At 63.8% G+C, this 56138-nt stretch carries 57 protein-coding genes (2 of these 57 running past the window's edge); 39 read left to right on the top strand and 18 right to left on the bottom strand.

The features are described 5' to 3' along the window. From EUU22_RS04870 to EUU22_RS04835, 8 genes are all read left to right on the top strand, one after another. Window positions 1-348, top strand: the 3' portion of a protein-coding gene (locus tag EUU22_RS04870; RefSeq protein WP_129330938.1) for a hypothetical protein. The gene continues 102 nt to the left of window position 1, outside the view; the window shows 348 of its 450 coding nt (coding positions 103-450); the start codon falls outside the window, past its left edge; the stop codon is at window positions 346-348. Continuing rightward, window positions 345-983 (top strand): SGNH/GDSL hydrolase family protein, encoded by a 639-nt coding sequence (locus EUU22_RS04865; protein WP_129330937.1) that lies wholly within the window; start codon window positions 345-347, stop codon window positions 981-983. The genes EUU22_RS04870 and EUU22_RS04865 overlap by 4 nt, the downstream gene beginning before the upstream one ends. Window positions 984-1075: 92 nt before the next feature. Further along, the gene (locus tag EUU22_RS04860) at window positions 1076-1315 is read left to right on the top strand and encodes an HP1242/YdcH family protein (protein WP_112689705.1); all 240 of its coding nucleotides are present in this window, start codon (window positions 1076-1078) and stop codon (window positions 1313-1315) included. Between the two features lie 77 nt (window positions 1316-1392). Further along, a complete protein-coding gene (gene lpdA / locus EUU22_RS04855) occupies window positions 1393-2838 on the top strand; it encodes a dihydrolipoyl dehydrogenase (protein ID WP_129330936.1) in 1446 nt (481 codons plus the stop codon). A 66-nt stretch (window positions 2839-2904) separates the two neighbouring features. Further along, window positions 2905-3153 carry a GlsB/YeaQ/YmgE family stress response membrane protein gene (locus tag EUU22_RS04850; protein ID WP_129330935.1) on the top strand — a complete coding sequence of 83 codons (249 nt, stop codon included), beginning with the start codon at window positions 2905-2907 and terminating at the stop codon, window positions 3151-3153. 91 nt (window positions 3154-3244) lie between these two features. Continuing rightward, window positions 3245-4213: a lipoyl synthase gene (gene lipA, locus EUU22_RS04845; protein ID WP_129330934.1), complete on the top strand. Its 969-nt coding sequence runs from the start codon at window positions 3245-3247 to the stop codon at window positions 4211-4213. Between the two features lie 167 nt (window positions 4214-4380). Beyond that, window positions 4381-5106 (top strand): hypothetical protein, encoded by a 726-nt coding sequence (locus EUU22_RS04840; RefSeq protein WP_129330933.1) that lies wholly within the window; start codon window positions 4381-4383, stop codon window positions 5104-5106. A gap of 76 nt (window positions 5107-5182) precedes the next feature. Further along, window positions 5183-5632 carry a type II toxin-antitoxin system RatA family toxin gene (locus EUU22_RS04835; RefSeq protein ID WP_129330932.1) on the top strand — a complete coding sequence of 150 codons (450 nt, stop codon included), beginning with the start codon at window positions 5183-5185 and terminating at the stop codon, window positions 5630-5632. A 17-nt stretch (window positions 5633-5649) separates the two neighbouring features. Here the strand turns inward: EUU22_RS04835 and EUU22_RS04830 are convergent, their stop codons facing one another. Beyond that, complete coding sequence (locus EUU22_RS04830) at window positions 5650-6153, bottom strand: CinA family protein (RefSeq protein ID WP_129330931.1); 504 nt, start codon at window positions 6151-6153, stop codon at window positions 5650-5652. Beyond that, a complete protein-coding gene (locus EUU22_RS04825) occupies window positions 6150-7361 on the bottom strand; it encodes a bifunctional 2-C-methyl-D-erythritol 4-phosphate cytidylyltransferase/2-C-methyl-D-erythritol 2,4-cyclodiphosphate synthase (protein WP_129330930.1) in 1212 nt (403 codons plus the stop codon). The genes EUU22_RS04830 and EUU22_RS04825 overlap by 4 nt, the downstream gene beginning before the upstream one ends. A gap of 192 nt (window positions 7362-7553) precedes the next feature. On the opposite strand from EUU22_RS04825, the gene dusB reads away from it, so the two are divergent. From dusB to EUU22_RS04770, 11 genes are all read left to right on the top strand, one after another. Beyond that, a complete protein-coding gene (dusB, locus tag EUU22_RS04820) occupies window positions 7554-8537 on the top strand; it encodes a tRNA dihydrouridine synthase DusB (RefSeq protein ID WP_165351093.1) in 984 nt (327 codons plus the stop codon). Continuing rightward, window positions 8537-9676, top strand: coding sequence for a two-component system sensor histidine kinase NtrB (locus EUU22_RS04815; protein WP_129330928.1), 1140 nt, complete (start codon window positions 8537-8539; stop codon window positions 9674-9676). Before dusB ends, EUU22_RS04815 begins: the two co-directional genes overlap by 1 nt. Further along, a complete protein-coding gene (gene ntrC, locus EUU22_RS04810; RefSeq protein ID WP_129330927.1) occupies window positions 9676-11127 on the top strand; it encodes a nitrogen regulation protein NR(I) in 1452 nt (483 codons plus the stop codon). Before EUU22_RS04815 ends, ntrC begins: the two co-directional genes overlap by 1 nt. A 164-nt stretch (window positions 11128-11291) precedes the next feature. After that, window positions 11292-13559 (top strand): sensor histidine kinase NtrY-like, encoded by a 2268-nt coding sequence (locus tag EUU22_RS04805; protein ID WP_129330926.1) that lies wholly within the window; start codon window positions 11292-11294, stop codon window positions 13557-13559. Continuing rightward, on the top strand, window positions 13549-14913 hold the full coding sequence (gene ntrX, locus EUU22_RS04800; protein WP_129330925.1) for a nitrogen assimilation response regulator NtrX: 1365 nt from the start codon (window positions 13549-13551) through the stop codon (window positions 14911-14913). Before EUU22_RS04805 ends, ntrX begins: the two co-directional genes overlap by 11 nt. A gap of 51 nt (window positions 14914-14964) precedes the next feature. Next, entirely contained in the window at window positions 14965-16341 is a 1377-nt protein-coding gene (gene trkA / locus EUU22_RS04795; RefSeq protein WP_129330924.1) for a Trk system potassium transporter TrkA, read from the top strand. Window positions 16342-16362: 21 nt separating this feature from the next. After that, window positions 16363-17226 carry a D-amino-acid transaminase gene (locus EUU22_RS04790; RefSeq protein WP_129330923.1) on the top strand — a complete coding sequence of 288 codons (864 nt, stop codon included), beginning with the start codon at window positions 16363-16365 and terminating at the stop codon, window positions 17224-17226. 107 nt (window positions 17227-17333) lie between these two features. After that, window positions 17334-17579, top strand: a complete 246-nt coding sequence (hfq, locus tag EUU22_RS04785; protein ID WP_112689690.1) for an RNA chaperone Hfq — start codon at window positions 17334-17336, stop codon at window positions 17577-17579. Window positions 17580-17653: 74 nt separating this feature from the next. Continuing rightward, complete coding sequence (hflX, locus tag EUU22_RS04780; RefSeq protein ID WP_129330922.1) at window positions 17654-19003, top strand: GTPase HflX; 1350 nt, start codon at window positions 17654-17656, stop codon at window positions 19001-19003. A gap of 121 nt (window positions 19004-19124) precedes the next feature. Next, window positions 19125-19760, top strand: coding sequence for a hypothetical protein (locus EUU22_RS04775; protein ID WP_129330921.1), 636 nt, complete (start codon window positions 19125-19127; stop codon window positions 19758-19760). A 39-nt stretch (window positions 19761-19799) separates the two neighbouring features. Further along, complete coding sequence (locus EUU22_RS04770) at window positions 19800-20387, top strand: YdeI/OmpD-associated family protein (protein ID WP_129330920.1); 588 nt, start codon at window positions 19800-19802, stop codon at window positions 20385-20387. Between the two features lie 115 nt (window positions 20388-20502). Here EUU22_RS04770 and EUU22_RS04765 read toward each other — a convergent pair whose 3' ends face one another. After that, window positions 20503-22290: a methyl-accepting chemotaxis protein gene (locus EUU22_RS04765; RefSeq protein WP_129330919.1), complete on the bottom strand. Its 1788-nt coding sequence runs from the start codon at window positions 22288-22290 to the stop codon at window positions 20503-20505. 384 nt (window positions 22291-22674) lie between these two features. Beyond that, window positions 22675-23313, bottom strand: a complete 639-nt coding sequence (locus tag EUU22_RS04760) for a TetR/AcrR family transcriptional regulator (protein WP_245484911.1) — start codon at window positions 23311-23313, stop codon at window positions 22675-22677. 93 nt (window positions 23314-23406) lie between these two features. On the opposite strand from EUU22_RS04760, the gene EUU22_RS04755 reads away from it, so the two are divergent. Continuing rightward, entirely contained in the window at window positions 23407-24045 is a 639-nt protein-coding gene (locus EUU22_RS04755) for a glutathione S-transferase N-terminal domain-containing protein (protein WP_129330918.1), read from the top strand. Between the two features lie 24 nt (window positions 24046-24069). Further along, window positions 24070-24453, top strand: a complete 384-nt coding sequence (locus EUU22_RS04750; protein ID WP_129330917.1) for a nuclear transport factor 2 family protein — start codon at window positions 24070-24072, stop codon at window positions 24451-24453. A gap of 180 nt (window positions 24454-24633) precedes the next feature. Here the strand turns inward: EUU22_RS04750 and mazG are convergent, their stop codons facing one another. From mazG to EUU22_RS04735, 3 genes are read right to left on the bottom strand one after another with little or no spacing between them, the layout of a single operon-like run. Next, on the bottom strand, window positions 24634-25458 hold the full coding sequence (mazG, locus tag EUU22_RS04745) for a nucleoside triphosphate pyrophosphohydrolase (RefSeq protein WP_129330916.1): 825 nt from the start codon (window positions 25456-25458) through the stop codon (window positions 24634-24636). Window positions 25459-25472: 14 nt separating this feature from the next. Next, entirely contained in the window at window positions 25473-25853 is a 381-nt protein-coding gene (locus tag EUU22_RS04740; RefSeq protein ID WP_129331473.1) for a VOC family protein, read from the bottom strand. 36 nt (window positions 25854-25889) lie between these two features. Further along, window positions 25890-26471 carry a deaminase gene (locus EUU22_RS04735; protein ID WP_129331472.1) on the bottom strand — a complete coding sequence of 194 codons (582 nt, stop codon included), beginning with the start codon at window positions 26469-26471 and terminating at the stop codon, window positions 25890-25892. Between the two features lie 234 nt (window positions 26472-26705). On the opposite strand from EUU22_RS04735, the gene cysG reads away from it, so the two are divergent. The 5 genes from cysG to EUU22_RS04710 all read left to right on the top strand — a co-directional run bounded on the left by cysG (window position 26706) and on the right by EUU22_RS04710 (window position 31663). Continuing rightward, window positions 26706-28145 carry a siroheme synthase CysG gene (gene cysG / locus EUU22_RS04730; protein ID WP_129330915.1) on the top strand — a complete coding sequence of 480 codons (1440 nt, stop codon included), beginning with the start codon at window positions 26706-26708 and terminating at the stop codon, window positions 28143-28145. 1 nt (window position 28146) lies between these two features. Next, window positions 28147-28461 (top strand): DUF2849 domain-containing protein, encoded by a 315-nt coding sequence (locus EUU22_RS04725; protein ID WP_129330914.1) that lies wholly within the window; start codon window positions 28147-28149, stop codon window positions 28459-28461. A gap of 8 nt (window positions 28462-28469) precedes the next feature. Continuing rightward, window positions 28470-30140, top strand: a complete 1671-nt coding sequence (locus EUU22_RS04720) for a nitrite/sulfite reductase (RefSeq protein WP_129330913.1) — start codon at window positions 28470-28472, stop codon at window positions 30138-30140. 10 nt (window positions 30141-30150) lie between these two features. Then, on the top strand, window positions 30151-30663 hold the full coding sequence (locus EUU22_RS04715; protein WP_129330912.1) for a DUF934 domain-containing protein: 513 nt from the start codon (window positions 30151-30153) through the stop codon (window positions 30661-30663). A 187-nt stretch (window positions 30664-30850) separates the two neighbouring features. Further along, complete coding sequence (locus EUU22_RS04710; RefSeq protein WP_129330911.1) at window positions 30851-31663, top strand: ferredoxin--NADP reductase; 813 nt, start codon at window positions 30851-30853, stop codon at window positions 31661-31663. An 82-nt stretch (window positions 31664-31745) separates the two neighbouring features. Here the strand turns inward: EUU22_RS04710 and EUU22_RS04705 are convergent, their stop codons facing one another. Further along, window positions 31746-32369 carry a GntR family transcriptional regulator gene (locus EUU22_RS04705; protein ID WP_129330910.1) on the bottom strand — a complete coding sequence of 208 codons (624 nt, stop codon included), beginning with the start codon at window positions 32367-32369 and terminating at the stop codon, window positions 31746-31748. A gap of 85 nt (window positions 32370-32454) precedes the next feature. On the opposite strand from EUU22_RS04705, the gene EUU22_RS04700 reads away from it, so the two are divergent. Next, entirely contained in the window at window positions 32455-33348 is an 894-nt protein-coding gene (locus tag EUU22_RS04700; protein ID WP_129330909.1) for a dihydrodipicolinate synthase family protein, read from the top strand. 181 nt (window positions 33349-33529) lie between these two features. Then, the gene (locus EUU22_RS04695) at window positions 33530-34669 is read left to right on the top strand and encodes a polysaccharide pyruvyl transferase family protein (protein ID WP_245484910.1); all 1140 of its coding nucleotides are present in this window, start codon (window positions 33530-33532) and stop codon (window positions 34667-34669) included. A 21-nt stretch (window positions 34670-34690) separates the two neighbouring features. Here the strand turns inward: EUU22_RS04695 and EUU22_RS04690 are convergent, their stop codons facing one another. The 7 genes from EUU22_RS04690 to EUU22_RS04660 form a co-directional block, all read right to left on the bottom strand. After that, window positions 34691-35896: an ABC transporter permease gene (locus tag EUU22_RS04690; protein WP_129330908.1), complete on the bottom strand. Its 1206-nt coding sequence runs from the start codon at window positions 35894-35896 to the stop codon at window positions 34691-34693. Then, window positions 35886-36602 carry an ABC transporter ATP-binding protein gene (locus EUU22_RS04685; protein ID WP_129330907.1) on the bottom strand — a complete coding sequence of 239 codons (717 nt, stop codon included), beginning with the start codon at window positions 36600-36602 and terminating at the stop codon, window positions 35886-35888. The genes EUU22_RS04690 and EUU22_RS04685 overlap by 11 nt, the downstream gene beginning before the upstream one ends. A gap of 12 nt (window positions 36603-36614) precedes the next feature. Continuing rightward, window positions 36615-37898 carry an efflux RND transporter periplasmic adaptor subunit gene (locus tag EUU22_RS04680; protein ID WP_129330906.1) on the bottom strand — a complete coding sequence of 428 codons (1284 nt, stop codon included), beginning with the start codon at window positions 37896-37898 and terminating at the stop codon, window positions 36615-36617. A 196-nt stretch (window positions 37899-38094) separates the two neighbouring features. Beyond that, entirely contained in the window at window positions 38095-39012 is a 918-nt protein-coding gene (locus EUU22_RS04675) for an ROK family protein (RefSeq protein WP_129330905.1), read from the bottom strand. Beyond that, complete coding sequence (gene nagA / locus EUU22_RS04670) at window positions 39009-40190, bottom strand: N-acetylglucosamine-6-phosphate deacetylase (RefSeq protein WP_129330904.1); 1182 nt, start codon at window positions 40188-40190, stop codon at window positions 39009-39011. Before nagA ends, EUU22_RS04675 begins: the two co-directional genes overlap by 4 nt. After that, the gene (locus EUU22_RS04665) at window positions 40187-41209 is read right to left on the bottom strand and encodes an SIS domain-containing protein (RefSeq protein WP_129330903.1); all 1023 of its coding nucleotides are present in this window, start codon (window positions 41207-41209) and stop codon (window positions 40187-40189) included. The genes nagA and EUU22_RS04665 overlap by 4 nt, the downstream gene beginning before the upstream one ends. A gap of 22 nt (window positions 41210-41231) precedes the next feature. Continuing rightward, complete coding sequence (locus tag EUU22_RS04660; protein WP_129330902.1) at window positions 41232-41984, bottom strand: GntR family transcriptional regulator; 753 nt, start codon at window positions 41982-41984, stop codon at window positions 41232-41234. Between the two features lie 443 nt (window positions 41985-42427). Between EUU22_RS04660 and EUU22_RS04655 the strand changes: the two genes are divergently transcribed. The 5 genes from EUU22_RS04655 (at window position 42428) to EUU22_RS04635 (ending at window position 47866) form a co-directional block, all read left to right on the top strand. After that, window positions 42428-43609, top strand: coding sequence for a Gfo/Idh/MocA family protein (locus EUU22_RS04655; RefSeq protein WP_129330901.1), 1182 nt, complete (start codon window positions 42428-42430; stop codon window positions 43607-43609). Window positions 43610-43617: 8 nt separating this feature from the next. Further along, on the top strand, window positions 43618-44502 hold the full coding sequence (locus tag EUU22_RS04650) for a carbohydrate ABC transporter permease (RefSeq protein ID WP_129330900.1): 885 nt from the start codon (window positions 43618-43620) through the stop codon (window positions 44500-44502). After that, window positions 44499-45356, top strand: a complete 858-nt coding sequence (locus EUU22_RS04645; protein WP_129330899.1) for a carbohydrate ABC transporter permease — start codon at window positions 44499-44501, stop codon at window positions 45354-45356. The genes EUU22_RS04650 and EUU22_RS04645 overlap by 4 nt, the downstream gene beginning before the upstream one ends. Before the next feature lie 61 nt (window positions 45357-45417). Then, the gene (locus EUU22_RS04640) at window positions 45418-46638 is read left to right on the top strand and encodes an ABC transporter substrate-binding protein (RefSeq protein ID WP_129330898.1); all 1221 of its coding nucleotides are present in this window, start codon (window positions 45418-45420) and stop codon (window positions 46636-46638) included. A 97-nt stretch (window positions 46639-46735) separates the two neighbouring features. After that, window positions 46736-47866: an ABC transporter ATP-binding protein gene (locus tag EUU22_RS04635; protein WP_129330897.1), complete on the top strand. Its 1131-nt coding sequence runs from the start codon at window positions 46736-46738 to the stop codon at window positions 47864-47866. A 16-nt stretch (window positions 47867-47882) separates the two neighbouring features. Here the strand turns inward: EUU22_RS04635 and EUU22_RS04630 are convergent, their stop codons facing one another. From EUU22_RS04630 to EUU22_RS04620, 3 genes are all read right to left on the bottom strand, one after another. Next, a complete protein-coding gene (locus EUU22_RS04630; protein ID WP_129330896.1) occupies window positions 47883-48317 on the bottom strand; it encodes a GFA family protein in 435 nt (144 codons plus the stop codon). A 104-nt stretch (window positions 48318-48421) separates the two neighbouring features. Next, complete coding sequence (locus EUU22_RS04625; RefSeq protein WP_129330895.1) at window positions 48422-49891, bottom strand: M81 family metallopeptidase; 1470 nt, start codon at window positions 49889-49891, stop codon at window positions 48422-48424. A 33-nt stretch (window positions 49892-49924) separates the two neighbouring features. Next, window positions 49925-50419 (bottom strand): hypothetical protein, encoded by a 495-nt coding sequence (locus EUU22_RS04620; RefSeq protein WP_129330894.1) that lies wholly within the window; start codon window positions 50417-50419, stop codon window positions 49925-49927. A gap of 100 nt (window positions 50420-50519) precedes the next feature. On the opposite strand from EUU22_RS04620, the gene EUU22_RS04615 reads away from it, so the two are divergent. From EUU22_RS04615 to EUU22_RS04590, 6 genes are all read left to right on the top strand, one after another. Next, on the top strand, window positions 50520-50906 hold the full coding sequence (locus tag EUU22_RS04615) for a RidA family protein (protein WP_129330893.1): 387 nt from the start codon (window positions 50520-50522) through the stop codon (window positions 50904-50906). A gap of 24 nt (window positions 50907-50930) precedes the next feature. Then, window positions 50931-51794 (top strand): MurR/RpiR family transcriptional regulator, encoded by an 864-nt coding sequence (locus EUU22_RS04610; RefSeq protein WP_129330892.1) that lies wholly within the window; start codon window positions 50931-50933, stop codon window positions 51792-51794. Window positions 51795-51840: 46 nt separating this feature from the next. Then, window positions 51841-52617, top strand: coding sequence for an SDR family oxidoreductase (locus EUU22_RS04605; RefSeq protein ID WP_205687864.1), 777 nt, complete (start codon window positions 51841-51843; stop codon window positions 52615-52617). Window positions 52618-52641: 24 nt separating this feature from the next. Then, a complete protein-coding gene (locus EUU22_RS04600; RefSeq protein WP_129330890.1) occupies window positions 52642-54564 on the top strand; it encodes a beta-N-acetylhexosaminidase in 1923 nt (640 codons plus the stop codon). Window positions 54565-54582: 18 nt separating this feature from the next. Continuing rightward, complete coding sequence (locus EUU22_RS04595) at window positions 54583-56019, top strand: M81 family metallopeptidase (protein WP_129331470.1); 1437 nt, start codon at window positions 54583-54585, stop codon at window positions 56017-56019. Between the two features lie 68 nt (window positions 56020-56087). After that, window positions 56088-56138, top strand: the start of a protein-coding gene (locus tag EUU22_RS04590; protein WP_129330889.1) for an MFS transporter. Its footprint extends 1179 nt past the window's final position; 51 of the gene's 1230 nt are visible here — the first part of the coding sequence; its start codon is at window positions 56088-56090; its stop codon lies off the right edge, out of view.

The following is a 56138-nucleotide window of genomic DNA, read 5'->3' as shown; positions in this document are numbered from 1 at the left end:
GCCTTCGCCGTGGTTCTGGAATTGCTGGCCCCGGACGGCGGAAATGAGGCAGTGCCACGGGATCTCTTCCTTGTCGGCGCGAACCTTATCCCGCTTGCCGCCGTTGCATTTGTGGCGTCGTCGGCCGGACTTTTCTTTGGTTTACGTATTCTGCACTGGGCCATGGGTGGTTTGACGGCTTGCTTTGTTGCAGGAGTCGCAGTGCTCTGGTTCTGGCTCGCTGATCAACAGTCTTATGTCGATCAGGCCTTTCTCATGGCGCTTCTGGTTCCGGGCTTGGCATTGCTCGCGGGACATTGGTCGTACTTCCTGCTGAGGTCTCGTTTGTCGATGGGAGAGTGTTCTTGAAATCCGTTCTCGCCTACGGTGACAGTCTGACCTGGGGCTACGATCCCGTGGCCCTCGGTCGTCATGCCCATGAGGACCGCTGGACGAGCGTCTTGCAGAAGGCGCTCGGTCACGGGGTCCGGGTCGTTGCCGAAGGCCTGAACGGGCGCACCACCGCTTACGACGACCATCTGGCGGATGCCGAGCGCAACGGCGTGAAGCTCTTGCCGAGCGTGCTCGAAAGCCACAAGCCGCTCGATCTCGTGATCCTCATGCTCGGCACCAACGACATGAAGCGGGGCGTGGCCGGTACGGCGATCGCGGCGGTCAAGGGCATGGAGCGGCTGGTGAAGCTCATCCGTCTCCACGACTGGGGCTTCGATTTCGAGGCGCCGGAAATCCTCGTCGTTTCGCCGCCGCCGATCTGCGAGACGGCGAATGCGCCGTTCGCGGCGATGTTCAAGGGTGCGATCGAGGAGTCGGCGATGCTCGCGAGCCTCTATCGTGACATGGCGGACGACCTCGGCTGCGGCTTTTTCGACGCCGGCTCGGCCGCGAAGACGACACCGCTCGACGGTATCCATCTCGACGCGGAGAACAGCCGCTCGGTCGGACGCGCGATCGAACCGGTCGTGCGGATGATGCTCGGACTGTGAACGGCTTTCGGAGAAATTTGACCAAGATCAAGGAGAGCGGCTGACGAGCGTATATGGCTCACTTCATAGGCCACCCACGAGGAGAAGAAGTGATGTCGAATACGCCGCACGAAATCCAGGACGAGTTTCCGGAACTTGCCGGCAAGATGCACGAGCTCAAGGCGAGCGACGAGCATTTCGCCCAACTGCTCGAGGACTATCGCGACGTCAATCGCGCCATCCACCGGGCGGAGACGGAAGTGGAACCTGTTGGCGATGCGCAGATGGAAACGATGCGCAAACAGCGGATGGTTCTGAAGGACGAGATTTACGGGATGCTGACGAAGGCGTGATCGCCGGAGACTTCGTCCCTTGGAAGGGCTTCCCGCGACAGGGGAGCCCGTTCCCGACAAAGAGGAGATGAAGGCCCGTGTCCAACGCTTATGACGTCATCATTATCGGTTCCGGCCCCGGCGGCTATATTGCGGCGATCCGCGCGGCTCAGCTCGGGCTGAAGACGGCCGTTGTCGAACGCGAGCACCTCGCCGGCATCTGCTCCAACTGGGGCTGCATCCCGACCAAGGCGCTGCTGCGCTCTGCCGAAATCTTCCACTATGCCAAGCATCCCGGCGACTACGGCGTGAAGATCGAAGGCACGGTTACGCCCGACCTGAAGGCGATCGTCGCCCGCTCGCGTGGCATTGCCGCCCGCATGAACGGCGGCGTCGGCTTCCTGATGAAGAAGAACAAGGTGGACGTGATCTGGGGCGAGGCGAAGCTTTCCAAACCCGGCGAGATCGTCGTCTCCAAGACGACAAAGGCGATCCAGCAGCCGCAGGCGCCGCTGCCGAAGAACACGCTCGGCGAGGGCACCTATACGGCGAAGCACATCATCGTTGCGACCGGTGCCCGCCCGCGCGCGCTGCCCGGCATCGAGCCGGATGGCAAGCTGATCTGGACCTATTTCGAGGCGATGAAGCCGGAAGAAATGCCGAAGTCGCTGCTCGTCATGGGCTCCGGCGCGATCGGCATCGAATTCGCCTCCTTCTACCGCACGCTTGGCGTGGACGTCACCGTCGTCGAGGTGATGAGCCAGGTCATGCCGGTCGAGGACGCGGAAATTTCCGCGCTCGCCAAGAAGCAGTTCGAAAAGCAGGGCATGAAGATCCTGCTCGAAGCCAAGGTCGCCAAGGTCGAGAAGGGTGCAAACTCCATCACCGCCCATGTCGAGAAGAAGGACGGCTCGATCGAGAAGATCACCGCCGACCGGATGATCTCGGCCGTTGGCGTGCAGGCCAATGTCGAGAACATCGGCCTCGAGGCGCTCGGCGTGAAGACCGACCGCGGATTCATTCAGATCGATGGCTACGGCCGTACCAACGTTCCCGGAATCTACGCGATCGGCGACGTCGCCGGCCCGCCGATGCTCGCCCACAAGGCCGAGCACGAGGCCGTGATCTGCGTCGAGAAGATCGCCGGACTGCCGAACGTCCATCCGATGGACAAGTCCAAGATCCCCGGCTGCACCTATTGCCATCCGCAGGTCGCCTCCGTCGGCCTGACGGAAGCCAAGGCCAAGGAGCAGGGCCGCGACATCCGCGTCGGCCGTTTCCCCTTCGTCGCCAACGGCAAGGCGATCGCGCTCGGTGAGGATCAGGGCCTCGTCAAGACCATCTTCGACAAGAAGACCGGCGAGCTCCTGGGCGCCCATTTGGTCGGTGCCGAAGTGACCGAACTGATCCAGGGTTTCGTCGTCGCGATGAACCTCGAAACGACCGAGGAAGAACTGATGCACACGATCTTCCCGCATCCGACCATTTCCGAAACGCTGAAGGAGAGCGTTCTCGATGCTTATGGCCGGGCGCTGAACGCCTGAGTGTTGTGATGCCGGGAACGGCATCGTATATGAAAGTCGGTATTGACCGAGGAAGGGATTGGGGCAATGCAGGGTTTGGGTTGGATTTTGACGATTGTGATCGGCGGCCTCGCGGGCTGGCTTGCGGGCAAGCTGATGGATGTGCGCTTCGGCATCCTGATGAACATCGTGCTCGGCATCGTCGGCTCGGTGGTCGCCAATGCGGTGCTCGCGCAGTTCCACATCTCGATAGCGGGCGGTGCGCTCGGCTATCTGATCACCGGCTTCCTCGGCGCAAGTCTTCTCTTGTTCGTCGTCAAGCTCGTCAGGCGCTGACGCGGTGGCGCCGGCACTGTCGCCGTCATCGTGACGTGCCGGGTTGCAGTAAGGTTTCGGAGCCGCCCGGAGCGGCAAAAGGCAGGTAGACATGGTTACGATCCTCGACCGGATGACTCCTGAGGAAAAGCGCGTCCGGCATCCGGAGAAGGCCCACAGGCCGGACACGGAAGTGCTGCGCAAACCCGAATGGATCCGTGTCAGGGCGCCGACCTCCAAGGGCTATGCCGAAACCCGCTCGATCGTGAAGGACAACAAGCTCGTCACCGTGTGCGAGGAGGCCGGCTGCCCGAACATCGGCGAGTGCTGGGACAAGAAACACGCCACCTTCATGATCATGGGCGAGATCTGCACCCGCGCCTGCGCCTTTTGCAACGTCGCGACCGGCAAGCCGAATGCGCTCGATCCGGACGAGCCCGAAAACGTCGCCAAGGCGGTGAAGCAGATGGGGCTCACCCATGTCGTCATCACCTCCGTCGACCGCGACGATCTGGAGGACGGTGGCGCCGAGCATTTCGAGAAGGTGATCTGGGCGATCCGTGCCGCTTCCCCGGAAACGACGATCGAAATCCTCACACCGGACTTCCTGAAGAAGCCGGGCGCGCTGGAGCGCGTCGTCGCCGCCAAGCCCGACGTATTCAATCACAATCTCGAGACCGTGCCGGGTAACTACCTGACGGTCCGTCCCGGTGCGCGCTATTTCCACTCGATCCGGCTGTTGCAGCGGGTCAAGGAACTCGACCCGACCATGTTCACCAAGTCCGGCATCATGGTCGGCCTCGGTGAGGAGCGCAACGAAGTGCTCCAGCTCATGGACGATCTCAGGACCGCCGACGTCGACTTCCTGACGATCGGCCAGTACCTGCAGCCGACCCGCAAGCATCACAAGGTCGAGCGCTTCGTCACCCCCGACGAATTCAAGTCCTACGAGACGGTCGCCTATTCCAAGGGCTTCCTGATGGTGTCGGCAAGCCCGCTCACGCGCTCATCCCATCACGCCGGCGACGATTTCGCACGGCTTCGGGCGGCGCGGGAGCGGAAGCTGCAAGTGACGGAATAGTCTGTCGTAAGTCTTTATATACAACCAGAGGATATTCTTTCCTTGGCTTGCGAGTCGAGGTGTGCTCGGATGGCATGAATGAGCGCTAAACGCGCGCGTTTTTCGAGGTTGAGGCGCGGGACTGGCTCATGTAGTGGAGCGCTCGCGACAAAGTGGTTGGATCCGGAATGTTTTCGAAGAGTATCGCATTATTTCGCGCTAATGTGGGTGTCTTCGCTGTTTTAATATCAATATATGGAATAGGGAAATTTTGCACAGAGATCTTTGTCATTAAAAATTCATATGCATCAACATTATTTTATATTTACATTGGCCATAATATACAGGTTGCAATTCTAAAAGATGAAAGCCTTGTAAGGCTATTCGGGTATGTCCCGTCTTTTCCAGGATTGCTGTATATCTTAAAGTGTGCCTTCATCTTTCTTTTCGGATTGCTGTTGGCGGCGCTGGCGACTTACACCGTTGCGAATCTCATGCCTCCGCTTGTTTCGCATAAGGGCTCCATCACCGGCCTTTTGGTTGTGATCTTTGTGGTAACGATGCCACTTTCTCTCGCCTTGTTCGGCACATGGTTGCCCGCCGATATCATGAAGCGTGAGAAATCCGTCGGAGAAGCTCTTGAGCGGGGGCGTAAAAAACTGATCAAGACATATGCTCGATATTTTGTGGCTAACACGCTTTCATTGGCGTTGCCGATTCTTGTCAGTCTTCTCCTCGGGAGAATAGGCAATGTCGTACCCACATCGTCGCCTGCGGCGACTCTATTCGAATTGGCCTCAGCTATCTGTGTCTCGGCGACGGAGGTCTTGAGTGCCACGCCACTCTTTGTGCTACCGGCGATGCTCTATCGCGACGCCGTTTTTCAACCGACTCCGGCACAGAAAGCCGGATAGCAGGTCGTCGGATCGTCGTTGTCGCGCTGCCTCAGACTCCTTGATCTCGCTTGGGCGAGCGGCTAATTGAGCGATTATGCCCCAGTTCGAAACCCGCCGTATCGTCAAGCACTCGCCCGGCCAGATGTATGCGCTCGTCGCCGATGTCGAGCGCTATCCGGAGTTCCTGCCGCTGTGCGAGGCGCTCGCGATCCGCTCGCGGCGGGAGCGGGACGACAAGACGCTGCTCGTCGCCGACATGACGGTGGGCTACAAGGCGATCCGCGAGACATTTACGACGCAGGTGCTTCTCGTGCCGGCCGAACGCGTGATCGACGTGAAATATATCGAGGGTCCATTCAGGTATCTCGACAACCGCTGGCGTTTCGAGCCGGCGGGCGAGGGTGGCTGCTCGGTGCATTTCTTCATCGACTACGAGTTCAAGAGTCGGCTCCTCGGCGCGGTGATGGGCTCGATGTTCGACCGCGCTTTCCGGATGTTTTCCGAAGCCTTCGAAAAGCGTGCGGACGAGATCTACACGGCCTGAACGCAGCAATCGCACACTCAGTCTTTTGCAGCCAGCTCCAGGAGCATTTCGAGCGCCGTCGTCACCGTCGCGAGACGGATGCCGCTCCGGCCGAGGTCGCCGTAGCGCATTTCACGGTGGATGAGGCGACTGTCGCGGCGGCGTGCCGCGATGTGCACGAGACCGACGGGCTTTTCGGCACTGCCGCCGGTCGGGCCGGCAACGCCGGTTACCGCGATCGCGATATCCGTCCGCGAGCGGCGAAGAGCGCCGGCCGCCATCTGCAACGCCGTCTCGCGGGAGACGGCGCCGCAGGTGTCGAGCACCTTCTCGTCCACGCCGAGCATCTCCACCTTCGCCTGGTTCGAATAGGTGACGAAGCCGCGGTCGACGACGGCGGACGAGCCGGAAATCTCGGTAAGTGCGCCGGCGATCAGTCCGCCGGTGCAGGATTCGGCGGTGGCGACCTTCAAATTGCGTTGCGTAAATTCACTTACGATACGTGAGGCAAGTGCTTCGATCTCCGGTGGAAACACCGTCATGCCTTGGCACCTCCATAGACGACGGTCGCAGTGGCGATCGCGGCAATCCCTTCGCGCCGGCCGACGAAGCCGATCTTCTCGTTGGTGGTCGCCTTGACGGAGCAGCGGTCGAGCGAGATGCCGAGAATCTCCGAGAGCTTCTCCCGCATCGCTTGGCGGTGCGGCCCGACCTTGGGGGCCTCGGCGATCAGCGAGATGTCGGCGTTCATGATCGTGCCGCCGTTGTCGCGGACGATCTTCGCCGCGTGCTCGAGGAAGATGCGCGAGGGCGCGCCCTTCCATTGCGGATCGGTGGGCGGGAAATGGTCGCCGATGTCGCCGGCGCCGCAGGTGGCGAGCAGCGCGTCGGTCAGGGCGTGCAGGGCGACGTCGGCGTCGGAATGTCCCTTGAGCCTCTGGTCGTGCGGAATGAAGACGCCGCAGAGCGTGACGCCGTCGCCGGCCTCCAGCTGGTGCACGTCATAGCCGTTGCCGGTGCGCACGTCCGGAAGGGCGGAGGAGGAGAGTCTGGCGTCAGCCATGGCGATATCCCGCTGGACGGTGAGTTTGACGTTGTCCGGCGACCCCTCGACCAGACGGACGGGGATGCCGGCCCATTCCGCGATGGCGGCATCGTCGGTGAAATCGTCCCGTCCCTCCGCGGCGGCGCGCGCATGCGCGGCCATGATCGCCGGAAAGCTGAAGCTCTGGGGCGTTTGGGCCGCATAGAGCTCGGTGCGGGGCACGGTCTCGATCACGAGCCCTTCGGCCGAGCCGCGCTTCAGCGTGTCGGTGACCGGAATGGCCGGCAATACGGCTTCGGCACCGTCCTCGAAGGCGGCGCGAACCCGCTCCAGCATCGCCGTATCGACGAACGGCCTGACGGCGTCCTGGATCATCACGTGGGTCACGTCGCGGCCGGCAAGCGCCTTCAGACCGGCTTCGACCGACTGCTGGCGCGTGCGCCCGCCGAAGGCGACGATGATGTCCTGTTCGCCTTTCAGATACCGGCAAGCATCCTCGAACAGCGCCTCGTCATCGGGATGGATGACTGCGACGATCGGACCCGTTGCCGGCCAGTCGACAAAGCGCTGAAGTGTCTGGGAGATCACCGGCTTTCCGCCGATGCGGCGATACTGCTTCGGCCCTTCCGCGGAAGCGCCGGCCCGTTCGCCGCGCCCGGCGGCGACCACGATGACAGCGATTGAAAAGGCCCCGAGATTTGCCATTCGCGGAGATTGTTCCTGACACAAATAACACGTAAGGGAGCAGTAGAGCGTCGGCGCCAAGATTTCCAGAGCGCGCCGAATTTTTGTTCCGTCCGGCGGTTTTCGCTTGGCAAGCCGTTCAAGGCTGGCTAAAAATAGTGCAAATCCGATCCGTGCCTGAAAGATAATCATTTGCAATCCAGAGCGCTTCACATGCCGTTTCAGATCGGGCCGGTGACCGTCCGCAATCGCGTTGCGCTGGCACCGATGTCCGGGGTGAGCGACCTGCCGTTCCGTCAGCTCGCGTGGCGCTTCGGGGCGGGGCTCGTCGTCACCGAGATGGTGGCGAGCCGGGAACTGGTGCTGAATGCGGCCGAATCCTGGATGCGGCTGCGCGACGGCGAGGCGCGCCCGCATGTCGTCCAGCTTGCCGGCCGCGAGGCGCATTGGATGGCCGAAGCGGCGCGGATCGCCGAGGCCAACGGCGCCGACGTGATCGACATCAACATGGGTTGCCCGGCCAAGAAGGTGATCGGCGGCTATTCCGGTTCGGCGCTGATGCGCGACCCCGACCATGCGCTCTCGCTGATCGAGGCGACGGTCAAGGCGGTGAGCGTTCCCGTGACGCTGAAGATGCGGCTCGGCTGGGACGAGAATTCGATCAACGCGCCGGAGATCGCCGCGCGCGCCGAACGAGCCGGCATCCAGCTCGTCACCATCCACGGCCGCACCCGCATGCAGTTCTACGAGGGCCGCGCAGACTGGGATGCGATCGCCGCAGTGCGCGAAGCGGTAAGGATCCCGCTGATCGCCAACGGCGACGTTTCGAGCAGCGAGGACGCCGAGGAAATCCTGAGGCGTTCCGGCGCCGATGCGGTCATGGTCGGGCGTGCCTGTCAGGGGCGGCCTTGGCTCGCCGGCGTAGTTGCCGGCGCCCCTGCACCCGAGCGGACGGAGATCGCCGCGATCGCCGTCGAACACTACGAGATGATGCTGGCGCATTACGGGACCGATGTCGGCTTGCGCCACGCCCGCAAGCATCTGGGCTGGTATCTCGAACGCTTCGCGGCGGGCCTTGCGCCGGCCCGCAAGGCCGAGATCATGACCGCCCGCGATCCCCGTTTCGTCGTCGCGGCCCTGTCTCGCGCGCTCGAAGCGGCGGCGAGCGAGAGAAACGACCGGCAGGAGGCCGCCTGATGTCGCAACCGCAGGAAACCCGGGACAACGGTCTGGCCCTGACCGTCCTCAACGCCATCCAGAACCCGGTGATCCTCGTCGATGCCGAAGGCTTCGTCACCTTCGCCAACTGGGAGGCGGAGTCCTTCTTCGGCGCGAGCGCCAGCCATCTCGCCCGCCATCAGGTGGCGAGCCTGATCCCGTTCGGCAGCCCGCTGCTCGCCCTGATCGACCAGGTGCGGGAGCGGCGGGCACCCGTCAACGAATACCGTGTCGACCTCAGTTCGCCGCGGCTCGGCGAGGACAAGCTGGTCGACCTCTACGTCGCCCCGGTGGTGAGCGATCCGGGCTCCGTGGTCGTGGTGTTCCAGGAGCGTTCGATGGCCGACAAGATCGATCGTCAGCTGACCCACCGCGCCGCCGCCCGTTCGGTGACGGGGCTCGCCTCGATGCTGGCGCACGAGATCAAGAACCCGCTTTCCGGCATTCGCGGCGCGGCACAGCTTCTGGAAAGCTCGGTGACCGACGAGGACCGGGCGCTGACACGCCTCATTTGCGACGAGACCGACCGCATCGTCTCGTTGGTCGACCGCATGGAGGTCTTCTCCGACGAGCGGCCGGTGGACCGGCAGCCGATCAACATCCATTCGGTGCTCGACCACGTAAAGGCGATCGCCAAGGCGGGCTTTGCCCGCGACATCAAGATCACCGAGAGCTACGATCCGTCGCTGCCGCCCGTCTACGCCAATCGCGATCAACTGGTGCAGGTGTTCCTCAACCTCGTCAAGAACGCGGCCGAGGCGATCGGCGACCGTGCCGACGGAGAAATCCAGCTGACGACCGCCTACCGCCCCGGCATCCGCCTCTCGGTCGCCGGCTCGCGCGAGAAAATTTCGCTGCCGCTCGAATTCTGCGTGCATGACAATGGTCCGGGTGTTCCCGCCGACCTGCTGCCGCATCTCTTCGATCCCTTCATCACCACGAAGACGAACGGATCGGGGCTCGGTCTCGCGCTTGTCGCGAAGATCATCGGCGGTCACGGTGGCATCGTCGAATGCGACAGCCAGTCGAACCGCACGACTTTCCGCGTGCTGATGCCCGTCTCCCGGGGTGTCGCACTCGAAGACGCAACTCCGGCGAACTCCACAGGAAGCCTCTGATGACTGCCACCATCCTTGTTGCTGACGATGATGCCGCCATCCGCACGGTGCTCAATCAGGCACTGACGCGGGCGGGATACGACGTCCGGATTACCTCCAATGCGGCGACGCTCTGGCGTTGGGTTTCGGCCGGCGAGGGCGATCTCGTCGTCACCGACGTGGTCATGCCGGACGAGAACGCCTTCGACCTCTTGCCGCGCATCAAGAAGGCAAGGCCCGATCTGCCGGTTCTGGTGATGAGTGCGCAGAACACCTTCATGACGGCGATCAAGGCATCCGAGCGCGGCGCCTATGACTACCTGCCGAAACCGTTCGATCTGACCGAACTGATCGCCATCATTGGCCGCGCGCTTGCGGAGCCGAAGAAAAAGCCGGCCCGTGTCGACGATGACGTGCAGGACGGCATGCCGCTGGTCGGGCGTTCGGCCGCCATGCAGGAGATCTACCGCGTTCTCGCGCGGCTCATGCAGACCGACCTCACGCTGATGATTACCGGCGAGTCCGGTACCGGCAAGGAGCTCGTGGCGCGCGCGCTGCACGACTACGGCAAGCGCCGCAACGGTCCCTTCGTCGCGATCAACATGGCGGCGATCCCGCGCGACCTCATCGAGTCGGAGCTCTTCGGTCACGAGAAGGGCGCCTTCACCGGCGCGCAGACGCGCTCGACGGGCCGCTTCGAGCAGGCCGAGGGCGGTACGCTCTTCCTCGACGAGATCGGCGACATGCCGATGGATGCGCAGACGCGCCTCCTGCGCGTTCTCCAGCAGGGCGAATACACGACCGTCGGCGGTCGCACGCCGATCCGCACCGACGTCCGGATCGTGGCGGCGACGAACAAGGACCTGAAGCAGTCGATCAACCAGGGCCTCTTCCGCGAGGACCTCTACTACCGCCTCAACGTCGTGCCGCTGCGTCTGCCGCCGCTGAGGGACCGTGCCGAAGACATCCCGGACCTCGTCCGCCACTTCATCCAGGAGGGCGAGCGACAGGGTCTTGATTCGAAGCGCTTTGACCAGGAAGCGCTCGAAGTCATGAAATCCTACGCGTGGCCCGGCAACGTCCGCGAGCTGGAGAACCTCGTCCGCCGCCTGATGGCGCTTTATCCACAGGATGTCATCACCCGGGAAATCATCGAATCCGAACTGCGCTCCGACATTGCCGACAGCCCGATCACCAAGGCGAGCGTCGCATCAGGACCGATGACCATCGCACAGGCGGTCGAAGAGAACATGCGCAGCTATTTCGCCAGCTTTGGCGATGGTTTGCCGCCGGCCGGCCTCTATGATCGCGTGCTGACGGAGATGGAGTATCCGCTCATCCTGGCGGCGCTGACGGCGACCCGCGGCAACCAGATCAAGGCTGCGGACCTGCTCGGCCTCAATCGCAATACGCTCAGAAAGAAGATTCGCGAGCTCGGCGTATCGGTCTACAGGAGCTCCCGGTCGGCTTGACACCCGCCGACTGCCGTTGCAATTTCGCCACAATACGTTGCTCAAAAGTCACGACACGGCGCGAGTCCGCTCAGGCCGTTTCGTTCGTCCGTTCGGACGAAACTGTTTCCTCTGTGGTGCGCACAGCGCTGATATTGGCCCCGGCGGGCGGGAAGTGATTTGAGATGGACAGCCGAAGGATCGATCCCGTGGCGGAGAGTGACGCCGCACTGGCGAACGACCGCCGCGCGTCCTTTGCTTTGCCCGGTCTCGTCCTCGCCGGTGGCGCGCTCGCTTGCGCCGTCTTCACGCTGCCGGTCCTGCTCGGGCTGACGCCGATTGAGCCGACCTCCAATGTCCTCATCGCGTCGGCCGTTCTGAACTCGCTGTTCGTCGTCGGCCTGATGTTCCTCATCGGACGCGAGGTCAGTCGCCTTGTGAGGGCGCGAACGCGCGGCCGCGCGGCGGCCCGGCTGCATGTCCGCATCGTGGCGCTCTTTTCCGTGGTCGCGATCACGCCCGCCATCCTCGTCGCCATCTTCGCCAGCATCACGTTGAACGTCGGCCTCGATCGCTGGTTTTCGATCCGGACGCAATCGATCGTCAGTTCGTCGATGGACGTCGCGCAGGCCTACATGCTCGAGAATGCGAGCTACCTGCAGGGCCAGACCATTTCGATGGCGAACGACCTCGACCGCAACCGCGCGCTCTTCTTCCTCGACCGCACCGGTTTTGTGCAGTTGATGACCCGCCAGGCGAAGGGGCGCGGCATGCTGGGCGCTTTCCTCGTGCGTCAGGACGGTTCGGCGATCACCCAGGCGGAGATCAAGACCGACAAGCCCCTGCCGGCAATCCCGAAGGACGCGCTCGAAAGCGCGGCTGCCGGCCAGCCGACACTGATCCCCCCGGGCGTGACCAATCTCGTCGGCGCGATCATCAAGCTCGATTCCATCTCCGGCACCTTCCTCTACACGATCCGCGCCGTCGACCCGAAGGTGATGGCGGCGATGCGGCTGATGGAGGACAACACCGCCGAATACAAGGCGATGGAGGCCGGCCGCACTTCGCTGCAGATCGCGTTCGCCGTCCTCTATCTCGGTTTCGCGCTCATCGTCCTGCTCGCCGCGATCTGGACGGCGATCGCGATCGCCGACCGCATCGTCCGGCCGATTCGTCTGCTGATCAGTGCTGCCGACAACGTCGCCTCCGGCAATTTCAACGTCGTCGTTCCCGTCCGCTCCGCCGATGGCGACGTCGGCAGCCTGTCGCTCACCTTCAACAAGATGATCTCGCAGATCCGCACCCAGCGCGACGAAATCCTGGAAGCCAAGGACGAAGTCGATGATCGTCGCCGCTTCATCGAGGCGGTGCTGTCGGGCGTCACGGCGGCCGTGATCGGTGTCGAGGACGACGGCGTCATCACCATTGTCAATCCGTCGGCGGAGTATTTCCTCGCCCAGTCGTCCGAAGAGATCGTCGGCAAGAAGCTCTCGGTGATCGCCCCCGAGATCGATCGGGTGATGGCGGAGGCGGCGGTGCGCCACCGCGGCGAATACCGTCAGCAGATCAACCTGATCCGCGGCGGCAAGGAGCGGACGCTGAGCGTGCAGGTGACCCGCGAGGAGACCCGCGGCGCCGCCGACGCCTACGTCATCACGCTCGACGACATCACCGATCTCGTCATCGCGCAGCGTTCGACCGCCTGGGCCGACGTGGCGCGCCGCATCGCTCACGAGATCAAGAACCCGCTGACGCCGATCCAGCTTTCGGCGGAGCGGATCAAGCGCCGCTACGGTCGGCAGATCGACGAGAACGACCGCGCCGTCTTCGACCAGTGCACGGATACGATCGTCCGGCAGGTCGAGGATATCGGCCGCATGGTGGACGAGTTTTCCGCCTTCGCCCGCATGCCAAAGCCGGCGAAGCAGCGGTCCGATCTCAGGCACATTCTGCGCGATGCCGTCTTCTTGCGCGAGATGGGTAACAATGACGTAACCTTTTTGCGCGAGTTCGGTGACAAGCCGCTCGAAGGCAGCTTCGATGCCCGCATGCTCGGGCAGGCGGTCGGCAATCTCATCAAGAACGCGGTGGAGGCCATCGAGGCCGTGCCGGCCGAAGAGCGGCGGGGCGGCAAGGTGCTGGTGCGCTCGGCCTATGACGAGGGCCAGGACAGTTTCGTCGTCGACGTCATCGACAACGGGCGCGGTCTGCCGGTCGAGAACCGCCACCGCATCCTGGAGCCATACATGACGATGCGCGAGAAGGGCACGGGGCTCGGGCTCGCCATCGTGAAGAAGATTATCGAAGAACACGGCGGTCAGCTCGAATTGCATGACGCGCCGGCGGAGTTCGACCACGGGCGAGGGGCCATGATCAGGATCGTCCTGCCGCGCCTCGATGCAGTCGTTCCCGCCGCAGGTGAAGGTGACAAGGAAAAGGTCCATGGCCTCTGACATTCTTGTAGTCGACGACGAAGAAGACATCCGCGAAATCGTCTCGGGCATCCTGAGCGACGAGGGCCACGAGACCCGCACGGCCCATGACGCGGACAGTGCGTTGGCGGCGATTTCCGATCGCGTGCCGCGGCTGGTCTTCCTCGATATCTGGATGCAGGGCAGCCGGCTCGACGGACTGTCACTGCTCGACGAGATCAGGACCCGTCATCCCGAGCTTCCGGTCGTGATGATTTCCGGCCACGGTAACATCGAGACGGCGGTCTCGGCGATCAAGCGCGGCGCCTTCGATTTCATCGAGAAGCCGTTCAAGGCCGACCGGCTGATCCTGATCGCTGAGCGGGCACTCGAAAACTCGAAGCTGAAGCGCGAGGTCTCCGAGCTGAAGAAGCGCGCCGGCGACACCGCCGAGCTGATCGGCACCTCGGTCGCCGTCTCGCAGCTGCGCCAGACGATCGACAAGGTCGCCCCGACGAATAGCCGCATCATGATCTTCGGCCCCTCCGGTTCCGGCAAGGAACTGGTGGCGCGGATGATCCACAAGCGTTCGACCCGCGTCGGTGGTCCCTTCGTCACGCTGAACGCCGCCGCGATCACGCCGGACCGGATGGAAATCGCCCTTTTCGGCACCGAGGGGTCGCCCGGCCAGCCGCGCCGCATCGGCGCGCTGGAGGAAGCCCATGGCGGCATTCTTTATCTCGACGAGATCGGCGAGATGCCGCGCGAGACGCAGAACAAGATCCTGCGCGTGCTGGTCGAACAGCAGTTCGAGCGCGTCGGCGGCTCGAAGCGCGTGAAGGTGGACGTCCGCATCATCTCGTCGACGGCCTATAACCTCGAAAACCAGATTGCCGAGGGACGCTTCCGCGAGGATCTCTTCCACAGGCTGGCTGTGGTGCCGATCAAGGTGCCGGCGCTTGCCGAACGGCGAGAGGACATTCCCTTCCTGGTCGACATGTACATGCGCCAGATCTGCGAGCAGGCCGGCGTGCGTCCGCGCAGGATCGGCGAGGATGCGATGGCGGTGCTGCAGGCGAACGACTGGCCGGGCAACATCCGTCAGCTCCGCAACAATATCGAGCGGCTGATGATTCTTGCCCACGGCGACGGTCCCGATTCGCCGATCACCGCCGAGATGCTGCCGCAGGACCTCTCCGACATGCTGCCGAAGGTCTCGGCGCGCAACGACACCCACATCATGACGTTGCCGCTGCGTGAAGCACGCGAGATGTTCGAGCGTGACTACCTGATCGCCCAGATCAACCGCTTCGGCGGCAACATATCGCGCACCGCGGAATTCGTCGGCATGGAGCGTTCCGCGCTCCATCGAAAGCTGAAGTCTCTTGGCGTATAAGCGAGTCCAGCGGCTCGTGCCGCCGGCATCACATCCGTCGAAAGAGGCATCATGAAAGTCATCATTTGCGGCGCGGGGCAGGTGGGCTACGGGATCGCGGAACGTCTGTCCCAGGAAGACAATGATGTCTCCGTGATCGATACCTCGGCGTCGCTGATCAGTCACATCACCGAGGCGCTCGACGTGCGCGGCTATGTGGGCCACGGCGCCCACCCGGACGTGCTCGCCAAGGCCGGTGCCGACCAGGCCGACATGATCATTGCCGTGACCCTCTACGACGAGATCAACATGGTCGCCTGCCAGGTGGCCCATTCCCTCTTCAACGTGCCGACGAAGATCGCCCGCATCCGCTCGCAGAGCTATCTTCGCCCCGAGTATTCAGACCTCTTCAGCCGCGACAACATGCCGATCGACGTCACGATCTCCCCCGAGATCGAGGTGGGCAAGATGGTGCTGCGGCGCATCTCGTTCCCCGGCGCGAACGATGTCGCGCGTTTTGCCGACGACCACATCGCGATGGTGGCGATCGAGTGCATGGAAGACTGCCCGGTCGTCAACACGCCGCTGCACCAGCTGAGCCAGCTCTTCCCCGACCTGATGGCGACCGTCACTGCGATCTATCGCAACGGCAGGCTCCACGTCGTCCGTTCGACCGACCAGCTCCTGGTCGGCGACCTCGCCTACGTCATCTGCCAGCGGGATCACATCCGCCGCACCCTCGGCCTCTTCGGACACGAGGAGCAGGAGGCCGGCCGCATCGTCATCGCCGGCGGCGGCAACATCGGCTATTACGTTGCGCGGACCATCGACGAGATGCAGCCGAAGATAAAAGTAAAGATCATCGAAGGCGACCGCGAGCGAGCTGTATCGGTGTCCGACCAGCTGCGGCACGCGATCGTGCTGCACGGTTCGGCGCTCGACCAGAATATCCTCATGCAGGCGAACATCCAGGATGCCGACCTCATGGTGGCGCTGACTAACAGCGACCAGACCAACGTGCTGAGCGCCGCGATGGCAAAGCGTCTCGGCTGCAAGTCGGGGATGATCCTGATCAACGATCCGTCCTATCAGGACCTGACGACCTCGATCGGCATCGACGCCTATATCAATCCGCGCGCCGTCACCATTTCGCGCGTGCTCCAGCACGTCCGCAAGGGTCGTATCCGCTCGGTCTACGCCGTGCAGAAGGGCGCGGCGGAGGTGATCGAGGCGGAGGCGCTCGAGACCTCGCCGCTCGTCGGACGGCCGTTCCGCGATCTCGACCTGCCGGAAGGCATGCGCATCGGCGCGATCTATCGCGACGGCGCGGTCCTGCGGCCGGACGGCAACACGAGGATCAAGACCAAGGACCGCGTGGTGCTCTTCGTCACGGCTGCCGCGATCCGCGACGTCGAGCAGATGTTCCGCGTTTCCATCCAGTATTTCTGATCGCCCGGAGTTCCACCGATCATGCCGAGAATTGCCTATGTCAATGGCCGCTACGTCAACCACGGCGAGGCGGGCGTCCATATCGAGGACCGCGGCTACCAGTTCGCCGACGGTGTCTACGAGGTCTGCGAAGTGCGTCACGGCGTGATCGTGGATCTCACCCGCCATCTCGACCGTCTCGACCGCTCGCTGTCGGAGATCCGGATCAAGCCGCCGATGGCGCGGGCGGCGCTGGTCCAGGTCATCCGCGAAGTGCTGCGGCGCAACCGCGTGCGCAACGGCCTCTTCTATCTGCAGGTCACCCGCGGTGCCGCGCGGCGCGACCACGTCTTTCCCGCTGCGGATACGCCCGCGACCCTGGTGGCGACGGCCAAGAGTACCAATCCGGAGATCATCGCCGCGAAGAACGCCAACGGCATCAAGGCGATCACGCTTCCCGACAACCGCTGGGAGCGCGTCGACGTCAAGACGGTCGGGCTTCTGCCGAATGTCCTCGCCCGCCAGCAGGCGAAGGAGGCAGGTGCACAGGAGGCGATCTACATCGACCGCGACGGCATGGTGACCGAAGGGGCGGCGACCAATGTGTGGATCGTCGACAAGGAGGGCCTGCTCGTCACCCGTCCGGCAGACCCCGGAATCCTGCGGGGCATTACCCGCACGACGCTGATGGACGTCGCCGACAAGCTCGGGGTGCGGATCGTCGAACGCAGGTTCTCCCGTGAGGAGATGCTGGAGGCGCGTGAAGTCTTCGTGACGGCAGCGACCAGCATCTGCTTTCCTGTGGTCGAGATCGACGGACACACCGTCGCCAACGGCCATCCCGGCGAAGTATCGCGAAGCATTCGTCAGGCCTTTTTCGACATTGCGGAAAAGACTGCGATTTGATACCAACTTCACCGCGAAGGGGTCGTAAGGGCGCTTCCTGGTCGGCTGATACGCACAAACAATAATTCACCGGTCAAAGCACCGGCAAAAAAGAAAGAAGCGGCGCCATGGCGGAACGTTCTCAGAATTTGCAGGATCTCTTCCTCAACACTGTTCGCAAACAGAAGATTTCGTTGACGATTTTCCTGATCAATGGCGTCAAGCTGACCGGCGTCGTCACGTCCTTCGACAATTTCTGCGTCCTTCTGCGCCGTGACGGGCATTCGCAGCTCGTTTACAAGCACGCGATTTCGACCATCATGCCGGGACAGCCGATGCAGATGTTCGAAAGCGAAGAGAACGCCGCTTCATAGGATCAAAAGCAATCAACACGCGCGATACCAAGAGCGATTCCATAGTCCCGGAGGATGAAAAACACCGGGACGACATGTGCGCTGTCGTCGTCGTGCCGCTGGTCAAACCCTCGCGCGCTGCCGCGACGGGGCAGGCCGACGGTGCGGGCGCGCAGCCGCCCGCTCCGGCCCGTTCCAACGAAGCCCGCCTCGAAGAGGCGATCGGTCTTGCCCGCGCCATCGACCTGACGATCGCGGAGGGCCTGCTCGTTCCGGTGAACCAGCCGCGTCCGGCGACGCTGCTCGGCACTGGCAAGATCGCCGAAATCGGAGCGCTGCTCGACGAGCACAATGCCGGGCTCGTCATCGTCGACCATCCGCTGACCCCGGTGCAGCAGCGCAATCTCGAAAAGGAATGGAACGCCAAGGTCATCGACCGGACGGGCCTCATCCTGGAAATCTTCGGCCGGCGCGCCTCCACCAAGGAAGGCTCGCTGCAGGTCGAGCTTGCCCATCTCAACTACCAGAAGGGCCGATTGGTTCGCAGCTGGACCCACCTCGAACGCCAGCGCGGTGGTGCGGGCTTCATGGGCGGTCCCGGTGAAACCCAGATCGAGGCCGACCGCCGCCTCTTGCAGGAGCGGATCGTCAGGCTCGAACGGGAGCTGGAGCAGGTTGTCCGTACCCGCCAACTCCACCGCGCCAAGCGTCGCAAGGTGCCGCATCCGATCGTCGCCCTCGTCGGCTACACCAATGCCGGCAAGTCGACGCTGTTCAACCGCATCACCGGCGCCGGCGTGCTTGCCGAGGACATGCTGTTTGCGACGCTCGACCCTACGCTCCGGCGCATGAAGCTGCCGCATGGCCGCACGGTCATCCTTTCCGACACGGTGGGCTTCATCTCGAACCTGCCGACCCACCTCGTCGCCGCCTTCCGTGCGACCCTCGAAGAGGTGCTGGAAGCCGACCTCATTCTCCATGTCCGCGACATGTCCGACCCGGACAACGGAGCGCAGGCATCGGACGTGCTGCGCATCCTTTCCGATCTCGGCATCGGCGAGAAGGAAGGGGCCGAGCGCATCATCGAGGTCTGGAACAAGATCGACCGGCTGGAGCCGGAAAGCCACGACGCGATCCTGCAGAAGGCTGCCTCGCGCGCCAACGTCATTCCCGTGTCAGCGATCAGCGGTGAGGGTGTCGACCGGTTGATGGCGGTGATTTCCGAGCGGCTCTCGGGCGTGCTCACGGAGACGACGGTGATCATCCCGTCCGACAAACAGGCACTGATCTCCTGGGCCTACGAGAACGCGGTGGTCGACGGTCGCGAGGACCGCGAGGACGGCTCCGTCAGCCTCGACCTGCGGCTGACCGAGCGCCAGGCGATCGAGCTCGAACGCAAGCTCGGCAATGACCGCAAGCGTGACAAGGAAGACTGGGAACGGTAAAGCCGCTGGGTGGTGGATGCCCGACATGGCGGCTTCTTTGTCCGCGACTCGCGACGCAAGGGCTGCGAGCAGTCATGGTCGATCTGATGCACGTATAGGTGACGGGTTTTCGAGGACGATCGTGACAAATGGAATTCCAAACCCGCAAGTGTGCGATACAGATCCCGCAGGCAATACATGCGAGGTTGTGGAGGTGCGGCGTGAGGACCGTCCCTACCTGTCGCTTTCGTTGTTTTTTGCGTTCGTGGGATTGGCATGCAGTCAGTGGGTGTCGTCCGTTCTTGGTCTTGCGCCAGCAATCGAGTTCCTGCTGACGACAGCGGCTATTGTGAGCGGCATTGTTCTTGCGCTCCGCGTCGTCAATCAGTTGCCGATCTACCGACCCGAAAACTCTCTGCTTATCTCGGTATCCGCCGAAGGGCTGGTTCTCGGGACGCCGGTCAATCTGAGGTTCAACTGGCGCGAGCTGCAATCCGTTCGCCTCAGCAAAACCGGGAGCTATGGAAAGCTGCCGACCTATAGTTTGGTTGCCGACCGGCTGGCGCCGGCTGCCTCGGCAGTTCCTCTGGCGCATCAAGCAGAAGAACGTCTTGCGTCGCCAACACCGATCGTGCTCAGGCTCGGATTTCTCAACGACCGGAAAGCCCTCGCTCTGCGTGATAGTCTCCGATGTCACTTTCATACGTTCGGGAATCCTGTACCCACCGAGCCAGCGGATTATGATTCGACGTTGTGGACCGGTGACACTAGTTGGTAGAGCCGTCTGATGGATCGGAGTTGTCTCCAGGAGGATGTGATGAGCGACGAATTGCGGAAGCTGAACGCCTTCTTCTCCGAAGCCAAGGTGTGGCCGGAGGAACTGCGGGCGCTGAGGGCAATCCTGCTCGATTGCGGGCTCACGGAAGAGTTCAAGTGGCGCGGGCCCTGTTACACCTTTGACGGCAGCAACGTCGCCGTCATCTGGGGCTTCAAGGAGAATGCCGCACTCGGCTTCTTCAAGGGCGTGCTGCTCAGGGACCCGGAAGGTCTGCTCGTCGCACCCGGCGACAATTCCCGCGCCGTGCGCATGTTCAGGTTCACCGGCCTCGACCAGATCGAGGCGATTGAGACCACCATCCGGGACTATGTCCGCGAGGCGATCGAACTCGAAAAGGCGGGCGCGAAGGTCGACCCGCCGAAGGACGACATCGTCTACCCGGAGGAGCTTCTCGCCGCGCTGGAGGACGACCCGGAGCTGCAGGAGGCCTTCGAGGCGCTGACACCCGGCCGCAGGCGCGGCTATGCGCTGCATTTCGCCCAGCCGAAGCAATCCGCTACCCGCCGATCACGGATCGAAAGAAGCCGCGACAGAATACTGGCCGGCAAGGGGCTGCAGGAAAGGTGATCGACATAAGGCCTGCGGGTCTCGTGTCGAACGAGTGAAAAGACCACCCGCGGCAGGCGGGTGGTCTTGTATGTCAAGCCTTGCAGGCCGACGTGTCACGCAGCAGGCGCGCCGCTCAGAATTCCTCCCAGCTGTCGTCCTTTAGGGCTGCGTTGCCGTTGAAGGCACCGGCGACCTTCGCCGCCATCTGGCGTGCCGGCGAGGGGACAGGCTTCGACGTGGTAGCGGCAGAGACCGGCGCGGCGCGGCGAACACCAGCCGAGCCGCCGATGTTGAACTGTGAAAGCATCTGGAAGAGCTGCTCCGCCTCGCGGGCGAGGCTGTGGGCGGCAGCCGTCGTCTCTTCCACCATCGCGGCGTTCTGCTGTGTGCCCTGGTCCATTGTGTTGACGGCGGTGTTGATCTCCTTGAGGCCGGTCGCCTGCTCCTTGGATGCCTCGACGATCGCGCCGACATTGTCGTCCACCCTGAGAACCTGCCCGACGATCTCCTGCAGCGCGCGGCCGGTGTCGCCGACGAGCGTGACACCGCTCTTCACGTGCTCGTTGGAAGCGCTGATCAGGTCCTTGATCTCCTTTGCCGCCTTGGCCGAGCGCTGGGCGAGTTCGCGGACCTCCTGGGCGACGACGGCAAAGCCCTTGCCCGCATCACCGGCGCGCGCCGCCTCGACACCGGCGTTCAGCGCAAGGAGGTTGGTCTGGAAGGCGATCTCGTCGATCACGCCGATGATGCTCGCAATCTCGCCGGCGGACTGCTCGATCTTGCCCATGGCCGCGACGGCCTGGCTGACGACGCCGCCCGAGCGTTCGGCATTGTCCTTGGTCCGGCGGACGAGATCACCGGCCTCCTGGGCCCTGTGGCTCGAGTCGGCGACGGTCGTGGTGATCTGCTCCAGCGCGGCGGCGGTCTCTTCGACCGATGCTGCCTGCTGCTCGGTCCTCTTGGAAAGGTCGTTTGAGGCCGACTGGATCTGCTGGGAAGCAGCGGCGATCGCCCCTGCATTCTCGGAGATCGTGTGCATGCTGCTGCGCAGCTTCGTCGAGGCGCCGTTGAAGTCGACGCGCAACTTTTCGAGCGTCGGAAGGAAAGGCTCGGTGATCGACTGGGTGAGGTCGCCTTCGGCAAGCGCGTTCAGGGCGCGTGCGAGCTGGTCGACGTTTTCCACCCGCCGGGTGACGTCGGTCGCGAACTTGACGACCTTGAAGACCTTGCCGTTCATGTCGAAGATCGGATTGTAGGAGGCCTGGATGTAGACTTTCCGGCCGCCCTTTCCGACGCGAAGGAATTCGTCGGCGACGAACTCGCCGGAGGCGAGCCTGCTCCAGAAGGTCCTGTAGGCCTCGCTGGCGGTATAGGCGCCATCGCAGAACATCGCGTGATGCTTGCCGCGGATTTCGTCCATCGTATAGCCGAGCGTCCGCAGGAAGTTTTCATTTGCGGACAGGATTTCACCCCTCGGCGTGAATTCGATGACCGCCTGGGCCCGCGAGATCGCGTCGAGCTTGCCGGCATCCTCGGCTGCCTTCAGCTTCTGCTCGGTGATGTCGGTCGCAAACTTCACGACCTTGTAGGGCTTGCCGTTGCGGAATACCGGATTGTAGGACGCCTCGATCCAGATCTCGCGGCCGCCCTTGCCGATGCGCTTGTACTGACGCCGGTCGAACTCGCCGGCTGCGAGCTTCGCCCAGAATTCACGGTAGCTGGGGCTGTTGACCTCGGCCGGATCGACGAACATCCGGTGGTGCTGACCGACGATCTCGGAAAGCGCATAGCCGAGCGCCTTACAGAAATTCTCGTTGGCCGTGATGATGGTCCCATCCAGCTTGAACTCGATGATCGCCTGGGAGCGGCTCATCGCCTCCAGAACGGCCTTTGCTTCCGATCCACTACCAAAACCCAGCATATGCATCTCCGATGAGGCGCCCCAATGGTTGACTTGGAAAGTGGGTGCGCCGGTGCCCCTCTGATTTCTATGGGGCTAATTTTCACAGGATGCAGTTTACGAACTGTGAAGATATGTGCGTTGCGAAGAACAAATCTGAACATTTTTCGGTATTTCTCGGCGTTCCCGCGATCTGCTGTGCCATAACGGGTAGCGGTCGAAGTCCCCGGTGGTCGTCAATCCAAGCCGCCCGGGTCGGCGCCGACCGACTGGTCGAGGCAGTTACCGAACGTCCTCGCCGGCTCAGCCATCGGAGCCGAATGCCTTCGTAGCTATATCGGCAATTGGTATCGGTGAGCGTGTCCGGCAACGATGACCATGGGTCCATCGCTTTCAAGACCGCAGTCATTCGCCCGGATCGATGGGCCCACAGAGAAGTTCGACCGCTGTCTTGCTCAACTGATCGAGCTCGTGGCGCGTCGCGCCGGCCCTTGCGCGGACGGCAAGCGAGTGCAGGACGGCCGAGGCCACCGAAGCAAGAGCACCTGCGTCGGTTCTGCTGCTGATCTCGCCATCGTTGATGGCCTTCTGCATCCGCGCTTCGATCACGGCATTGAACGCACCGAGGCTTTCAGCGAGTACGCGCTGAACCGCAGGTCGGTGGGGCGCTTCCACACTGGCGGTACCGATCAGGAGACAGCCGCGTGCGGCTTCGTTGGAAGCAAGGTAGAAGTCGGTCGACTTCTCATAAACTTCCGCAAGCTCCACCCGCAGGCTTTGCGCGCCGCTGAGCATATCGCGGAGCGCGTCAACGCTTTCGTCCCGATATCGCTCGAGCGTGGCGATGTAGAGCTCTTCCTTGTTGCCAAATGCGCCGAACAGGCTCGGCCGGTTCATGCCGGTCGCCGCACTGAGGGCGTCGAGGGAACTCGCGGCGAAACCCGTCAGCCAGAACACATCTCGGGCCCGCTGCAGAGCCACCTCCGGGTCGTACTGGATAGGGCGCCCGCGCCTTGCTTCTGACATTAATTTACCGATCCGCATAAAAATGTTGACTTGATTTTATATATATGCGAACCGATACAAATATCAAGAAAGCAAGCGACCCCATCGTGAAAATCCGAAAGGAGCGGAACCATGAAACTCTACATTCATCCTGCGGCTTGCTCGCTGTCCCCGCATATCGTCAGCCGCGAGCTCGGCCTTGACCTCGAAATCCTGCATGTCGACCGCGGTACGCATCGCACAAGTGACGGGCTGGATTTCCTTTCGATCAACCCGAACGGCTATGTGCCGGTCCTGGTGCTCGATGACGGAGAAATTCTCATGGAGGGCCCGGCGATCGTTCAGTATCTCGCAGACTTGAGACCGGAAGCCGGGTTGGCGCCGCAGGACGGCAAAAGTCGCCGTCGCCTCCAGTCATTGCTGAATTTCATCTCGACCGAGATTCACAAGCCGATGGCGAATATGTTCTACCCGCCTTATTCGCCGGTGAAGGACGTGCTGCACAAGCATGTCGCCGCACGGTTCGACTGGATCACCACGCAGTTCGCTGGTGACTATCTCACCGGGGATGGGTTCAGCATTGCTGATGCCTACCTCTTCGTCTGTCTCAACTGGTCACAATGGCTCGGCGTCGATCTTTCGCGCTGGCCGCGGCTGGAAGCTTTCATGACACGCGTCTCCCGGCGACCGAAGGTTCTTGAGGCGCTGCACGCCGAAGGCCTCGCGCCACGCGCTGACGGCGTGTTCTTCGCACCGCGCAAGGCGGCCTGACCAATGCAAAATGTGGAGATCAACATGACGCATGGTAGTTTCACCGATCCTGAAAGCCGCGCCACAGAGGCGCTGCTGCAGCGGTTCAACCAGGTCTTTCTCAGTCACGACCCGGCCCCCTTGCAGGACCTCGTGGCGGATGACTGTGTGATTGAGAATACCCAACCCGCCCCCGATGGCTCTCGCCATGTCGGCAAGGCAGCCTGCCTCGATCTCTGGACGAAGATCGCCACCATGCCCGACGCGTACTTCGAACCCGAGAGCATAATCGCACGTGGTGACCGGGGCGAGATCAGATGGCGACTGATCTGGGGCCCGGATGTCACGGACTCCGTCCGTGGGGTCAATCTCATGCGCGTGCGCGACGGTCTCATCGTCGAGGCGCAGGGCTACGTCAAGGGGAACTGATGCTGCGGGCGGCCCGCTGCGTTGCTGATGCGGTCAACGGTCGTCGAAGTCTCGAGAACATCGCCGCCCGACGGCGGGCGTGGCTTTCAAGGCTCTTGATGATGCGTGGTTAGCCGTGCCCAGACACTTCCTGACCGGCTCTCTGAACATATAATGCGACTGGCGGGTGGGTGGTCGAGGTCAACAGACTTCCCCCTTCGCCGCCTGCCAGAGCTCCTCCATCCGCGGCAGCGAGGCGTCTTCGAGCGTCTCTCCTGACGCGTCAAGACTCTTTTCTATATATCTGAAACGTCGTCTGAATTTCGTATTTGTTCCGCGCAGCGCCTGCTCCGGATCGGCGCCGACGTGGCGGCCGATATTGACGAGTGCAAAGATCAGGTCGCCGAGTTCGTCGGTGATCTTCTCGGGGCGCCCCTCTGCCAGCGCCTCGCGCAGCTCGCCGACCTCTTCCTCGATCTTGTCGAGGATGGGGGCGGCCTCGGACCAGTCGAATCCGACCTTCGCCGCGCGTTCCTGCAGCTTGATCGCCTCGGTCAGCGCCGGAAACGAGCGCTGCACCGTGCCGAGGTGCCCGTCATGGTGCTCCTCGGCGACGCCGCGGCGGCGTCGCTTTTCGCTTCGTTCGGCCTTCTCCTCGGCCTTGATCGTATCCCACTGCACCTTGACAGCCTCGGGTGTCGACGCGTCCGAAACCGCGAAGACATGCGGATGGCGGCGGATCATCTTTCTGGTGATCGCCTCGACGACGTCGCCGAAGGAAAAGAGGCCAGCCTCTTCCGCGATCCGCGCATGGAACACCACCTGCAGCAACAGGTCGCCGAGCTCCTCGCAGAGGTCGTCGGGATCGTTGCGCTCGATCGCGTCGGCGACCTCGTAAGCCTCCTCGATGGTGTAGGGCTTGATCGTCTCGAACGTCTGGACGATGTCCCAGGGGCAGCCGGTCTCGGGGTTTCGCAGCGCCGCCATGATCTCGATCAGTCGGCCGATGTCCTTGGAAGCTTGCATCTCTTCTCTTTCGGTTAGTCCGGCGCGCGGTGGCAGACCGCCTCGATGCGGCGTCCGTCCGGATCGATGACGAAGGCCGCGTAATAGTTGGGATGATATTGCGGGCGGAGGCCCGGCGCACCGTCGTCCGTTCCGCCGTTTGCGAGCGCAGCCGCATGAAAGGCGTCGACGGCGGCGCGCGACGGCGCGGAAAGCGCATAATGCGTCCTCGGATGGTTCACGAGTGCGGGGGCATCCACCAGGCCGACATAGAAGTCGTCCGAACCGTCGACGGCCCAGCCGGCAGACGTCTCCGTGACCGCACATTCCACAGCCCCGAGCGGGGCGAACGCGGCCGTGTAGAAGCGCCGGGCGCGGGCGAGGTCGGTCGTGGGAAGCGAGATGTGGTCGAGCATGCCCATGGCGGCGGTCCTCCTTGCGCTGTCGTGCGGTCAGTTGAGCGGAATGGAATTCTCGTCCTTCGTGGACTGGTAGCGCTCCGAGAGCCCGGCATACACCGCCTTGATGCGGGAAGACTGTTCGAAGAGCGCGGCGCGATCGGCATCCGGTGCCATCGCGATCAGTTCGGCGATCCAGTGCGAGTGCCAGAACGCATTCGCCCTGCGGTAGCCGCCGGGTTCGAGCCCGAAGACCTCCTTCAGGATCTTGAGATCGTGCGGAATGGCGAAGGCGTCGCGGCTGTCCTCGTGGCTGAAGAAATAGTAGAAATTGTCGAAACCGGCCCAGGTGATCGCCGACATGCACATCGTGCAGGGTTCGTGGGTCGACAGGAAGACGAGGTCGCGCGTATCCGGCCGTTCGGCGAGCTCATAGAACCTCTTCAGCGTGTGGACCTCGCCGTGCCAGAGAGGGTTCTCGGTCTCGTTGTTGGTCTCGGCGAGCACGAGCGAGAAATCGGATTTCCGGAGCACGGCGGCGCCGAATACCTTGTTGCCGGCCGCGACCCCGCGCGCGGTGAGCGGCAGGATGTCGTGCTCTATGACGTCGAGAAGGCGTGCGGCGGGGATGGGCATTGCAGTGGTCAAGGCGTTGTTCCTGTTCTGGTCCGGCTATCCTTGGCCGGGCGGCCGGCAAAAGTCAAAACGACAATCGTTGAAGCGTTCCTATGACGGCGGCCGGTGAGATTTGCTCGGATTTCGCGGATGCCTAGCAAAGAAATGTGCGCCCCGCGAGGGCGACGGATTCCTGTTTCTTCAAACCATTGCCGCGAACGGCGATATTGGGCCAGTCTGCAACAGGGTCGAGTCATGGCTGCAAACGAGCACCAGCTTTCCGTCTTTCCCGCCTTCGTCAAGGTCGCGGGTGCCGTTGTCGCCGTCTTCGGCAACGGGGCGGAGGCGTTTGCCAAGGCAAGGCTGCTGAAGAACACCTCGGCCCGCGTGGTTGCCTATGCCGAGCGCCCGCGCGCCGACTATGCGGAATTTCTCGCCGCCTCGGGCGTCGAGGTCCGACGCGAACCCTTTGCCGCGTCCCAGGTCGAGGACGCGGTTCTGGTCTTTGCCGCAACGGGCGATGCCGCCGCCGATCGCGCGATCGTCGCCGCCGCCCGCAGCCGCAACATTCCGGCGAACGCCGTCGACCAGCCCGAGCATTGCGATTTCTTCACCCCGGCGCTCGTCAACCGTGCCCCGATCGCCGTCGCGATCGGCACGGAAGGGGCAGGCCCCGTGCTTTCCCAGATGATTCGCGCCGAGATCGACCGCCGGCTGCCGAAGACGCTCGGACGGCTCGCGCGCCTGGCCGAGGATTGCCGCGCCGCCGTCGACCGGACGGTGCCGCGCGGTTCCGCCCGCCGGGCCTTCTGGCGCCGGTTTTTCCGCGGCGATGTCGCGGTGGCCCTCGATAAGGGCGATATCGCCGGTGCACGTCGCAACGCCGTCCGGCTGATGCAGGGCAGTTACTCCGCGGAGCCGGGCCGGATCTTCCTGGTCGGCGCCGGTCCCGGGGCCGAAGACCTGCTCACGCTGCGCGCCCATCGCCTGCTGATCGAGGCTGACACCATCGTCTACGACGCGCTGGTGCCGCAGGCCGTGGTCGACATGGGCCGGCGCGACGCCGAGCGCATTTCCGTCGGCAAGCGCAAGGGGTGCCATACGAAGTCTCAGGAGGAGATCAACGAACTGCTCGTTGCTCTCGGGCGCGCCGGCAAGCGTGTCGTGCGGCTGAAGTCCGGCGACCCGCTGGTCTTCGGTCGCGCCGGAGAAGAAATGGCGGCGCTGCGCGATGCCGGCATCCCCTATGAAGTCGTGCCGGGTATCACCGCCGCCTTCGCTGCCGCCGCCGATTTCGAGCTGCCTCTGACGCTGCGCGGCGTCGCCTCGTCGCTCGTCTTCACGACGGGACACGATCTGAATGGTGAGGCGCTGCCCGATTGGGCGCGGCTTGCCCTTTCCGGCGCCACCGTTGCCGTTTATATGGGGCGCACCGTGGCCGCATCGGTTGCCGCGCGCCTGATGGCGGCCGGTCTCGCCGACGACACCACCGTCGCGGTCGTCGAGAATGCCGGTCGCGACGAGCGCCGCCTGCTGCACGGGACGCTCCGGGAACTTCCGGACCTGGAGAAGCGCACCGAGCTCGAAGGGCCGGTGATGGTCATCATCGGCGACGCCGTCGCCGGCGCGAATTTCGACCGTTCCGAACCGCTGCGGGGCAAGGTTGCCCGTAGCGCCACACTCGTGAGGATCTGACATGGCAGAGAAAGTACTGACCGCAAATCGCCTCGGCGACGGGATCGCCGTCTGGCTCGATGCGAACGGCCAGTGGACCGAGAACCTGCAGGAAGCGTTCGTCGCCCGCCATTCCGAAGCCGTCGAAGCGCTGGAAGCGGCCGGCCGTCGTGCCTTCGCAAGCAACCTCGTTCTCGACGTCAACGTCGTCGATGTCGAGGAGCAGGGCGGCGTCCTGCGGCCGAAGCGCCTGCGCGAGCGCATCCGTGCGCTCGGTCCCACCATTGCCTATGCGGACGGCCACGGTTTCGCCGATCCGGACTTCATTGCCGCCTGAGGACCCTCATGTACCGCTACGATGAATTCGATCACGCCTTCGTCTCGGCCCGCGTCGAGCAGTTCCGCGACCAGGTCGCGCGCCGCCTGAAGGGTGAGATCGCCGAGGATGCCTTCCGGCCGCTGCGCCTGATGAACGGCGTGTATCTGCAGCTGCATGCCTACATGCTGCGGGTCGCCATTCCCTACGGCACGCTGAATTCGCGCCAGATGCGCATGCTCGCACATATCGCGCGGCGCTATGATCGCGGCTATGGCCATTTCACCACCCGTCAGAACATCCAGTACAACTGGCCGCGCCTCGTCGATACGCCGGACATTCTGGCCGAACTCGCAAGCGTCGAGATGCACGCGATCCAGACGTCGGGCAACTGCATTCGCAACGTGACGGCCGACCATTTTGCCGGCGCCGCCGCCGACGAGGTCGCCGATCCGCGTCCCTATGCCGAAATCCTCCGCCAGTGGTCCTCCGTTCATCCGGAATTCTCCTTCCTGCCGCGGAAATTCAAGATCGCGGTCACCGGCGCACCGAGCGACCGGGCGGCGATCCAGGTGCACGATATCGGCCTGCATCTGAAGAAGGACGAGAGTGGCGCACTCGGCTTTGCCGTCTATGTCGGGGGCGGGCAGGGGCGCACGCCGCTTCTCGCCAAGAAGATCCGCGATTTCTTGCCGGAGGAGGACATGCTCTCCTACGTGACGGCGATCGTGCGCGTCTACAATCTCCACGGCCGGCGCGACAACAAGTACAAGGCGCGCATCAAGATCCTCGTCCACGAGACCGGTGTCGAGGAGCTGACGCGGCAGGTGGAGGCCGAGTTCGACACGATCCGTGACGGCGAGCTGAAGCTGCCCGACGCCGACATCCGCGCGATCGAGCGGTATTTCGCATTGCCGGCGCTCGCCGAGCGTCCGGAAGGCTGGACCGATCTCGCCCGTGCCAAGAAGGCCGACCCGGCCTTTGCCGCCTGGGTCGCCCGCAATGTCGCGCCCCACAAGCATCCCGACTACGGCATGGTGACGATCTCGCTGAAGCCGATCGGCGGTACGCCGGGTGATGCGAGCGCCGAGCAGATGGACGCGGTCGCCGACATCGCCGAACGCTATGCCTTCGATGAGATCCGGGTGAGCCACGAGCAGAACCTCGTCCTGCCGCATGTAGCACTCGCCGACCTGCCGGCCGTCTACGCGGCCCTGGTGGAGACCGGCCTTGCGACCGCCAATGCCGGGCTGATCACCGACATCATCGCCTGCCCGGGGCTCGACTACTGCGCGCTTGCGAACGCCCGCTCGATCCCGGTCGCCCAGGAAATCTCCAGGCGCTTCGCCTCTGCCGAACGGCAGGAGGAGATCGGTGCGCTGAAGATCAAGATTTCCGGCTGCATCAATGCCTGCGGCCACCACCATGTCGGCCATATCGGCCTGCTCGGCGTCGAGAAGAAGGGCGCCGAACTCTACCAGATCACCCTCGGCGGCTCCGGCGACGAGAACGCCTCGATCGGCGAGATTATCGGCCGCGGCTTCGAGCCTGAAAAGGTGACCGACGCGGTGGAAACCATCGTCGACACCTACCTGGGCTTGAGGCTCTCTCGCGAGGAGACCTTCCTCGCGGCCTATCGCCGGGTCGGCCCGCAGCCGTTCAAGGATGCCCTTTACGGGGAAGCGGCGGAAGCCGCGTGAGGAAAAACTGATGACCAGCATTTGGAAAGAGACCGGCTTCGTCGACAACGACCGCTGGGTGATCGAGACGGATGAGCGGAAGGCCGGTGAGGGGGAAATGCCCGTCCTCGATCTCGCGAGCTTCCTCGAGAGGGTCGAGGAGAGCAACGAAGGCGGTTTCGGCGTCCTGATCGCGCCGGCCGACGACGTCACGAAGCTTGCTCCCTATCTCGACCGGATCGCGCTGGTGGCGCTCGCCTTTCCCGCCTTCGGCGACGGCCGCGCCTTCAGCCATGCCGCAATCCTGCGCGGACGCCTCGGTTACACCGGTGAGATGCGCGCGGTCGGGGACATCCTGATCGATCCGATTCCATTGATGCTCCGGTCGGGCTTCGACAGCTTCGCCGTGACCAACGAGGTCGCGCGGCGACGGCTTGCCGAAGGACGGCTGCCGGGGATCATCGATCATTACCAACCGGCGGCGCGGTCGACGACGGCGCCCGGCGGCTACAGCTGGCGGCGGACGAGCCGCGCGGCTGGATAAGATATCACGAAATTACTATATTACGCCGGCAATTTGACGGCGATCAAGGCCGCAAGCCTCGAGGCGAGGCATACGGTCTCGCAAGGAACGGGGCGGCCGTGACGGAATGCCCGGTTTCATCGCCGCAGCGTATAGGTTATATGGCCGCGGTGCGTGACAGAACGACGAGAACAGGAAGCGACACAGCATGAATGCTCCAGTGATGACCAAATCCGCGGAACTGATCGTGCCGGAAGGCGTCTACGCCGAGACCGTGCTCAGCGTGACCCATTATACGGACCGGCTGTTTCGTTTCCGGATGACGCGTCCTGCGGGCTTCCGCTTCCGCTCGGGCGAGTTCGCGATGATCGGGCTGGTCGTCGACGGCAAGCCGATCTACCGCGCCTATTCGATCGCGAGCCCGTCCTGGGACGAAGAGTTGGAGTTCTTCTCGATCAAGGTTCCCGATGGTCCGCTCACCCAGCACCTGCAGCGCATCCGGCCGGGTGACAAGGTGCTGATGCGCAAGAAGCCGACGGGCACGCTGGTGCTCGACGCGCTCACCCCCGGCAAGCGGCTCTACATGTTCTCGACCGGCACCGGGATCGCACCCTTTGCCAGCCTCATCCGCGATCCGGAAACCTACGAGAAGTTCGAGGAGGTCATCCTCACGCACACCTGCCGGCAGGTCGCCGAACTGAAATACGGTTTCGACCTGATGGATGAAATCCGCAACCACGAGTTCCTGGCGGAGATCGTCGGCGACAAGCTCAAGCATTACGCGACGGTTACCCGCGAAGACTATCCTTTCCAGGGTCGTATCACCGACCTCATCGAGAGCGGAAAGCTGTTCACCGATCTCGGCGTGCCGCCGCTCGATCCGGCGGTCGACCGTGGGATGATCTGCGGTTCGGCGGACATGCTGAAGGACACCAAGGCGCTGCTCGAAAAGGCGGGTCTCACCGAAGGCGCCAACAGCAAACCGGCCGAATTCGTCATCGAGCGCGCCTTCGTCGGCTGACCCTTCTTCCTTGTTCAGAACGTTCCGAAACGCCCGGATTTCCGGGCGTTTTTCGTTTGAGCACTATCGATGTGTGTGGAACTCAGGCCCTCGCGAGGTGAGAGATCAGCGCTTCCATTGCCGTTTGCGCTTCGGCCGCATCGCCCTTGTGGATCGCCCGGATGACGCTGACATGGAAGGCGACGGACCGATCCATTTTCTCCGGCGTCGCACGTGCGAACCAGAGCCGGCGCGAATGGGTCTGCAGCGGTGCGAGTGCCGCGATGAGGAAGCGGTTGGGGCAGGCTTCCTCCAGAATTTCGTCGAACTGCTTGTCGGCCGAAAGAAAACCTTCGAAGTCGCCGGCGATGGCGGCCCCGGTCATGGCCTGGGCACAGGCCAGCAATCCTTCCCGTTGTTCTGCATCGGCGCTCGTGGCGACGAGGGAGGCGGCAAGCGGTTCGAGCTGATGCCGCACCGCCATGATGTCCTTGTGATCCTCGGGGTGGATTTCGGTGACGAGCAGGCCGACCCGCGGCTTCACTGCGATCAGCCCTTGCCATTCGAGCTTCTGGACGGCCTCGCGGACGGGCGTTCGTCCATGGCCGGCGCGGTCGATCAGTTCCTTCTCGGTCACCTTGGCGCCGGGCTTGAGCTTCAGCGTCACGATCTCGCGCTCCAGGGCGAGATAGGCGAGGTGGCTCAGCGATCCGGCTTGTTTCGGCATGGGTGGTCCTTTCTGATATATCAGATATTGACATGTCGCATTCGAGATGGCAAGCTCCACTGATATATCAGCAAAGGAGCTCCAGATGTGGAAGGGTGTATTTCCCGCGGTAACGACCAAGTTCAAGGAAGACGGCGCGCTTGACCGGGCCGAGATGGAGCGTTGCTTTGCGCTCCAGTTCGAGGCGGACGTGGACGGCATGATCGTTTGCGGCTCGCTCGGCGAGAACATGACGCTGGATCCGGACGAGAAGATCGAGATCCTGAAGATCGCGAAATCGGTCTCTCGTGGCAAGCCGGTTCTGATGACGATCTGCGAAAGCGCCACGCGCCGTGGCAAGGCTGCAGCCGTCGCCGCCGCCAAGGCCGGCGCGGACGGCTTCATGGTCCTGCCGGGTGTGCCTTACAAGTCGGCGCCGGCCGAAACGATCAACCACATCCGCGCCGTCGCCGTCGCCGGCGAGCGTCCGGTGATGGTCTACAACAATCCCGTCGGCTATGGCGTCGATGTCACCATTCCGATGTTCGAGGAACTGGCGAAGGACGACCTGGTCGTCGCGATGAAGGAATCGACCGACGACGTCCGCCGCGTCACCGAGGTCTTCAATGCCTTCGGAAACCGCTTCGACGTCTTCACCGGTGTGGACAACCTGGCGCTCGAAAGCCTGATGATGGGTGCCGATGGCTGGGTTGCCGGCCTTGTCGTCGCCTTCCCGAAGGAGACGGTTGCGATCTACAAGTTGGCCAAGGCCGGCCGTTACGAGGAGGCGCGGGCGATCTATCGCTGGTTCCGTCCGCTGCTCGACCTCGACGTCTCGACCTTCCTCGTCCAGCAGATCAAGCTCGCCGAGGTCTTCGCGATCGGTTCCAACGACCGCGTCCGCGAGCCGCGCCTGCCGCTGTCCGGCGAGCATCGCATCCGTGTCACCAAGATCATCGAGACGGCACTCGCCAACCGTCCGGTGCTGCCGGCGCTCTGAGCGCATAGCGCAGGGATTACGTGGAGGGGCGGCTCGACCGCCCCTTTTTCGTCCGATCGCAGGCATGCTACCCAATGTCGAGAAGATCTCCGGTCGGGAACGGACGCGATCACTTTCGTGGCCGGCGATGTCGTGCTAGGCGAAAGCTCTGCTCGGCGGAGATCATGGAGAGGCGCGCGACATGAAGAACAGCAACCTGGCGGCTTTCGTTCGGTCCGAGGGATATGTGCCGCTCGCCTGGGCCGGCTCGACCGCGAGCATGGACTACCTGAATATCGGCGATGCTCTCAGCCCGGTGATGGTTGCCCTGCTGTCCGGCAGGGACGTCCGGCGTCGCCCCTCCAAGTCGGCAAGCCTGCGCATGGCTTGCGTGGGGACGATAGGACATGGATTTTCAGGCGGCGAGGTCTGGTTCTGGGGAACCGGATGTTCGCCATGGGTAAACCCTGCCGCGCGCAGCGGGGAGCGCGTGCCGTTCACGGTTCCGCCGGGGTCGGATTTCCGCGTGCTCGCGACCCGCGGTCCGGTATCCGAACGCCTGCTGACGGGCGGGAGGCCGCCCAGCGGTGTCTACGGCGATCCGGTCTGGTTGCTGCCACGCTTCTATGCTCCGCCTGTCGAAAAGAAGTGGAAGCTCGGAGTGATCGTACATCTTTCCGAGCTCACGGACCGCGAGGCCGAGGCCCACATCCGCGAGACGCTGGCGCGCTACCGCATTCCCGACGAATTGAAGCAGGATATCTGTCTGATCAACACCGTCTCGCCTATTGGGGCGCAGGCAATAAAGGAAAAGATCGACACCATTCTCGCCTGCGAGAGGATCGTTTCGACCAGCCTGCACGGAATGGTGTTTGCGGAAAGTTACGGCATTCCCTGTCTGCATTTCGCCACCGATCTACGCTTCTCGGGTTTGTCGGAAGTACAACTGTCGGAAGACTGCGGACTGGATTTGCGCGTCGTCGATCTCTACGGGAGCCTGGGTATGGCGCGCGTGCCGGTCTACGGCCAGCCCACGGATCGGGAGACGGACTGGGGCGCTTTGATGCGTGCGATCGATGCGGCCTGGGAACCGAGGCTGCTCGACGAGGAAAGACTGGTTGAGGCCTTTCCCGTCGACTACGCGCCATTGCGGGCGCCCGCGGGCGCGACCATCTGGGATCATCCGGTCCTCACCGGTCTGGTCCTGCAGCACGACGTTGCCGAACTCAATCGGCTGGACAGGGAGCAGCAAGCCGGGCGAGGGACGAAAACGCAGGCATCGTCACGACCACTCCGCACGTCCGTCCGTTCGTTCATTGAACGTGTGCTTAAGAGGGGCTGATCTGCTTGTCCGCCCGCGACGCTACTCGTGCCTCAGCGCCTCGATCGGATTCATCTGCGCGGCGCGGCGGGCCGGGAAGTAGCCGAAGATCATGCCGATCGCGGCCGAGAAGACGAAGGCGAGGGCGATCACCGACGGGCTGGTGACGAAGGGCACATTGAGCAGGACGACGGCACCGTAGGCGAGGCCGAGGCCGAGCAGGATGCCGATGATGCCGCCGGAGAGCGAGAGCGTGACGGCTTCGACCAGGAACTGCATCAAAACCTGCTTTTCCAGCGCCCCGATCGCGAGCCGGATGCCGATCTCGCGCGTGCGCTCGGTGACCGACACCAGCATGATGTTCATGATGCCGATGCCGCCGACCAGCAGGCTGACGGCGGCGACCGCGCCGAGAAGTCCCGTCATCAGCGTCGTGGTTCCGGTGAGCGTCGAGGCCATCTGTGCCATGTCGTTGACGGAAAAATCGTCCTCGCGACCGGCGATGATCTTGCGCCGTTCCCGCAGCAACCGCTCGACGTCCGCCTGTACCTTGGCGGTCGACACGCCGTCGCGGGCCGAGAGCGTGATGCTCGAGACGTCGGTGTTGCCGCCGACGCGCCGCTGGAAGACCTTGATCGGCATGACGACGATGTCGTCCTGGTCCGTGCCCATGCCGCTCTGGCCCTTCTTCTTCAGGATACCGATCACGTCGCACGACACGGACCCGACCCGGATCTTCTGTTCGAGTGCCGGCGTGGAACCAAAGAGTTCCGAACGAACGGTATTGCCGATGACGCAGACCGCCTGGCCGCCGCGCTCCTCGGTCGAGAGGAAGGCCCGTCCCGAGGTGAAATTCCAGTCCATCGCGGTGAAATAGTCGCTGATGGTGCCGACGACGGTGGTCGTGTGGTTCTCTCCGCCGAAGATCGCGACCTGGCTCGACTGGTTGACCGGGGCAACCGCCTGCAATCCGTTGATCTGGTCGCGGATCGCCTCGACGTCTCTGAGGGTAAAACTCTTGGCGGAGGTGCTGGCGCGACCCGGCCCGAACTGTCCCGGCCGCACGAAGAGCAGATTGGTGCCGAGCTTGGAGATTTCGGCGGTCACCTGCGCCGTCGTGCCGTTGCCGATCGTCACCATGGCGATCACCGCGGCGACGCCGATGACGACGCCGAGCACGGTCAGAAAGGACCTGAGGAGGTTGCGGCTGATTGCCCGCAGCGCGAGCTTGACCGTCTCATAGAACATGGGTCGCGGCTCCGCTGTTTGTGCTGTCGTGGTCGAGGCGGCCGTCGACGAAGCGCAGGTGGCGACCGGCATAGGCGGCGATATCCTCCTCATGGGTCACCATGATCACCGTAATGCCGTGCTCGCGGTTGAGCCCGGTGATCAACTCCATGATTTCCCGGCTGGTCTTCGTGTCGAGGTTGCCGGTCGGCTCGTCGGCAAGCAACACTGCGGGACTGGTGACGATCGCGCGGGCGATCGCGACACGCTGCTGCTGGCCGCCGGAAAGCTCCTGTGTCGTGTGGTGTTCGCGGCCGGCGAGCCCCACCTGTTCGAGCGCGATCTGCGCGAGTCGGCGCCGTTCGCGGGCTTCCATCCCGCGATAGACCAGCGGCAGTTCGACGTTCTCAATCGCCGAGGTGCGTGCGAGAAGATTGAAGCCCTGAAAGACGAAGCCTAGCATGTAGCGCCGCAGCAGCGTGTGCTGGCCGCGGTCGAAGGCCGTGGTGTCGATTCCCTGGAACAGGTATTGCCCCGAACTCGGCACGTCGAGGCATCCGAGGATGTTCATCGCCGTCGACTTGCCTGACCCGGAAGGTCCCATGATCGCGACGAATTCGTGCTTCTCGATCACCAGGTCGACACGGTCGAGCGCGCGGATCGTCGCTTCGCCGCTGCCGTAGAGCTTGGTGACCTGCCGGAACTCGATGAGGGGAGCCGTCGCCATGGGGCTCTCCGCTCAGCCGCTCTTGGCGGTCGCGTCGGTGATCACCAGGTCGCCTTCGGTAATCTCTCCCTTGGTCACGACCGTATTCTGACCGTCGCTCGCGCCGATCTCGATGTTGACGGCAGTAGGAACACCGTCGCGCATCACCCAGATCGCGCGCTCACCACCCTGTGGTTCAGCGGTGGTGAGTGAGCTCATCCGTGGTGGGCGGAACATGCTGAAGACGCCGCTGCCCTTTTGGGTGATCGCGGTCAGGGTCTCCGGCGGCGTGTAGCGGAGCGCGGCGTTCGGGATCAGGAGCGTGTTCTCGATCGACTGGACGACGATGTCGGCGGTGGCAGTCATGCCCTGACGCAGCAGCATCTCGTCATTACGGACCTTCAGGATGCCCATGTAGGTCACGACGTCGTTCACCGTTTCGGAGGCGTAGCGGATCTCGGTGATTTCGGCAGGGAAGCGCTTGTCTGTGAACGCATCGACCGTGAACGTCGCCGTCTGACCGACCGCAACCTGGCCGACGTCCGCCTCGTCGATGTCCACCTGCAGTTCCATCTCCTTCAGGTCGCCGGCAATGGTGAAGAGCGTCGGCGCCTCCAGAGAGGCGGCAACCGTCGCGCCGGGATCGACGGCACGCGAGAGAACGATGCCGTCGATCGGCGAGACGATGGTCGCCTTGGCGAGATTGACCTTGGCGAGGTCGAGTGCCGCCTCGGCCGAGAGCACGTCGGCCTTTGCGCTTTCGACCGTCGCGACCGTCGCCTCATAGGTATAGCGGGCCGAGTCGAGGTCCTGCTGCGTCGAAACGCGGTTGCCGACCAGGTTCGTCAGCCGGTCGAGCGAGACCTTGGCCGACTTCTGGTCGGCTTCCGCCTTGGCGACGGCCGCCTTCGCCGACAGGAGTTTCGCCTCCGCGCTCTTCACGTCGGCCTCGAGCTTGGCTGTGTCGAGCCGCGCGACCACTTCGCCCTTCTTCACCGGGCTGTTGTAGTCCACCAGAACATCCCGCACCGTGCCGGAAAGCTCGCTGGAGACCTCGACGCTGACCGTCGGCTCGATCGAGCCCGTGGCGGTGACGATGACGGTGAGATCGCCCTTCTTGGCCTCGGCGGTCGTGTAGCTGTAGGTCGTCGGCTGGCTGCCGTAGAGATAGTAGGCGACGGCGAGTGCCGCGACCGCGACGAGGGCCAGACCCCGCCACAGCCACCGCCTGCCGCCGCGCGTGCGCGAACTTTCCAGCAATTTCGCCAGCTCGGCCTGTCCGGCGTCGGGTGCCGGTTTTTCTCCGATGTCGTTCATCTTTCGCCCATCGCATACGGTTCCGAAATATCTTGGATCGGTATCGGACAATTTCCGCGCGCAGTGATTGACCGAAATCAAATCCCGCGACGCCACATGCCGTTGTGTCGACAACCGTGTGTCGCACAAGACGGTTACAGGTGATAATGAAATATCGGTAATGGTGGATGGGGCGCGGGATGCCGTCGTGCGGCGCCTAACGGGTTGCGGCCGCGGCTTCCAGCCCGAGCAGCGCGGCGCCGATGAGACCCGGTTCCATCCGGCACTCGGCGGGAACGACAATCGGACGGGGGAAACGACGAAGCGTGCGCCCTCGCACCGCCTCATCGATGGCGGAAAGCAGGCCTCTGGCATTCGAAAGTCCGCCGCCGACCGGCAGGATCGTCGCGCCGGTCACGTTGACGACGAGCGCCAGCGGGCTTGCGATCACGTCGACATAGACGTCGATCGTCCGTGCGGCGGCGCCGTCGCCTTTCGACCAGGCCTCTATGATCTCTTCGCTCGTGAGCGCCACACCGTGGATGTGGCTGTGCAGCTTTTCGAGCCCGCGGGCGCTGCAGGTCGCGTCGATGCAGCCCTTCTGTCCGCAGCCGCAGGAGAACCGCGGCAGATGCACCGGAGGGGTGCCGGCCTCGGTCGCGGCGACCGGCCCGTGCCCCCATTCGCCGGCAAAGCCCCCGTCGCTGTTGATGAGCTTGCCGTCGATGACGAGACCACCACCGACGCCGGTGCCGAGGATGACGCCGAACACGACCCGGTGGCCGCGACCGGCGCCCAGTCCGGCCTCCGCCAGCACGAAGCAGTCCGCGTCGTTGGCGACGACGACGGGAAGCCCCAGGGCCGCTTCGAGATCGGCCGCCAGCGGGCGCCCGTGGATGCAGGGAATATTGGCGACGACGGCGCGTCTGGTGTCCGGATCGATGATGCCGGCGATCGAGAGCGCGATACAGTCGGGCCGCCCGCCCGCTGCGTCGATCACGGTGCGCAGCGCGGCGACGAAGGCGTCGAAGTCGTTAGCCGGGGTTGGGACCCGTGGAAACTGGCGGATGTCGTCGGGATTGGTCGCGACGGCGCCCTTGATTGCCGTTCCGCCGATATCGAAACAGACGATCATCGGTTGGCTCCGGCCTGCGCCGTCGCGTCGAAAACGCGTTCGCCGCCGATCCAGGTGGAGCGGAGGTCGAGCTCCGGCGACAGGACGAGGAAATCGGCGTCACAGTCCGGCATGAGCCGGCCCTTGGACGGCGCTCCGATCGCCTCCGCCGGATAGGCGCTCGCCATGCGGAGCGCCTCCTCGAGAGGCAGGTCGAGCATCCGGTGCGCAAGACGCACGCTGGAAAGCATGTCGATGTCCGCGCCGGCAAGCGTGCCGTCCGCAAGTGTCAGTCGCCCGTCGCGGCGATAGACTTGGCGGCCGTTGAGTTCGAAGCCGGTTTCGTCGCTGCCGATGCTCGACATGGCGTCGGTGACGAGGAAGATCCGGCCAGGGCCGCGTTTCGCCCTCAGCGCCACGCCCATCGTCACCGGATCGACGTGGAAGCCGTCGGCGATCAGCCCGCAATGAAGCGCGCCCTCGGAAAGGGCGGCCCCGACGAGCCCGGGTTCGCGGTTGCCGAGCTGGCTCATCGCGTTGAAGAGATGCGTGATGAGGCTTGCTCCGGCGGCGACGTAGGCGGGGACATCGGCCGCCCTGCAGTCGGTGTGACCGAGGCTCACGTTGAAGCCGGCGTCGACCAGCGCCGAAACTTGCGACGGCGTCACGTTTTCCGGCGCGACCGTCGTCATCGCGTGGCCGATCCGGCTGCCGCAGGCGACCAACGCTGCAAGATCATCGCTGGTCATCGGACGCACGAGCGCCGGGTCATGCGTGCCTTTGCGGGCGAGCGACAGATGCGGTCCTTCGAAATGGAGTCCAAGATAACCCGGCAATCCTCTCGCCGCCGCCTCGGCGGCCGCCTCGATCGCATTTTCCCGCACGTTTGCGGTGTCGGTGATCAGCGTCACCATGAGTGACGTCGTGCCGAAGCGGGCATGTGTCTCGCAGATGGTGCGGATTCCGTCGAGCGTCGCCGCATTGTTGAAGAGCACGCCGCCGCCGCCGTTCACCTGAAGATCGACGAAGCCCGGCACGACCGTTGCGTCGTCGAGAATGAGGAGGCGACAGCCCGCCGGGCGTTCGGCAGCCGGTAGATGTGCCTTGACCTTGCCGCCCTCCACGAGAAGCGCGGTATCGGTGAGGAATCGCTCACCGTCGAAGATGCGGCTCGCGACGACGAACAGGGGAGCGCTCATCTGGTTTCGGTCACTTTCTTGAGTGCGGCCGGCTTGTCCGGATCGAAGCCGCGGGCGCGCGAAAGCGCCTCGACGAAACCGTAGTAGGGAACGATGAGCGCCAGCGCATCGGTGAGCGGATGGCCCGTCGCGACGAAGGGCAGGGCATGGGCGCCCGCGGCGGCGCTGGAGGTGATGAAGCAGGCGGCATTCTTCGCGGCGAGTGCCGAGACCGTCCCGGCGATCGACGCTTCCGCCTTGTCCCGGGCTGCGAAGGCGACGACGGGGAAATCCCGCTCGACCAGAGACACCGGCCCGTGCAGCACTTCCGCAGAGGAATAGGCCTCGGCGTGGAGCTCGCATGTTTCCTTGCATTTCAGCGCCGCCTCGGCGGCGATCGCAAGCGTCGGACCGCGGCCCAGCATGTAGAGGGAGTCCGTCCTGGACAAGGGTTCGAGCATGTTCGTCCAGTCAAGGGCGAGTGCGGCTTCCAGATGATCCGGCAGTGCCGCGACGGCCCGGCCGAGCTCCGCGCTGCCGCCCCACGCCGCTAAGATCGCGAGCCCCGCGACGGCCGAGTTCACGAAGGACTTCGTCGCCGCGACGGCGATCTCCGGCCCTGCCTGTATGTCGATCGCAAGTGATGCCGCACGCGCAAGCGGCGAGGGCACGGTGTTGATGAGCGCGATGGCCAAAGCGCAGCCGGTCCGGCTTCCCTCGGCCATGGCGACGATGTCGGGGCTCGCCCCCGACTGCGAGACGGCGAAGGCCGCCGCCCGGCCGAGTTTCATCGGCGCGCCGTAGATCGAGGCGAGCGACGGGCCGAGAGAGGCGACCGGCAGGCCGAGTTCCAGTTCCACTGCATATTTCAGGAAGTGGGCCGCATGGTCGGACGAGCCCCGGGCTATGGTGACGACCACGCTCGGGTCACGCTCTCGCAGCGCGTGGCCCGCTTCCGCAATCTCACGCGCCGAGCGCTCCAGCAACCGCGCCGCGGCAACCGGGATCTCGTCGATTTCCTCTCGCATTTTTGTCGGCATCGGTCTGTCCGGATGAGGTGTTCTAGGGAGCGCCGATCGTCAGTTCGGCAACGAGGTCATAGGCATCGCTGCGGTAGAGCGCGCGCGACATCTCCATGACGCGGCCGGACTCCAGATAGGCGATGCGCTGGACGGCGAGCGCCGCCGAACCCGGCGGCACGCCGAGAAGCTTCGTCTCCTCGTCCTTCAGCACGACCGCGGATATCCGCTGGTTCGCCCGGATCGGGCGGAAGCCGCGCGAAAGCAAGAGCTTGTAAAGCGAATCCTCGACCGCGTTCGGATCCGGCAGAATGTCGTCGGGCAGGCTCGTGCGTTCGAACGCGATCGGCATCTCGTTCGCCGTCCGCACCCTGACGAGGCGCGCGACGTGCGCTCCCCCGACAAGCCCCAGCATCATCGTTTCCTCCGCGGTCGGAAAGGAGAGACTCCGCTCGATCCATATCGAGCCGGCCACCATGCCGCGCCGTCGCATGTCCTCGGTGAAGGAGGTCAGTTGGCTGAGCGGTTGTTGCATACGCGGCACCGGCGTCACGACAAACGTGCCCGAACCTCTCCGCCGAACCAGAAGGCCCTCGGCGACGAGATCATCGATCGCCTTGCGAACCGTCACGCGGCTGATCTGGGCGACATCGGCAATGTCCCGCTCCGCGGGGAGGGCGTCGCCATGCTTCAACCGGCCCGAGGACATCGCGTCCTGGATCATCTTCTTCAATCGCACGTAGAGGGGGCCGCCACGAACCGTCTGCAACTGCTCAAGGGGAAGTGTCTCGCTCATGACTGGTGTGTGCCCCAAGCGTGAATGGGGAACAAGCGCCAATTGCCGGCAAAACTCAAAATTGTCGCGGCGGTCATCGGCGCCTTTCTGGTTGTTGTTCGCAATATAATACCAACTAGCGACCTGTGCCGCAAATGGTTTTCCTAAATGCTACCAAATTGTTGACAATCGAAAAAAGATACTGTGAAAATCAGCAACTTAGGTGATCGATGGATAAAAATCCGCCGCATACGGTAGACGATTGGGCTCTATTTGGTATTGTGAATTAACCATTTGGGCAGATGCAGCGCAAGAAGCTAGGCGCAAAAACATCCAACGGATGCGAGTTTGTCGAAATGAAAATGGATTTCACAGTTTGCCGGATATGCATCGTTTCGAGTTGACGAATGTGTAGCGCTGGCGCAGTCTGTGAAAAATAATTACTAATAGCAGGGAACGAAGTCATGAAAGTCGCCGTCGTCGGGCTGGGATTCCGTCTCGGCTATCTGGGACGAATACTCAGCGAGATCGACCCGGATTTCGAGATCGTCGGTTATGTCGATCCGGCACCGGCCGGTTTGAGGGCGCTCGAGGAGCGCGGCATTTCGCCCGGCCGGTCCTATTCGACGCCTGAGGCGTTGATCGCCGGCGAGCGATTCGATCTCCTGATGATCGGCTCGCCGAATCACCTCCACCTGGAGCACATCCGCATCGGCCTCGAGGCGGGGCTGACCGTCTTCACCGAGAAGCCGATCGTCGTATCGATCGAGGAGAGCTATGCGCTCGCCTTGCTGCTCGCGAAATACGGACACGACCGGCTGCTGGTCGGGCTCGTGCTGCGCTATTCGCCGCTCTATCGCGACCTCCGCAAGGCGCAGGCCGAGGGCCGTCTCGGCGAGGTCGTGTCCATTGAGGCCTCCGAGCATATCGAGCCGTATCACGGTGCCTTCTTCATGCGCGATTGGCGGCGTTACGGTCGCTATGCCGGCGGTTTCATGCTGGAAAAATGCTGCCACGATCTCGACCTCTATAACGGCGTCGTCGGCGCGCGTCCGCGCTTCGTCGCGAGCTTCGGTGGTCGCAAGAGTTTCGTGCCGGAGAATGCACCGGAAGCCTCCGGCGCCAACGATCTCGAAGTCTATCATCGCAAGCCGAGCGGCTGGATGGGCTCGGACCGGGTCTTCGACAGCGATGCCGACATCATCGACTACCAGACCGCGATCGTCGAATACGAGAACGGCGCGTCGATGACCTTCCACACCAACCTCAACGTACCGGACCAGTTCCGCCGTTTCTGCGTGATCGGCTCGAAGGGCATGGCGGAGGGCGATTTCGTCCGCGGCTACATGAATGTCCATGACGCCCGCACCAACGAAAAGACGGTCGCCAACACCTACATGGCGCCATCGGAGGAGTCGCAACATTACGGCGCCGACGAGCAGATGGCGGCCGACGTGCTCGCTTTCATCAACGAGGGGCGTCCGCAGCCGGTTTCGGCCATCGATGCCCTCGAAGCCGGCATCCTGGCGCTGGCCATGGACGAGGCGCGGCTCGGGCGCAAGGTTGTCGACCTCGCGCCGGTCTGGGCGAAGTTCGACGCTTGTCTCCAGGGGCGCGAGGCTTCGCTCGCCGCCCGTTCCGCCTGAGGCGCGCCATGCAGGCCAGACGAAGCGCCATCATCTTTGCCTGGTTGCTGCTCGCGCCGGCAATCCTCTACGTCGCCGCGATCGTCGCCTATCCGCTGGTCGACACGTTGATCCTGTCTTTCACGGACGCTTCTCTGAAGCGCGTGACGAATTGGGTCGGCTGGGTGAACTACGACAAGATCTTCAACGCGACCTTCGCCGAAGTCATCCTGCGGACCTTCGTCTGGACCTTCTTCTCGGTCGCGATCAAGATGCTGATCGGCACCTTCGGCGCGACCATGCTGAACGCTGCGGTGCCGGGCCGCGCGATCTTCCGTGTGCTCACCATGCCGCCGTGGATCGTGCCGATGGCGATTGGCATCTTCATGTGGGGCTGGATGTACAATGGCCAGTTCGGCATGATTTCCGGCCTCCTGCAACGTTTCGGCTTCGTCGACGGGCCGGTCGCCTTCCTCGCCCACGGTTCGACCGCCTTCTGGGCGACGATCTTTACCGACGTCTGGATCGGCGTGCCGATGGTGACGCTCTACATGCTCGCCGCCATCCAGGCCATTCCGCAGGATCTCTACGAAGCCGCCTGGACGGACGGCGCCGGCCGCTTCTACCGCTTCCGCCGGATCACGCTGCCGCTGCTCCTTCCGGCGATGATCACCATGTCGATGATCTCGCTGATTTCGACCTTCAACTCCTTCGACATCATCTGGATCCTGACGCAGGGCGGGCCGACCGGCGAAACGACGACGATGATCATCGACACCTACCGCACGGCGATCGGGTCGAAGAAATACGGGGAGGGCGCTGCCCGCGCGGTGCTGATCTGCATCTTCCTGTCGATCTTCTGCATCGCCTACTTCCGCGTGACCAGCCGCCTTGCCGTCGGAGAGAAGCGATGAGACAGCCGAATTCCATGATCAACCGCTACCGGTGGTACGAGATCGTCGGCATCTATACCGGGATCGCGGTCTTTCTCACCTTCGTGCTCGCGCCTTTCGTCGAAGGATTCCTGGTTTCGCTGAAGCCGCTCAGCCAGCTCTTCTCCTCGCCCTACCGCTTCTGGCCGGAGAACGGCTCCTTCGAGGCCTACCGCACCATGTGGGTCAGCGTGCCGGGCTTTGCCCGCTACATCTTCAATTCCTTCTTCATTTCCGGCGTGGCGACCCTGGTCGTGCTGCTTCTCGTCGTCCCTGCCGCCTATGCGTTCGCGCGCTTCGATTTCAGGGGCAGGGGACCGCTGCTCGGCGCCTTCCTCGCGGTGAACATGTTCTCTGGCGCGGTGCTGCTCATCCCTCTCTTCCGGCTCATGCGCTCCTTCGGCGTCCTCAACACCTATCTCGCGATGATCGTCCCCGGCGCCGCCTTCCTCATTCCGACGGCGATCTGGCTGCTGCGGACCTACATGATGCGCATCCCGAGGGAGCTCGAGGAAGCCGCCTATGTCGACGGCGCCGGTTATTTCTACACGTTCCGGCGGGTGGTCCTGCCGCTTGCCGCACCGGGCATCGCCGTCGTCGCCATCACCACCTTCATCGGGGCATACGCCCAACAGTTCATCTTCGCGCTGACCTTCAATTCCAAGACCGAGTACATGCCGCTGCCGATCGGGCTCTTTGCCTATTTCGGACGGCAGGAGGTGGTCTGGAACGAATTGATGGCCGCAAGCTTCGTCGGCATAGCGCCGGCGCTGATCGTGATCTTCTTCCTGCAACGCTATCTGGTGAGCGGGCTCACCGCCGGCGCCGTGAAGTAGGGAGACGACCTGCCATCTGAAATACCGAAAGACCAACCTGTCAAAATAAGGGGAACCACAGATGAAAAGGACTTTTTGCATTCTCGCAGGCACGCTGGCGCTGCTCGCCGGTTCGGCACTGCCGTCGCTCGCTGCCGACCAGGAGATCAGCTGGATCTATTGCGGCGACAAGATCGACCCGATCCACGAGAAATACATCAAGGAATGGGAAGGAAAGAACGCCGGTTACAAAGTCGTTCCGGAAGTCGTCGGCTGGGCGCAGTGCCAGGACAAGGCGACGACGCTCGCCGCTTCCGGCTCTCCGGCCGCACTCGCCTATGTCGGTTCGCGCACGCTCAAGGAATTCGCCCAGAACGACATGATCGTTCCGGTCCCGATGACGGACGAGGAGAAGGCGAGCTATTATCCGAACATCGTCGACACCGTCACCTTCGACGACAACCAGTGGGGCGTGCCGATCGCCTTCTCCACCAAGGTTCTCTACTGGAACAAGGATCTGTTCAAGCAGGCCGGTCTCGATCCGGAAACCCCGCCGAAGACCTGGGCCGAAGAGATCGCTTTTGCCAAGCAGATCAAGGAGAAGACCGGCATCGCCGGCTACGGCCTGCCGGCCAAGACCTTCGACAACACGATGCATCAGTTCATGCATTGGGTCTACACGAACAACGGCAAGGTCATCGACGGCGACAAGATCGTCATCGACAGCCCGGAAGTGCTGGCGGCTCTTCAGGCCTACAAGGACATTGCGCCCTATTCCGAGGAAGGGCCGACCGCCTACGAACAGAACGAAGTGCGTGCGATCTTCCTCGACGGCAAACTCGGCATGATCCAGGCCGGCTCGGGTGCGGCGACCCTCCTCAAGGAGCGCGGCCTGAACTGGGGCATCGCGCCTCTGCCGCTCGGCCCCTCGGCCAAGGGTGAGGGCACGCTGCTCATCACCGACAGCCTCGCTGTCTTCAAGGGTTCGGGCGTCGAGGACAAGGCGATCGAGTTCGCCAAGTTCATCACCTCTCCCGGTCCGCAGGGCGAGTACGAGTTGCAGGGCGGTGCCGGCCTCACGCCGCTGCGTCCCGGCCCGAAGGTCGACGAGTTCGTCGCCAAGGATCCCTACTGGAAGCCGCTGATCGACGGCATCACCTATGGTGGCCCGGAACCGCTCTTCACCGACTATCGCGGATTCCAGAACGTGATGATCGAGATGGTGCAGTCGGTCGTCACTGGCAAGGCCGAACCCGCGGATGCCTTGAAGAAGGCCGCCGCCGAACTCGACCAGTACAAGTAAGCTGCAAGACGGTCGCGGGTGAAAACCCGCGACCTCGCTTTCGCAGGAACGGCCGGCACCCGCACGAAGGACGTCGGCAGCGTGGAGAAACAGGGACGTGGGTCAGCTTAATCTCAACAGGGTCGTCAAGTCCTACGGCCATTTCGAAGTCATCAAGGGTGTGTCGCTCGAGATCGGCAACGGAGAGTTCGTCGTCTTCGTTGGTCCTTCCGGCTGCGGGAAATCGACGCTTCTGCGCATGATCGCCGGGCTCGACGACACCAGCGGCGGCGATATCGTCATCGACGGCGAGCGGGTCAACGACAGGCCGCCGGTCGAGCGTGGCATCGCCATGGTCTTTCAGTCCTATGCGCTCTATCCGCACATGTCGGTGTTCGAAAACATCGCCTTTCCGCTGCGGGTCGAAAAGATGCCGGAGGCGATGATCCGCGAGAAGGTGGAGGCGGTCGCAACGATCCTCAAGCTCGAACAGCGGTTGGAGCAGCGGCCGGGCATGCTCTCCGGCGGCCAGCGCCAGCGCGTGGCGATCGGCCGGGCGATCGTCCGCGAGCCGAAGATATTTCTGTTCGACGAGCCGCTTTCGAACCTCGATGCAGCCCTTCGCTCGGACATGCGCATCGAACTCACAAAGCTCCATCGCGACCTGAAGGCGACGATGATCTACGTCACCCATGACCAGGTCGAGGCGATGACCATGGCCGACCGCATCGTCGTGCTGAACGCCGGCGACGTGGCCCAGGTCGGCGCGCCGCTCGAACTCTATCACAAGCCGCAGAACCTCTTCGTCGCCGGCTTCATCGGCAATCCGAAGATGAACTTCGTGCCCGTGACCTGCACTGCGGTCGGAGAGGACGGAGTCACCGTTTCCTATGAAGGGCAGACGGCGACGATCGCCGTGGAGGCTTCAGCCGGCCTCGTCGGCGAGACGCTGACGCTCGGCATCCGGCCGGAACACACGACTCTCGCCGCCGGCGATCTCGCCATCCGCGTCGTGCCTTCGGTGATCGAGCGGCTCGGCATCAATACGATCGCCTATGCGAGCCTGCCGTCCGGTGAACCCTATTGCGCGCTCCTGCCGGGATCGGCGCCGATCCGCGCCGAAGAGCCGATCCTGACCGGCGTTATGGCGGCGGATTGTCACCTCTTCGATCCCTCGGGCAGGGCGCTCGAGCGGCGCATCGACTGGCACAGGCTTGAACTGCCGGCGGCCGTCACCGCCGCGGAATGAGGGGCGTCGGCCCCGGTCAGGGCGGAAAGCTCACGTACTGGGGAAGGTCGTCGGTGATCTCGAACCACGGCGCCTTCGAGCCGACGAAGATGTGCATCGCCGGCCTGATCGACGGCGCGTCCATCAGCGTGCCCATCGGCACGTGCACCTTCACGGTACCGCGCTCGGCGATCCACGAATAGACGAGCGAGCCGCAGGTGCGGCAATGCATGTCGTGAATGCCGTCCGGATCACCGTGCCGGAAGAGATTGTCCGTACCGGCCGTAACCTCGAAGTCCTCGACCGCGACGCCGGCGATCGGCTTGAAGGCCGAACCGGTGGTCCGCCGGCACTTCGAACAGTGGCAGTTGATCGCGTAGAGGAAATTGTCCGCGACCTCGTAGGTCACGGCCTCGCACATGCAGCCGCCGCGCAGGCGTCGCTCCTGGGGCAGTTCATCATTGGATGGCATGCCTTTTCTCCTCCCGATGCGAGGCACTGGTGATCCCGCACGCGCGAGACGCTACCATACCGCGCGGCGACCGGCGACTGCCGGTTTCAAATGCAGTGCGCGTGTCACGCCACCTCTGCGCCGTGCGGATCGGCCGTCATCGGCCATATGTCGCGCCTTGCGCGCCGGTAGGGATTGGTCGCCGGTTCGTTCGGATAGGGGGAGCCGGCGGAGCAGTAGAGGATTTCCGACGCGATCTTCGAAAAGGCGGCGTAGAAATGGTTCGTCGACTTTATCACCAGGATGCGCTTGCTCTGCGGATCGATGCCCAGCGCGGTGAAGAGCGACGGATCGTAGCTCTGGACGCGCACGCTGCTCAGCACGATGTCGATGCCTGTGAGGCGGATGTGTGCGGCGTCTCCGAATGGCGCCACGCTCTCGCCGAAGCGCATTTCGGCGTTCGGCACGACACGCACGACCTCGACGAGCCCGTCGATCGGGTTGCCGGTGCCCGGCGCCGACTTTGCCCCGAAACGCAAGGGGATTTCCGCTCCTTCGCCGGCCGCCATGCAGAGCTGGACGGCGATCGGGTCCCAGATCATGCCGACGGCCACGTCCGTCGCGCCGCGCGAGAGGAGTTCCTCCAGGATGACGGTCGCGTCACCCGCCGTGCCGCCTCCCGGATTGTCCCACATGTCGGCGATGACGACCGGTCCGCGCGTGGCCGCCAGTGCGCGGCTCACGGCCTCCTTCTCGTCGATCTGCGGCATCATGAACGTGCCGCGCATCGAAAAGAGTTCGAGCCCCAGCTCGCGGGCGAGGCGCTCACCTTTCTCGGGCTTTGCATCGGTGACCGCGATCGTCCTGGTGCCGAGTTCCGGCACGTCCCCGGCCATGAAGCCGTGGATGACGGAGAGCGACAGCACGTCCTCGTTCTCCGCCTCGATCGCCATCAGCCTGTCGACAAAGGAACGCATCGGCTCCCGTGAGGTCGGGAAGACGTCGATCATCCGGCAATCGAAGACCGACATGACCGGTTTTACCCGGCCTTCCAGGGTATCGACCGTTATCCTCCACAGATCCTCGGCGCGGGCGACGAAATCCGTGTGCGGGAACTCTTTGAACACGACGAAGAAGTCGGCCGCCGCCACGCGCTTGGCCGTCAGGTGGCTGTGCGGGTCGAGCTCGGCGCAGAGCAGCACGTCCGGCCCGATGATCTCGCGGATGCGCGTGAGAAGATCGCCCTCCGGATCTATGTAGCCGGCCGCCACCATGGCCCCGTGCAGGCCGAGCACGACGGCGTCGACCGGCATCGCCGCCCGCAACTGGTCGAGGATTTCGTCGCGCAGGCCCTCGTAGGTCTCGCGGTTGACGAGGCCGGCGGGATCGGCCCAGGCTGCCGTTCCCTCGATCAGTGTCCAGCCCTTCTCGGCTGCCACCCGGCGGCCGACGGTGATCGGCGCGGTGCAGAGCGTCGGCGTCTGTGGATGCGTGCCGGGAGGGGCGTAGAGGGAATCCTCGAAGGCGCGCCGGTCGATGCAGATGGGCGAGAAGGTATTGGTTTCCGTTGCGAGGGCGGCGGTGAAGATGCGCAAGACGATGGCCTTCGGTGTCGTGAGAAGAGCGCCTCACCCCATGGGATAGGGCAGGTAACCGGTAAAACCGCTGATCTTCCAGCGACCTTCGTGGAGGCGGCAGTAATAGAGCGTCTGCCATTTCATGACGTCGAGACCGCCGTCGGTCATGCGGATGCCGCCGTCGAACTTCTTGCGCACCAGCGCCGTCTCGCCGGCGATCTCGATTTCTTCGAGCCGGGTGGTGCGGAAGATCGCCGTGCGCGGGTCCTCGCCGTAGGTCTTGCCGGCGAAATCGCGCGCCTGCCGCAGCCACTCGTCGCGATAGGCGGCGAGCGTCGGAAAGGCGAGCGTCCAGCGGTCCGGGTTCGGCTCACGATTGCCGCTGACGCCGAGAAAGCCTTCCTCGATGAAGTCGCCGGCGACCATCGACCAGTCGGCGGAAAGGAATGCGTCGATATCCCGCGGGACCAGCATCTCCCAGATCGCATGGCAAGCCGCATCGGACGCGACGAACGGATTCTTGTAGGGGTCCCGGTTGAGTGTCATTCCTAAATTCTTTTCATAAATGTCAATTTCCTCTGGCCAAAATCGGTTTTCCATGATGATTTGTCAATCGACGACGAAAATAATTTGCATAGAGCGAGTCATGGCGATCAGGCGTTACGGCAGTGAGCAATCCGGTGCAGGCGGGCAGCGCCTGCCTTTTGCCCGCGCCGTCGAGGCCGATGGCTGGCTGCATGTCTCCGGCCAGGTCGCGATGGAGAACGGCGAGATCGTCCAGGGCGGCATCGTCGAGCAGACCCACAAGGCGATCGCCAACCTGATCACCATCCTGCATGAGGCCGGTTACGGCGTCGAGCACGTCGTGCGCTGCGGCGTGTGGCTCGACGATCCCCGCGACTTCTGGAGCTTCAACAAGGTCTACCAGCAGTATTTCGGTGACCATCCGCCGGCCCGCGCCTGCGTGCAGTCGTCGATGATGGTCGATTGCAAGGTCGAGATCGACTGCATAGCCTACAAGTCCTCGAAATAGCGTTCGGAAGCGGGGAAGGCTGCAGTGGATATTTTCGCGACATTACAGGAAGAAACGGGGCAGTTTTCGCCCTCCGAGCAGCGTATCGTGGATATCCTGCTCGACCAGTTCGATTTCGCCGTCAATGCCTCGATCATCGAGCTTGCCGAGCGCGCCCAGGTTTCGCCGCCGACCGTCACGCGCTTCTGCCGGCGGCTCGGTTGCCAGAGCTTTGCCGATTTCAAGGTGAATCTCGCCCGCACCGCCTATGTCGGCGTGCGCTACCTCAATCCGGAAGCAGAGAGCACCAAGCCGGCGGATGTCGCGGCGGACGTCATCACCAAGGCGCAGAACGCCCTTTACCTCGTTCACCGCGCCCTCGATCCGGACATGCTGGAAAAGGCCGCGGACCGCCTGTCGCGGGCCGAGATGCTCTACGCCTTCGGGTCGGGCGGCAATTCCTCGATGATCGCCGGCGAAATCCAGAACCGGCTGTTCCGGCTCGGTGTGCGGGTGACGGTCAGCAACGACCACGCCATGCAACTGATGATGACGGCTGCGGCCCGCTCGAACGACGTCATCATCGGTTCGTCGCTTTCCGGCCGCAACGGCGAGCTGGTGCGCTGCTTCAATCTCGCCCGCGAGAACGGCATCGCCACGATCGCGCTGACCCAGAGTGACAGCCCCGTCGCGCGCGCCGCCGAGATCGTGATCGGCATCGACCTGCCGGAGGGGGAGAACATCTTCCGTCCGACATCGACCCGCTTCGCCTACCTCGCCGTCGTCGATGTGCTGGCGAGCCTCGTCGCCTACCGCAATCGCAAGACCTCGCAGATCACCCTGCGTCACATCAAGCAGCAACTGGTCGAACATCGCGACGGCGACGACCGGCAACCTCTGGGAGACTAGCCTTGTCCACGATCCGCTCGTCCTCCTGCCTTCGCGGTGCGCGGCTGTGAACCGCTCCGTTGCCGTCGTGACGGGTGCGGCCGGCGACATCGGGCGGGCGATCGCTGCAAGGCTCGCCGAAAGCCATGACGCCGTCCTGCTTCTCGACATTGATGGGGATGCCTTGCGCGCCGCGGCCGAGAGCTCGGGCGCGCCGGAGCGCATGGTTCCCGCCGTCTGCGACGTCACGAGCGAAGAAAGCCTTGCAGACGCCGCCAGCCGCGCGGCACGGCTGGGGCGAGTGAAGACACTCGTCAACAATGCCGGCGCGGCACGCGCCGTCAGCCTGCACGATACCGACGGCGAGATCTGGCGGAAGGACAGTGCGCTCAACCTCGAAGCGCCGTTCCTCTGCTTCCGCGCCTTCGCGGACGCGCTGAAAGAGAGCGGCGGATCGGTGGTCAACATCGCCTCGGTGAACGGTCTCGCGGTCTACGGCCATCCCGCCTACAGCGCAGCCAAGGCAGGCCTCATTCATCTGACGAAGCTGATCGCCGTTGAGTACGGAAAGTTCGGCATCCGTGCGAACGCGGTCGCGCCGGGAACGGTGCGCACCCGCGCCTGGGAGGCGCGCGCCGCCGCCAATCCGCAGGTCTTCGAGGAGGCGAAGCGCTGGTATCCGTTGCGCCGCATCGTCGATCCTGAGGACGTGGCGAACGCCGTCTTCTTCCTTGCGAGCGATCAGGCGGCGGCAATCACCGGCGTCTGCCTTGCCGTCGACTGCGGCCTGACGGCCGGCCAGGCCGAACTTGCCGGCACCTTCTCGCAATCGCCGCACTACTGAGCAAAGACCGAAGGGGAACGCATCATGGCCACAGCCCAATTCCGTCTCGAAAATGCCTGGCATCCGATCGCCAGAGATGAAGGCGGCGGCTTCGTCGTCACGCTGGTCAATCTTTCCGCAGAGACGATCGCCGATTTCAAGCTCGCCTATACTTCGCTCACCCGCGTCGGCGACGCCCCGGCCTGTGGCAACGCCGCCTTCCTGAGGCGCAACGCGAACTTTCATCAATATGCGCCGCCGGCAGGCCTCTCGCTGGCGCCGGGCAGATCCTGGCGCTTCACCGTCGAGGGCCTGCTGCGCCCGGCGCGCCACAGGACCGATGGGGCGAAATCGGCCTACCTGACGCTTGCCGACGGCAGTCACCACGCCGTCGAGGTCGGCGACCTGATGCTGGAAGGCCGCCACAGCGAGCCGGCGCCGCAACTGCTGCCCGAAGGCGAGGTGAGGGAACCGTTCTCGATCCTGCCATGGCCGGCGAAGGCGTCGCTGACCGCCGGCGACACAATCCCGGTCGCGCTTCATCCCGCGGCAGGTGCCACGCTCGATGAATTGCGGGCGATCGACACCGTTCTTTCTCTGTTCCAGCGGCTCTATTCCGTCGCCCACGTACCGTTTGCACTTGCGCCGGTCCATGAGGGCCGGGTCCTACGCTTCGCAAGGCAGGACGGCGTTGCGCCGTCGGGCTACGAGCTCACGTTCGCAGCCGACGCGGTCAAGTTGCGCTACGGTGATGCGGCGGGCCTGCAATACGGCCTGACGGTGCTTGCCCAGCTTCTCCACGGTGCACGGACGAAGCCCGACACGTTCCGCTTCCCCGCATCGGGGATGATTTTGGATGCGCCCCGCTACGGCTGGCGCGGCTGTCATCTCGACGTGTCACGGCAGTTCTATCCCGTCGCTGACGTCAAGCGCCTGATCGACATCCTCGCCTGGTTCCGGATGAACACCTTCCACTGGCACCTGACGGATGACGAGGCCTGGCGGCTCGAAATCAAAGCTTTCCCGGAGCTGACGACCGTCGGCGTACTGCGCGGGCCGGACGAACCGCTGCTGCCGCAGCTCGGAAACGGCGCCGAGCCGGTCGGCGGCTTCTATACGCAGGAGCAGGCGAGGGAGGTTGTCGCCCACGCCGCCGCACTCGCAATCGAGGTCGTGCCGGAGATCGACATCCCCGGCCACAGCACGGCGGCGCTTGCGGCACTTCCCGATCTCATCGACGGGCAGGAGGCGCCGGACAGTTATCGTTCCGTGCAGGGCTATCCCAACAACGCCCTCAACCCGGCGATCGAGCGAACCTACGAGTTCCTCGGCAAGGTCTTCGACGAGATGGTCGCCATCTTCCCGTCGAAGCTCATCCATATCGGCGGCGACGAAGTGGCCGCGAACACCTGGATGGCTTCGCCGCTTGCCCGCAGCCTCATGGAGCGGGAAGGGATCGAAGGTACGTTCGGGCTGCAATCCTATTTCATGAAACGCATTCAGGGCATGCTCGCCGACCGCGGGCGGAGCCTTGCCGGCTGGGACGAGGTCTCTCACGGCGGCGGCGTCGATCCGGCGGGCACTCTGTTGATGGCCTGGCAGAAGCCCGAGGTCGGCCTCGAACTCGCAAAACAGGGCTATGACGTGGTGATGACGCCGGGTCAGGCTTATTACCTCGACATGGTGCAGGCGAGCGAATGGCAGGAGCCGGGCGCGAGCTGGGCGGGAACCGTGCCGCCGCACCACACCTATACATACGAGGCCGTCGGCGAGTTCCCCGAGGCGCTGAAACCGCGCATGCGTGGTGTGCAGGCCTGCATCTGGTCGGAGCATTTCCTCAACCGCGACTATTTCAACCACCTCGTCTTCCCGCGTCTGCCGGCAGTGGCCGAAGCGGCATGGACGCCCGCCGAAGGCAAGGACTGGCTGCGCTTTGCCGCGATCGTCCGCCTGAGCCCGCGCTACTGAGGAGAGCCGCAGATGACGTTGCGCATTGCCGTTGGCGGCATCCACACCGAATGCAGCACCTCGTCTCCGGTGCTCATGCAGCCTGAGGATTTTCGCGTCCTGCGCGGGGATGACCTGCTCGCGGCCGACTATTTCAGCTTCCTTGAGGGCGACGGCATCGAGCCTCTGCCGCTGCTGCATGCCCGTGCCGTTCCGGGCGGTCCGGTGGCGCGTCCCACCTACGAGGCCTTCAAGGCCGAGTTCCTGGAGCGACTGAAGGCGGCGCTGCCCCTCGATGGTCTCTATCTCGCGATGCACGGAGCGATGAACGTCGAGGGCATGGACGATGCCGAGGGCGACTGGATCGCCGCCGCCCGTGCCATGGTCGGTCCGGAGACCGCGGTCGCCGCGAGCTACGATTTGCACGGCAACGTCACCCAGAAGATCGTCGACCAGCTCGACATCTTCGCCGGCTACCGGACCGCGCCGCATATCGACGTGCGCGAGACGATGGTGCGCGCCTGGTCGATGCTGGTGCGGGCGCTTCAGACTGGCGAACGGCCGGGCGTCTCCTGGGCGCCGGTTCCGGTGCTTCTGCCGGGTGAGCGCACCTCGACCGAGGACGAGCCGGCGAAAAGCCTCTATCTCAGGCTGCCGGAGCACGACGCCGTGCCCGGCATCTGGGACGCCAACCTGATGGTCGGCTATGTCTGGGCCGACGAGCCGCGAGCCACCGCCTGTTCGGTGGTGACGGCGATCGACCGGGCCGCCGCCGAGCGGACGGCAAGCGAAATCGCCCAGTCCTATTGGGACGCCCGCGAAGACTTCCGCTTCGGTCCGGTAACCGGCCCGCTCGAAGACATGCTCGACATCGCCGAACGAGCCGCAACACGTCCGGTCATCCTCGCGGACTCGGGCGACAATCCGACCGGCGGAGGGGTCGGCGACCGTGCCGACGTCCTGAAGGCACTGATTACGCGGAACTTCGAGGGCGCCGTCGTCGCCGGCATCACCGACCGCCCTGCCGTCGATGCCTGTTTTGCGGCAGGCGAGGGTGCCCGCCTGCGGCTGACGATCGGCGGTTCGCTCGATCCGGCGAGCCCTTCGGTCGAGGCGGAAGCGGCGGTGCAGCGGCTCGACGATCCCGGTTCGCCGGCGGACCGCCAGGCGGTCGTGATGATCGGCGGCATCACGCTGGTGCTCGCGGCGAAGCGCAGGCCCTATCACGCCATCGCGGACTTCACCCGCCTCGGGCTCGATCCTGCGGGCGCTCGGCTGCTGGTGGTGAAATCCGGCTATCTCTCGCCGGACCTCGCTCCGATCGCCAATCCGAACCTGATGGCGCTGACCGACGGCGTGATCAACCAGGACATCGCGGCGCTGCCGAACCGTCGCCGCGTCCGGCCGACCTATCCCTTCGTCAAGGATTTCGCCTATCGGCCGGTGGTTCGCTTCTCCGCCCGCTGGCGCGACTGATTTCGCGGCCGGCCGGACCGTGCGGCCACGACCGGCACTTTGACCTCCAACTCGTGCAATGTGCCGCCATGCTGTCGACCCTGACACTCCTCATTCGCCATCCGCCGGTCCGCACCGGC

Origin of the sequence: Ciceribacter ferrooxidans (genome assembly GCF_004137355.1) — a bacterium.
In the GTDB taxonomy this organism is placed as follows: domain Bacteria; phylum Pseudomonadota; class Alphaproteobacteria; order Rhizobiales; family Rhizobiaceae; genus Allorhizobium; species Allorhizobium ferrooxidans.
This window is presented reverse-complemented; position numbering and strand designations above follow the sequence as displayed.

Bases quoted from the DNA above. Each gene is read 5' to 3' on its own strand.
- EUU22_RS04860 (WP_112689705.1), top strand. From the start codon at position 1,076: ATGTCGAATACGCCGCACGAAATCCAGGACGAGTTTCCGGAACTTGCC.
- EUU22_RS04850 (WP_129330935.1), top strand. From the start codon at position 2,905: ATGCAGGGTTTGGGTTGGATTTTGACGATTGTGATCGGCGGCCTCGCG.
- lipA (WP_129330934.1), top strand. From the start codon at position 3,245: ATGGTTACGATCCTCGACCGGATGACTCCTGAGGAAAAGCGCGTCCGG.
- EUU22_RS04840 (WP_129330933.1), top strand. From the start codon at position 4,381: ATGTTTTCGAAGAGTATCGCATTATTTCGCGCTAATGTGGGTGTCTTC.
- EUU22_RS04835 (WP_129330932.1), top strand. From the start codon at position 5,183: ATGCCCCAGTTCGAAACCCGCCGTATCGTCAAGCACTCGCCCGGCCAG.
- EUU22_RS04830 (WP_129330931.1), bottom strand. From the start codon at position 6,153: ATGACGGTGTTTCCACCGGAGATCGAAGCACTTGCCTCACGTATCGTA.
- EUU22_RS04825 (WP_129330930.1), bottom strand. From the start codon at position 7,361: ATGGCAAATCTCGGGGCCTTTTCAATCGCTGTCATCGTGGTCGCCGCC.
- dusB (WP_165351093.1), top strand. From the start codon at position 7,554: ATGCCGTTTCAGATCGGGCCGGTGACCGTCCGCAATCGCGTTGCGCTG.
- EUU22_RS04815 (WP_129330928.1), top strand. From the start codon at position 8,537: ATGTCGCAACCGCAGGAAACCCGGGACAACGGTCTGGCCCTGACCGTC.
- ntrC (WP_129330927.1), top strand. From the start codon at position 9,676: ATGACTGCCACCATCCTTGTTGCTGACGATGATGCCGCCATCCGCACG.
- EUU22_RS04805 (WP_129330926.1), top strand. From the start codon at position 11,292: ATGGACAGCCGAAGGATCGATCCCGTGGCGGAGAGTGACGCCGCACTG.
- ntrX (WP_129330925.1), top strand. From the start codon at position 13,549: ATGGCCTCTGACATTCTTGTAGTCGACGACGAAGAAGACATCCGCGAA.
- trkA (WP_129330924.1), top strand. From the start codon at position 14,965: ATGAAAGTCATCATTTGCGGCGCGGGGCAGGTGGGCTACGGGATCGCG.
- EUU22_RS04790 (WP_129330923.1), top strand. From the start codon at position 16,363: ATGCCGAGAATTGCCTATGTCAATGGCCGCTACGTCAACCACGGCGAG.
- hfq (WP_112689690.1), top strand. From the start codon at position 17,334: ATGGCGGAACGTTCTCAGAATTTGCAGGATCTCTTCCTCAACACTGTT.
- hflX (WP_129330922.1), top strand. From the start codon at position 17,654: ATGTGCGCTGTCGTCGTCGTGCCGCTGGTCAAACCCTCGCGCGCTGCC.
- EUU22_RS04770 (WP_129330920.1), top strand. From the start codon at position 19,800: ATGAGCGACGAATTGCGGAAGCTGAACGCCTTCTTCTCCGAAGCCAAG.
- EUU22_RS04765 (WP_129330919.1), bottom strand. From the start codon at position 22,290: ATGCTGGGTTTTGGTAGTGGATCGGAAGCAAAGGCCGTTCTGGAGGCG.
- EUU22_RS04760 (WP_245484911.1), bottom strand. From the start codon at position 23,313: ATGCGGATCGGTAAATTAATGTCAGAAGCAAGGCGCGGGCGCCCTATC.
- EUU22_RS04755 (WP_129330918.1), top strand. From the start codon at position 23,407: ATGAAACTCTACATTCATCCTGCGGCTTGCTCGCTGTCCCCGCATATC.
- EUU22_RS04750 (WP_129330917.1), top strand. From the start codon at position 24,070: ATGACGCATGGTAGTTTCACCGATCCTGAAAGCCGCGCCACAGAGGCG.
- mazG (WP_129330916.1), bottom strand. From the start codon at position 25,458: ATGCAAGCTTCCAAGGACATCGGCCGACTGATCGAGATCATGGCGGCG.
- EUU22_RS04740 (WP_129331473.1), bottom strand. From the start codon at position 25,853: ATGCTCGACCACATCTCGCTTCCCACGACCGACCTCGCCCGCGCCCGG.
- EUU22_RS04735 (WP_129331472.1), bottom strand. From the start codon at position 26,471: ATGCCCATCCCCGCCGCACGCCTTCTCGACGTCATAGAGCACGACATC.
- cysG (WP_129330915.1), top strand. From the start codon at position 26,706: ATGGCTGCAAACGAGCACCAGCTTTCCGTCTTTCCCGCCTTCGTCAAG.
- EUU22_RS04725 (WP_129330914.1), top strand. From the start codon at position 28,147: ATGGCAGAGAAAGTACTGACCGCAAATCGCCTCGGCGACGGGATCGCC.
- EUU22_RS04720 (WP_129330913.1), top strand. From the start codon at position 28,470: ATGTACCGCTACGATGAATTCGATCACGCCTTCGTCTCGGCCCGCGTC.
- EUU22_RS04715 (WP_129330912.1), top strand. From the start codon at position 30,151: ATGACCAGCATTTGGAAAGAGACCGGCTTCGTCGACAACGACCGCTGG.
- EUU22_RS04710 (WP_129330911.1), top strand. From the start codon at position 30,851: ATGAATGCTCCAGTGATGACCAAATCCGCGGAACTGATCGTGCCGGAA.
- EUU22_RS04705 (WP_129330910.1), bottom strand. From the start codon at position 32,369: ATGCCGAAACAAGCCGGATCGCTGAGCCACCTCGCCTATCTCGCCCTG.
- EUU22_RS04700 (WP_129330909.1), top strand. From the start codon at position 32,455: ATGTGGAAGGGTGTATTTCCCGCGGTAACGACCAAGTTCAAGGAAGAC.
- EUU22_RS04695 (WP_245484910.1), top strand. From the start codon at position 33,530: ATGAAGAACAGCAACCTGGCGGCTTTCGTTCGGTCCGAGGGATATGTG.
- EUU22_RS04690 (WP_129330908.1), bottom strand. From the start codon at position 35,896: ATGTTCTATGAGACGGTCAAGCTCGCGCTGCGGGCAATCAGCCGCAAC.
- EUU22_RS04685 (WP_129330907.1), bottom strand. From the start codon at position 36,602: ATGGCGACGGCTCCCCTCATCGAGTTCCGGCAGGTCACCAAGCTCTAC.
- EUU22_RS04680 (WP_129330906.1), bottom strand. From the start codon at position 37,898: ATGAACGACATCGGAGAAAAACCGGCACCCGACGCCGGACAGGCCGAG.
- EUU22_RS04675 (WP_129330905.1), bottom strand. From the start codon at position 39,012: ATGATCGTCTGTTTCGATATCGGCGGAACGGCAATCAAGGGCGCCGTC.
- nagA (WP_129330904.1), bottom strand. From the start codon at position 40,190: ATGAGCGCTCCCCTGTTCGTCGTCGCGAGCCGCATCTTCGACGGTGAG.
- EUU22_RS04665 (WP_129330903.1), bottom strand. From the start codon at position 41,209: ATGCCGACAAAAATGCGAGAGGAAATCGACGAGATCCCGGTTGCCGCG.
- EUU22_RS04660 (WP_129330902.1), bottom strand. From the start codon at position 41,984: ATGAGCGAGACACTTCCCCTTGAGCAGTTGCAGACGGTTCGTGGCGGC.
- EUU22_RS04655 (WP_129330901.1), top strand. From the start codon at position 42,428: ATGAAAGTCGCCGTCGTCGGGCTGGGATTCCGTCTCGGCTATCTGGGA.
- EUU22_RS04650 (WP_129330900.1), top strand. From the start codon at position 43,618: ATGCAGGCCAGACGAAGCGCCATCATCTTTGCCTGGTTGCTGCTCGCG.
- EUU22_RS04645 (WP_129330899.1), top strand. From the start codon at position 44,499: ATGAGACAGCCGAATTCCATGATCAACCGCTACCGGTGGTACGAGATC.
- EUU22_RS04640 (WP_129330898.1), top strand. From the start codon at position 45,418: ATGAAAAGGACTTTTTGCATTCTCGCAGGCACGCTGGCGCTGCTCGCC.
- EUU22_RS04630 (WP_129330896.1), bottom strand. From the start codon at position 48,317: ATGCCATCCAATGATGAACTGCCCCAGGAGCGACGCCTGCGCGGCGGC.
- EUU22_RS04620 (WP_129330894.1), bottom strand. From the start codon at position 50,419: ATGACACTCAACCGGGACCCCTACAAGAATCCGTTCGTCGCGTCCGAT.
- EUU22_RS04615 (WP_129330893.1), top strand. From the start codon at position 50,520: ATGGCGATCAGGCGTTACGGCAGTGAGCAATCCGGTGCAGGCGGGCAG.
- EUU22_RS04600 (WP_129330890.1), top strand. From the start codon at position 52,642: ATGGCCACAGCCCAATTCCGTCTCGAAAATGCCTGGCATCCGATCGCC.